Here is a 57,671-nt window from a genome sequence, read left to right as displayed (position 1 = left end):
GGAGAACTGTCCAAAAGCAATTGTGCATGAGGCAGTCAACTATAAAGAGGGGCTAGAGGTTTTTAAGAAGGCAAAGATAGTATTATGTAATTCTATTCGCAGTGTCAATGGGTGCAATGAAAGAGTGCTAAATGCAATTGCATGCGGTGCAGTAGCTTTCACAAATAATAATCCTTATTTTAGAGAGCATTTTATTGATAAGGAGCATCTTCTTTTATACGATCATCATGACATGAGTAATAATGAAAAAGTTATCAGATTACTTTTAGAAGACTCGGAAAAGCTGTCAAAAATGACGGCGGCAGCACGGAAAGTTGTTTTAGAAGAGCATACATGGGACGATCGCTTGCGAGAAATAGGGCTAGGATAGCAAGCTTTCCCGTGTTTCTTCAGCGATCGCCTGATTTTCATCTACGCCTACAGCGTAGAGCGCAATTTTGGACTGGGCAGAGCTTATCAGCTCTGAAACTCCCGGTGAAAGGCCCTTTGCTTTTTCATTGGCTTGATCATCTAGGAAAACACCTTGCCAAGCCAGGCCGGCCACAATTTGTTTTCTGATGGCGGAAGCATTTTCACCTATTCCACCACTAAAGAGGATTGCGTTACAGCCTTGCAAAATATTTTGATATGCTCCGATATATTTGAGACAGCGGTAACAGAAAACCTCAATGGCTAGTTTAGCTTGAGGAGTATTAGCTGATAGAAGTGTTTTCATATCCGTAGAAATTTCTGATATTCCTAGAAGGCCTGATTTATTATTCAACAGGGTGGTCACTTCATCTACAGACAAGTTCTCTTCTTGAGTAAGAAATTGAATAATGCTGGGGTCTATGTCGCCTGAACGTGAGGACATAAGAAGTCCTTCTAAGGGAGTAAAACCCATGCTCGTATCTATGGAAAATCCCTTTTTTATCGCCGTAGAAGAGCAGCCATTTCCTAAGTGAAGGGTGATGATCGAGCCTTCGTCATCCTGTGTTAAACGCGAGTAGGTTTTCCATAAGTAGCTATGGGCGATTCCATGAAATCCATACCGCTTGATGTTGTGTTTTTGTGTTAAGGCGTGGGGAATGCCATATGTATAAGCTGCTGGAGGTAGGGTGTGGTGGAAGGCGGTATCAAAAACTGCGAATTGCGGTAAGCCTATGAACTGTTTCTGCGCTTCCTCGACACCTTCAACGCATGCAGGATTATGCAACGGAGCCAGCTTGGAAAGGGCGCGCAGATCACCTAATACTTCTTCAGTAATTTTCTGACAGGAGTGATATTTAGATCCTCCGTGCACAACGCGGTGAGCAATGGCATCGGGTTTGAAATCACGGATCAGATCAAAAATCAATTCCAAGCCTTTTTTCACAGAAAAAGGCTTAGCTAAGACGCTTTTCTCGTCATCAAAAGAGAGTTGCGGCTCAGCCGACTGCATTCCGCTTAGTTGAGCTTCATGCATCCTTTTGAGATTGCCGTTGAAACAGGAAACCTTAAGCGAGGAGCTTCCCGCATTGATAACAAGAATATTTAGTATGGCCATTTCCAGTTTTTTATCTCCGGCATATCATCGCCATGAGTATGAATATAATTTTTATGGTCGATATGCTTGCCCATGACGAAATCGCGCATATAGGCACGTAATTTTTCAAAACGTGGTATTCTCTCTAAAGCATCCATGGCTAGGCTAAATCGGTCGATTTTGTTTAGAACGACCATATCAAAAGGTGTTGTCGTCGTCCCTTCTTCCATATAACCACGTACATGGAAGTTATCATGGTCTGTGCGTTTATAGGTTAGTCTATGGATCAGCCAGGGGTAACCGTGAAAAGCGAAAATTACGGGCTGTTTTGTCGTGAATAGCTCATCGAACTCTTTATCAGGCAATCCATGAGGATGCTCTGTGGAGGGCTGTAAAGTCATGAGGTCTACTACGTTGATAAAGCGTATTTTGATGTCAGGAACATGTTGTTTTAGGATGTCGACAGCAGCTAATGCTTCCAAGGTAGGAGTATCGCCTGCGCACGCCATCACGACATCAGGTTCTTCGCCGTAATCATTGCTTGCCCAACGCCAGATGCCAATGCCTTTTGAGCAATGTTTGATTGCATCATCCATATTCAAATACTGCAGTGCAGGCTGTTTACCTGCTACAATCACATTGACGTAGTTGCGGCTACCTAGGCAGTGGTGGCAAACGCTGAGTAGTGTATTTGCATCGGGTGGTAGGTAGACGCGAACAATTTCAGCTTTTTTATTGACGACGTGATCAATAAAGCCGGGGTCTTGATGAGAAAAACCGTTATGGTCTTGACGCCATACATGCGAGGTGAGAAGATAATTTAAGGAGGCGATAGGACGCCTCCAGGTGATTTCATGACAGGTTTTAAGCCATTTTGCATGTTGATTGAACATGGAATCGACAATATGGATGAAAGCTTCATAGCAAGAGAAAAAGCCGTGCCTTCCTGTAAGAAGGTATCCCTCTAGCCAACCTTGGCACATATGTTCGCTGAGGACTTCCATGACTCTTCCATCTCTGGCCAAATGGTCGTCAATGGGTAGGATTTCAGCTTCAAATGTCCTATTTGTCGTTTCAAATAAAGCATCGAGGCGATTGGAAGAAGTTTCGTCCGGACCCATGACACGGAAATTTTTCCTGTCTTCATTCATCTTCATGATATCGCGCAGATATTGGCCTAAAACTCGGGTTGCCTCTACGGATTCTTTACCCGGGGATAAGACTTCAAAAGCATACTTTTGGAATTGCGGCAGCCTTAAGGCCTCCAACAGTTTACCTCCATTTGTATGCGGGTTGTCACCCATTCTTCGGTGCCCCGTAGGTGCCAATTCGGCCAGCTCAGGAATCAGAGTACCGTTTTCATCGAAGAGCTCTTCCGGACGGTAGCTTTTAAGCCATTCTTCCAGCATCTTGAGGTGATCGGGTTTTTTAGCCAGTTCTGATAGGGGGACTTGATGTGAGCGCCAGTAGCCTTCCACTTTTTTACCGTCCACTTCTTTAGGCCCTGTCCATCCTTTAGGACTATTCAATACGATCATTGGCCAGATAGGGCGTTCAGTGGACCCATTTTCGCGGGCATTTTTCTGTATTTCACGAATTTCATGAATGGCAATATCCATCGTTTGCGCCATTTTTTGATGCATTTCTGCAGGGTCGGATCCTTCGACGAAATAGGGTTTATGTCCATAGCCGATGAGGAGGCTTTCTAATTCTTCTTTTGGAATACGCGCTAGGATAGTGGGGTTAGCAATCTTATATCCATTCAAATGCAGGATAGGAAGTACTGCACCATCCGTCACGGGATTAAGGAATTTGTTGGAGTGCCAGCTTCCTGCTAGTGGGCCCGATTCTGCTTCACCATCACCTATGACACAGCAGACAACTAGGTCTGGATTATCAAAGGCAGCACCGTAAGCGTGTGCGATGACGTAGCCTAGCTCTCCACCTTCATGAATGGAACCTGGTGTTTCTGGTGCTACGTGGCTGGGAATGCCTCCAGGGAATGAAAACTGTTTAAACAGCTTCTTCATTCCTTCAGTATCTTTAGTAATTTCGTGATAATATTCAGTATAAGTGCCTTCAAGGTATACGTTTGCGACGACAGCAGGTCCGCCATGACCAGGTCCCGCCAAAAAGATGGCATCCAAATCGAATTTTTTGATGATCCTATTCATATGGACGTAAATAAAATTTAATCCGGGAGTTGTACCCCAATGGCCCAATAAACGGGGCTTGATATGATCGAGTGTTAAGGGCTCTTTAAGTAAGGGATTATCCATTAGATAGATTTGGCCGACGGCGAGGAAGTTGGATGCGCGCCAATAGGCATCTATGCGTTGTAATTCCTCGGAAGATAATTTTGAAGCAGCTAGTTCTTCTTGAATAGAGTGAGGAGTCATTTTACGCCTCCGACGGCAGTGATTTAAATTGTCATATTGTCAAGGGGGGAGTATGAAATCAATAGAAATGTGCAGGAAATTTATACTAAATTCGCAGCCGCTTGAGCGGCTGCGAATAAGAAGGCGAATTAGTTACAAGCTGGAGCGCATCCATTATTGTAAGCTGGAGCACATCCGTTATTGTAAGCAGGTGCGCAACCATTGTTAGATGGAGCGTAGCCGTTGTAAACTTGGCCGCCACCGCATGTGTTAGCACACTCTTTTTGATAATATGTGTGAGGCTCGTAAGAGCAGTGTTTGTCGTAGTGGTATTGTTTTACATGTCTGCAGTCATCTTCATAATAGTACTCTGGCTCGTATTTGCAGTATGTTTGTGAGTAATATTTTGGTTCATATTTGCAATATGTTTGATCATAATACTTAGGAACCATACGGCAGCATTTTTTCTTGCATGGTACAGTTACATCGTCGCATTCGCAAGTATATGAATACTTAGGAGTGTAATAACGATAAGGCTTATAGCAAACTGTTGGCAAATCACCAGCTGGCTGAGGTGCAGTAGCTGTGTCTGTTGTTGCGCATGGATCGCTGCAACCTGTGTTGCAACCTGTGTTGCAGCCGCCGCCGTAGCCGCCGCCATAACCGCCGCCGTGGTAACCGTCAGCGCTTAGGCCGTAGCTACACAAGCAAAATACAGCGAGGAAAAAGCAAAGGATGTTGAGACGCATAGGTCCTCCTCAATTGAGATGTTAAGGTTTAGTCATTTGCAACCGCACTATTCAGCACCTATGCAAACAACAGTTCATATCCGCACATTGCAAAAGGAAAACTTTTTTTTCAAGACATATTCAATTAATTATTTTATAAATTTGCCATCTACGTAGAGCCATTGCCCTTTATTTTTTATGAATCTGCTTTTTTCTGTGAATCCAGAATCCAGCCCTTTATTTGTAAGGATTGCCTGGAAAGTCACATAGGAAATGGTAGGATTATCTTCAAAATCTAATATCTTAAGATCTTTAAAATCAGTTTCTTTGGAGAAAATAAGGATGTTAGCGGTCCATTCGCCAAAATTATGAGTATAATTTGGGTTGGATGGATGGGTAGTTTGAATAATGTAATCAGCAAGACCTAATGCGTATGCAGAATAACGAGAACGCATGAGTTGAAGTGCATTTTCAGGGGATTTCCCCTTATGGAAAGGCTCGCAGCAACTATTGTAAGGCTGTCCACTATGGCAAGGGCAGTTTTTTTCGGGTTGCGGATTCATCATTATTTACCTATTATTTACGTTTTCCCCCGGAAGTGACTAATCTGTCCCAATACTTTCCCATTTCAGGGTTAATGTAACGTTTTGCAGTGGAAAATTTAATTTTTCGTTTTGGATGTTCAGTATCCACACAGGCAAATTTACCCGACTTGGTTAAGGGTATATTGCAAATGAGGAAGGCAGAAGAGTAACCGTGGCTTAAAATAGAGTAAAGCTCATCTAAGTGAGAGCGACCAATAAAGTGGTACCACGCATTGCAAGTCTCTTCATAGGAGCAGAGCTGCATATCAGTGACGACAAGGATCGCCTGTTCTTTTTGTGAGGGGGTATGCCTTGGAACTGGATATATGCTTTTGTCAGGAACAGAAAAATGCTTTAAATTTTTGCGATTGATTAATTCTCTGACATTTCTAGCACCTTCACAACGTCTTGCAAACCACTCCCAACCGGGTAAATTATCTTTGATACGGGTTTCGATATCCAAGTAAAGCTTCATTAAGTAACCCTGAATTAGGCCATGTTTTGCTACAATAATGTGAGTTGTGGATTGGTTGAACAAGATGGTGAAACCCGAAGCGGCTAAAGTGTGTTCATTTGAAATAGGCCGTCCTGATGCGAAAATCATATCGAGTGAATGCTTTGCAGAATGCAGGGGAGAAATAAGAAAGGGGGCAATCCTTTTTTGCATATTCTTTTGATATGTTTTTGGAATGTCGGGATGTAGAGTTCTCCATGCTTGATAAAGAAGTTTTTCGGATCTTTCAAATAGAGCAGAATCAAAAGCTAATCGGGCTTTCTGTATAGTAGTGTAAGTTTCAGGACAAGTAAGGGCGCGGCTCCAAAGTGATTCGATGTCCTTTTCCTTAAAAATAATTTTATCATCTGCAATTTCTTGATCTTCATTTTCGGAAGTGGATTGATCAATAAAAAAACGAAGCGAAGAAACAGCATAAAATGCATCTTCTCTTTCCTCTGCTGTACAGTACGAAAGCAAAATGATAAAAAATATGAAAAGATAGGAAAATTTACTAAACATAACCCCTCTAAAAAATATTTATATTCAAAATCTAGATAGAAGTTTTTAAAATCAAGAGATTGTACAGAGTGGATAGCTTAACGATTTAAAAATATCATTATTGATGTTAAGACTGGGGTACATTCTTATCCCGGTTAAGTGGCATTATGTCTGATATAATTAAGGAGGCAAATACTTCGGAATATTCCGTCGAAGTCCAGGATCTTACACATCGATACGAAACGCACTTAGCTGTTGATCACATCTCCTTTAAAATCAAAAGAGGAACAGCCTTTGGATTGATCGGCCCCAATGGAGCCGGTAAAAGTACGACGATCAAAATGTTAACGACATTATTGCCCGTCAAAGCGGGAGATGCGTTAGTTAACGGTTTCAGCATCACAGAAAATCCTGCAGGAGTGCGCCAGAGTATTGGATATGTGCCGCAGCTGCTTTCAGCGGATGGCGAATTGACCGGCTATGAGAATCTTCTGCTTTCAGCTAAACTTTATGGTCTTCCTAGGGACGAAAGGTCGCAAAGGATCCAAGAAGTTTTAGACTTCTTAGAGCTAAGTGAAAATGGCCATAGATTAGTGCGTAGTTATTCAGGCGGAATGATAAGACGCTTGGAAATAGCGCAGGCTTTACTTCACAAACCTGCAGTGCTTTTTTTGGATGAACCTTCTGTAGGATTAGATCCGGCTGCCAGGAAATCCCTATGGAGACATATCAATAGTTTAAGCGAGCAAATGGGCACTACAATATTTATGACAACTCACGATATGGAGGAAGCGGATTTCCTTTGCGATATCGTTGCCTTAATGCACCTTGGACATATTGTAGTTATGGATACGCCTGAAAAATTAAAAGCTGCTATCGGTCCTAAAGCTACCTTAGACGATGTTTTCATCTTGCATACAGGAAGTTCTCTAAAAGACACAGGAGATTTTGGCAATGTTAAAGAAACACGGAGTACTATATCCAACCTATAATCTGTGTTTCCAACGATTGGAGCAGATATGGGCAATTGTCGAAACTGACCTTAGGAAACTGAAGCACGATCCCTTTGAATTAGTGACCCGTATGATTCAGCCCTCCATTTGGCTGTTGATATTTGGTCAGGCAATGGCAAACACACGGGCTATTCCTACAGGTTCCTTATCTTATCTCGACTTTATTGCTCCCGGGATTTTGGCACAAAGCATCCTCTTCATCTCTATTTTCTTTGGCATATCATTGATATGGGAAAGGGATATGGGGATTTTACATAAGATTCTTGTGTCACCGGCTCCCCGTAGCATTTTAGTCATTGGCAGGGCTATAGCTGCCGGAATTCGCGGTGTATCTCAGATATTCATCATCTATTTTCTATCCTTTATCTTAGGTATTCATTTGCGGTTAGAAATTTTAGCTTTTATGGGTGTTATTGTTACTGTCATGCTCGGCGGAGCTATCTTCTCTACGTTTTCGTTAATTATTGCCACTATTGTGAAGAAGAGGGAACGCTTTATGGGAATAGGACAGGTTTTGACCATGCCCCTGTTCTTTGCAAGCAATGCCTTATATCCTATTGAGAACATGCCGGGATGGCTGCAGACGCTTTCCATCCTGAATCCATTGACGTATCAGGTAGATGCACTGCGTAATTTTATGATCACTAATGAAGTCAGTGCGACAGGGCTTTTGCTAGATTTCGGTGTGGGGATAGCTGTCTTTACATTATTAGTCGTCATTGCTACCAGAAGCTATCCTAAAATACTTTATTAGTTAGCACTTTGTCCTGAAGATGGGGTATAGCTTAATGTGCTCCAAGGAACTAACGAAGTGTTGATCTCATAGATAGAACACAGCCAGGGAATAGATATCCATGGTGTACCTATAGATTGCACTAGCAAGATGGATAAACACAATCCTTGAATCGTCGAACCGATAAGATGGCAAAGATAATCTTTGGTGATGCGATCATTCAACTCATTAAATTTATCCGGGTTAGCATGACACTGCCTCTTGAATTCATTTACTTTTACATACCGAATAAACAAAGACACGCATGGAACTAATAAAACTACGGAACGAATATTCATTCCATAGTTAATATTTGAAATAGATTCTTTTATCCCGCTAAGCATTTTCTGCCTTATTAAATTCTTTGCTAGATGTAATGACATGTTTGGACAACCCAACCACGCCCACTAAATTGATGAATAACATAAGTGTGATAGAAATGTCGGCTAATATCCATACTAAGTCCAAATAGATGATGCAGCCCACAGGAACCAAAGCAATGTAAAAGTAGCGGAACCAGTAAGCATATTTTTGGCCCACAAGGAATTCCACTGCCTTTTCTCCGCAATAGGACCAAGCTAAAATCGTCGTATATGCAAACAGAATGAGGGAGAAAATAACGATATATCCGCCAAAAGAAGTTCCTAACCCTGTAGTGAAGGCATGTGTTACCATATTAGTGCTTTGAAGCCCAGGCTCAAGCCACGCACCTGTCATGATTAAAACAAGTCCTGTTGCCGTACAGACGATCATTACCATCAAGGGAGCCGCTAAAGTTGCAATTCCGTCCATTACAGGGTGTTCAGAACGTGCATTCGCCTGCAAAATCGGCACTATGCCTGTACCTGTATCAGTCGCAAATAAGCCGCGGTCAAAGCCTGTTGTCATTGCCTTCAGCACGCTAACGCCCATGACGCCGCCTGCAACAGAAGATAAACCAAAAGCATGTTCAAACATAGTTTTGAAAGCGGGACCTAATTTATCGAGATTAAAAAAGATGATAATAAGCGCTGCGGCTAAGTAGATAACAGCTTTGAAAGGAACGATATAGGAAGCAAAGGATGCAAGCCGCTTGATCCCCCCCAAAATGACAATGCCAACCAAAGCAGCCATTGCAAATCCGCATAACAGAGGATCGAATCCCATTTTTTGCAGAGGGAGCACGACGGAGTTGATCTGGACAAAATTTCCTACAGTAATAGCACCAAAAAGAGTGAATATAGCGAACAAGGCTGCAAGTTTATTGTATCCTAAGCCGTCTCTAAGATAGTACATAGGACCTCCCGCAAACTCTGAAGCAGAAGTCTTATGTCTATAGCTAACTCCCAAAATACAGCTAGCGTATTGAATCACTGTGCCGAAAAATGCCATGATCCACATCCAAACCAAGGCGCCGGGGCCGCCTGTAGCTATAGCTACTGCCATACCGGAAATGTTGCCCGTTCCGAAATTACCCGCTAGCACGGCTGAAATCGCTTCAAATCGACTGATAGTGCCTTCTTCGGAGCTATTGGATTTAATTAGTGATGCAAAACTTTTTTTGAGTTTGAAGATTTGAACAAAACGTAGTTTGAATGAAAGGTAGAGCCCTACCAGGATCATGGCAGGAAAAATGGCAAAAAGCGTGAAATGATGATTGAAGTATTCGAGAAGACTTTTCAATTCCATTAAATTATACCTAAGTTTTAAAAGTGAAAAAGTAAAATTTTTTATTAAAAGTAATGAGTTATTATCTATTCCATTAAATTAAAGCGCAAGTTCTTTCTCAGAGAGATAATGAAGAAATTAATTGACGAAATTATTAGTTGTATTTAGTTTGCTCAAGAATGAATGCAAAAACAAGGAAATTGCAATGAAATACCTACTTAAGGGATTGGGCTTTATTCTAACAGGATGTGTATCCCTATTTACAACCCAACTACAAGGCGATTACTTTGATGACACCTACCCTTGCTGCAATAACTATGTAGCAAACGATTGCGCATTATGCGACGATTTCTTCGGCAAAGCGACCTTTAGCGCAGACCTGTTATATTGGACGGCCCGTCAACAAGGCTTGGATTATGATATTACAACTTCTTCTACCCTAGCAACAGTCTTAGGGGCTGAGGGACTAAACGTAACTCAGCAAGCAGATACAACTACGCATACAAGCAGATATCATTTTGATTGGAGGCTTGGCTACCGTTTTGGGTTAGGATATGAATTTACTGCGGATGGATGGAATCTGTTTCTAAATTGGACACACATTCCCGGTAAAGCATCCGGACATAGAGAACAGACTCCTGGACTTCTGGCTACAGGATCCTGGAGATTAACTTTTGACTCTGTTGATGCGCTCCTCAGATCACCTTTGTATTGCACAAATAGCGGTTTCAACTGGAGCTTTCTTGCAGGTGTTAGAGCTGCCCGTATTAACCAGAAAATAAGAGCTCGAGCTCCAGCCTTCTCCTTTAGCCCATCGCAAAGCCCATTTTTTACCACTAGCGTTACGATTAGCCAAAGCAATAGCATTACTACCAATAATTATCGAGGAGTAGGGCCTGAGATAGGAGTAAATTTATCCTGGGATCTATGCAGTGGATTTAGTCTTTTTGGAAAAGCTAATGGCACATTGTTGTATAGCCGCGCACGTCAGAAAAATTATTTTTCCAATTCCAACGCGATAACAACATTTGCTGCGGCACCATTTGTCCAAATTTCCAACAGTACATTTTCTTTTAAGAATTCTAACCACTTCTGGCAAATCGTATCTGATTTTGCTGTAGGTATTTCTTGGCTGCAAACTGTAGATTTCTTTGAGTGCGATTCTGAATTTGAAATGAGACTGGCTTGGGAGCATTCACAATGGTATGGACATCTTCATACACGTGGGGGAACTAACGATTTAGGTTTTGATGGTGTAACACTGTCTGCTGCTTTGTCATACTAAGGATTTTAAGAGGGGGCGGTTTATACGCACCCTCTTTCCAAGCATTTCCCTATGCAATTTAGAAATAAATATTGACTTTCTCTAGCGTCAATTGTTATGACGAGAGCAAAACAAGGAAATTCAGAGGGCAAATTTGGGCGATTATTTTCCTGTCTATTTATACTTCGGTTTTGTGCTGCTGCTTACGCTGGTCATTCTGGGGGCAACCTCACTATTTCCTTCGCGCAAAAATACTGTAAAATTTATGCCCTATGAATCGGGTATACAAACACAGACGCACCTGCTCCAAAAAAGATTTCCGCTGAGATACTATCTTGTCGCACTGATATTTCTAGTGTTCGATGTTGAAGTGATTTTTCTATATCCCTGGGCTGTTGTTGGAAAACAAATCGGTGCTTTTGCTTTCTATGAAATGACTTTTTTCTTAGCAGCTTTACTTGTGGGACTGACATATATCTGGCGTAAAGGGGGATTGCAATGGGAATGACGCCAAAAGAGAAAACGCCTTTTTTAGTGGCGCCTCTAGAAAAACTTATTAACTGGGCTAGGGCTAATTCGCTATGGCCTGCGCAATTCGGATTAGCTTGTTGCGCAATCGAGATGATGACCACAGCATCTGCACGCTATGATCTCGCTCGGTTTGGTGCAGAAGTCTTTCGTGCATCCCCTAGACAAAGCGATGTGATGATTGTAGCTGGACGGGTAAGCCAAAAAATGGCTCCTGTTTTAAAGACGGTATACGATCAGATGTTAGACCCTAAATGGGTCATTGCGATGGGGGATTGTTCCTCTACCGGCGGGATTTACAACAACTATGCCATTGTACAGGGGGTTGATAAACTAGTTCCCGTCGATGTGTATTTGGCCGGGTGCCCGCCACGCCCTGAGGCGTTGATTGATGCTTTAATAATGCTGCAAAAGAAAATTAGAAACGAAAATGTTTTTGCTTGGGAACCGGGTGAAAAAAACTTATGAATACCATTGAAGCAGTAGAGAAACTCAAGCAGGAACTAGGCGAAAACTCATTTCAGATCGTAGAGTTTCGCGGCGAGACAACAATTCACGTAAAAAAAGATCAGCTTAAAAAAGCCTTGTCAGCTTTAAAACAGGCAGCAAATGGTTTCGAAGTATTGATGGACTTGACCGGAGTCGACTACATACAGCCCCATAAGCATACAAAAGTGGTCTATTGGCTTTTTAATCCAACCAACTATGAGAGAATTCGGGTCGTTGTTTCTGTCGACAGGGAAGAGCCTTTACCTTCTGTGACAGATCTTTGGATAGGCGCCAATTGGTATGAAAGAGAATTATACGATCTTTTTGGAGTTTTATTTGAGGGCCACCCCCAATTAAAACGCATCCTGATGCCTGACGACTGGAAAGGACATCCATTGAGACGAGATTATGCCCTGACAGAAGAGTCAGTAGAATTTAAACATAATGTTAAACCCAAAGTTCCATCAGAAATAATCCCTTATGTCAAAAAGTACAAATAATCCTACCGAATTAGGCCTTTCTGATGAGATCATGGAGCTTAACCTTGGTCCTCAGCATCCATCAACGCATGGTGTACTCAGGCTCGTTCTACATCTTGACGGCGAGCTTGTCGTCTCGGTTGAGCCTGTCATTGGTTATCTCCATACTGGGGTCGAAAAGGAATGTGAAACTCGCAGCTATCATCAGGTCTTCACTCTTGTCGATCGTCTAGATTATCTCTCCGGCCCTGCAGAAGAAGAGGCTTATGCCTCTACAGTAGAAAAATTAATGCAGATTGAAGTGCCTGAGAGAGCCCAGACAATCCGTTTGATCTTGCTGGAGTTAGCCCGTATTTCAAGCCATCTCATTTGGCTAGGAACCAGTGCTCTAGAACTTAATATGTCCTCCATTTTCATGTATTGCTTTGCTGAACGTGAAAAGATTATGGACCTATTCGAGGAAGTCTCTGGCGCTAGAATGTTCCCTACCTTTTGGCGTGTCGGAGGGATAGCGCGGGACCTTAATCCCGGATTTGAAGATCACGTCAAAGCTTTTCTGAAGTCTTTTCCCTCCATGTGGAAGGACATGGACAACCTCCTAACACATAATTACGTTTGGAATACACGGTTAAAGGGCATTGCAGTCATCGATCAAGAGCAATGCAAGCAGTATATGTGTACCGGACCTGTAATACGCGGTGCAGGAGTAGCTTATGACATACGCAAAGTCTATCCCTACTTAGGCTATGAAAATTACACATTTGATGTCCCTGTTTTCCCGGAAGGGGATGCCTATGCACGCTATATGGTCCGTATGGAAGAAATGCAGCAAAGCGCTTCGATCATTCAACAAGCACTTGCAAAGCTAAAACCAGGACCCATCATTATTGACGATAGGAAAGTTGCATTGCCTCCACGGCATGAACTACCGCGCAGCATGGAAGCTGTAATTCACCAATTTAAACTGGTCAGCGAAGGAATGCACCCGCCTGTAGGTGAAGTGTATAATTGTGTTGAATCTGCAAGAGGGGAATTAGGATACTATCTGGTCAGTGATGGTAGCAATAAACCCTACCGCTTAAGGGTAAGGTCTCCTTCTTTCCCTCACGTTCAAGTTTTGAGGGATATTTTGAAGGGACATATGGTTGCAGATGTCGTTGTTGCTATAGCTAGCGTAGATCCAATATTGGGAGATGTAGACCGCTGATGTTAAATGAAGAAATTCGCAATTCAATTTTAGAGCTGCAGAAGCAATACCCACAAAGAAGGTCAGCGCTTATTCCTGCTTTACATCTTGCACAAATGCAAGAAGGCTACCTCCCGCGCGAAATTCAAGATGAAGTTGCAGCTTTATTCAATATCGACCCGAATGAAGTCAATGCCGTTGTCACTTTTTACGACATGTTCTTTGAGGAGCCTACTGGAAAACACATCCTTCACGTTTGTAAAAATGTGTCCTGCATGCTGCGTGGCGGAGACGGTCTGCTTTCAAGACTGTGCCATAAATTACGTATTGCACCCGGCGGAACAACTGAGGATGAAGAATTTACTGTCATTGCTTCCGAATGCCTTGGCGCATGTGACCGCGCCCCTATGATGATAGTGGATGATAAGGTCGTAGGCCCTGTCAATCCGGATGATTTAGACAAAATCCTTGAAGAAGCAAAAAAAGGCCCAGGACACCCCTGTCCGGCTGAATTGTTAGGGGGATCGCATGGCTGAGAAACGCGTTCTGCTTGCCAATATCGATAAAGAGAACCAAGCGCAGATAGATACTTATGAAGCAAATGGCGGGTATAAGGCTATTCGCAAGGCTATCCCTAATATTGCCCCTAACGACCTTATCGAGATAGTAAAGCAATCTGGTTTGCGTGGAAGGGGAGGAGCCGGTTTCTCCACAGGGATGAAATGGGGATTTGTCCCTAAAGATCCTTCTTTACCCAAATACCTAGTTTGTAACTGTGATGAAAGCGAACCCGGCACCTTTAAAGATAGATTGCTGATTGAAAAAGATCCGCATCAACTTATTGAAGGGATGATCCTTGCAAGCTATGCCATAGGTGCAAAAAAAGCATTTATTTACTGCAGAGGCGAATATTTTGAAGGACTGAAAAGACTGCGTAAAGCCGTAGAAGAAGCCAAAAGTAAGAAGTATCTTGGACATAATCTATTCGGATCCGATTATTCTCTAGATATCATTGTACATCCTGGTGCAGGAGCCTACATTGCCGGCGAGGAAACAGCCCTGCTCAACTCTCTCGAAGGGTTGCGGGCAACCCCGCGTTTAAAGCCCCCATTTCCTGCCGTTGCCGGACTCTATAGCAAACCCACCGTCATCAACAATGTCGAGACACTTTGTAATGTTGTCCATATCGTGAATAATGGCGCCGAATGGTACCAGAGTATAGGAAAGCCAAAGAACACAGGTACAAAAATATTCCAAGTGAGCGGACATGTTCAAAAACCGGGCTGTTTCGAATTTGCCTTAGGAGTTACTTTGCGCGAAGTTCTTGATGCTGCTGGTGGAATGTTTCCTGGAACAACCTTTAAGGCCTGTTATCCCGGAGGATCTTCTTGTTCAGTCCTGACGGCCCGCGATCTAGACATCACTATGGAATTTGAAACTCTTGCAGCCAGAGGCTCAGCCTTAGGAACAGCTTCCATTATCGTCATGAATGACACCGCAGATATGGTCAAGGTCGCTTTAAGACTGATGCAGTTTTACCAGAACGAATCTTGTGGTAAATGTACCCCTTGCCGCGAAGGAACTCGTTGGGTTGTGCAAATGCTTACAAGATTAGAAGCCGGCCACGGTACCTACAGAGATTTGGATGTGATCGAGCAAATATGCAAAAACATGGAAGAAAACTCTTTTTGTCCATTAGCTGCCGGCGCTGCTCCTCCAGTAGTAAGCGCTATTAAAGAATTTAAAAATGAGTTTGAGATGTATATACAGCGTAACCCTAACGCTCAAGGACATCCAAAAATGAAAGTATCTTATCCCTACTTATAATATGACTGTAGAAACAAAAGAACAGACCGTCATGGTCAATCTAACAATAGACGGCACACCTATTTCTGTGCCGAAAGGGACTACCGTGTATACCGCTGCCAAGCAGCTAGGTATTGAGATCCCTATCTTTTGTTATCACGACCGTATGCCTCCGTTTGGCGCCTGCCGCATGTGCCTTGTTGAAGTGGAAAAAATGCCCAAGCTTCAAGCTTCTTGTACTTTAGAAGCTACCGAAGGGATGAATGTCGTTACCCAAAGCAATCGCGCCGTTTCGGGCAGGAAGACCATTCTCGAACTCCTCCTTATCAATCACCCCCTGGACTGTCCTATCTGCGACCGCGGCGGCGAATGTCCTCTGCAAGATCAAACCCTAAAATACGGTCCGGGTGAAAGCCGATTCTTTGAAGAAAAAAGACACTTCAAAAAAGCTCTGGCATTAGGACCTGTGCTTATGCTAGACCGTGAACGCTGCATTACCTGTGCACGCTGCACTCGATTTGGAGACGTTATAGCTGGAGACCACGCCCTGGAGTTTATTGAAAGGGGATATAAAACCGAAGTGGGCACACCCGACAGCGGTCCGGCGGAATCAAAATTCATCGGCAATACAATAGAAATTTGCCCTGTAGGTGCCCTGACAAGTAAAGTTTACCGCTTCCGTGCCCGCCCTTGGGATAACGATGCGACACCCAGCACATGCACCCTCTGTCCTGTAGGTTGCAGTATGTATCTCGACTCCCGCGATGGCGAGATTGTGCGCACACGTTCTAAAGAAAACAAAGACGTCAACGATGTATGGCTCTGTGATAAAGGGTATTTCGGGTACGAATTTGTTTATCATCCTGAACGCCTCAATACACCCTTAGTCAGGCGCGATGGCAAGTTGGAACCCACCACCTGGGAAAATGCTCTGCAGCTTGTTGCGGATAAGATGAAGTCGTTTAAAGCAAACGGAAAACTTGCAGGATTAGGGGGGAATCCGCTGACAACAGAAGAAAATTTCTTATTCCAAAAGCTCATGCGTGAATTTGCAGGTGTAAACCACGTTGATAATCGCGTTGGAACACCCGTAATCGCAGCCGATGACGAAGGTCTCGCTCCGGGAATGGAAATGTCCATCGGTGAAACGGAGGAGCTTTCTTACGCTATCTTGTGTGGAATCGACCTTACAGAAGAATTTCCGGTCATATGGCTGCGCTTAAGGCAGGCCATCCACCGTAAAGCTAAAGTTGTATTTATAGGACACTTCGCCCCGGAAATAGCTAAACACCTGGACAATGTCATTGTACATACTCCCGGCCAAGAAGTGGATATCCTTAAAAAACATCTTCCAGAACTTCTTCAAGCAAATAAAAAAGGCGCCATTTTTGTCGGAAGCCAATATCTGGCTAATCCGCAGCGCAAAGCTATCCTAGCGGAACTTCTTAATGCCAAGCATAAGACTCCGGGCCTATCCTTAAATATTATGCAGGGGAAGGGAAATAGCCAAGGATCAAGATTAGCAGGGATGAGGCCCGATATCGGCCCCTTAGGTACATCTCCAAACCAGCCTGGTTTTGATTCAATCAAAGTTTTTGAGGAAACAGCCCGCTCGGGATGGGACCTTTTATATGTTGCAGGAGCCAACCCCGCGGCTAACTTCTCAAAAGAACACTGGCAAACGATCCGTTCAAAACTACAATTTCTCGTCGTACAGGACCTTTTCCTAAATGAAACTGCACAGACTGCTGATGTTGTTCTGCCTGCCCTATGTTTTATTGAAAAGAGAGGTTCTTTCATTAATATTGAAGGGCGTATTCAACAGATACATCCAGGAAAAGATATTCCTAAAGATATTTATAGCGACGGTGAAATATTCTCCCTCATCGCACAAAAAATAGATAATACACGCACTCTAGCACTGGATAGCCAATTTGCAGAGAAACTGAAAGCTGAACGTTTAATCATACGTCACAAAGAATCTATTGAAGGGCCTTTCCCGATGGATACAGCTTCTTCTAAAGAAGGGCTAAAAGCAACTTTTGCACGCGTATTATTTGACCGTGGTGTACGTATGAAGCATGATCCGCACCTTATCCAACTCGCAAAATCACCTTTTATCAGGATCCATCCAAAAGAAGCGCTGGTGCGCAGCCTTAAAGATGGAGATAAGGTCCGCTTGTCTGCCAATGAGAAATCCATTACAGGAAAAGTAAAGCTAGATTCTAATGTGGCTGATAATACCATTGTGCTACCTGTGGGATTCGGAGATCTTCCTGTACATGAATTAGCAAATAATTTGTTAAATGGCCTAGTCATTGAACTAAGAAAAGAAGTTTAATTATGGAATTTGTTGCCATTGAAACTCTAATAAAAACGCTTATCATTGTATTTGTTCTCCTTACGTTTGGAGGCTATATGACCTTTTTAGAGAGGGTCATCATGGCGCGCATGCAGCTACGCGTAGGGCCGAACCGTGTTGGACCTTTCGGACTTTTGCAGCCTTTGGCAGACGGCATCAAACTCCTCACCAAAGAACGCTTTCAACCCGACAACATTGACATCTTTACGTTTTGGTTAGCCCCTGCAATTTCCATTTTTACTGCCCTTGTTGCATTCGTACTTATCCCGATAGGGGGTTCTATCGAAGTTGCCGGAAGACAAGTCAACCTACAAATTGCGGATGTAAACGCAGGGATAGTTTTCCTGCTAGCCTTTTCCTCACTAGCTGTTTATGGCATCGTTTTAGCAGGTTGGTCTTCCAATAACCGCTACTCATTGCTCGGTGGTTTACGTAGTACGGCTCAGCTTGTAAGCTACGAAGTTCCGATGGGAATTTCACTTCTAACAGTCGTCTTGTCTGCCGGGACTCTCAGCCTTTCTGAGATAGTAGATGCGCAAAAAGACCATTGGTTTATCTGGACTAATCCCATCAGCTTTATTATCTACCTGATCACCGCCTTTGCTGAAACCAACCGCGCTCCTTTTGACTTACCTGAAGCGGAACAAGAACTGACAGGCGGTTACCATACGGAATATGGCGGAATGAAATTTGCAATATTCTTCCTGGCAGAATACATCAATATCCTTGCAGTATCAGCTATAGCTATTACCCTCTTTCTAGGCGGTTGGCATGGCCCTTGGGACATTCCTGTACTATGGTTTTTAGTTAAATTAGGTTTATTCGTCTTCTTCTTCATGTGGGTGCGGGCTACAATGGCACGCTTTCGCTATGACCAGCTAATGAGTTTTTGCTGGAAATTTTTAGTTCCCATTGCGACCCTAAATTTAATCGTCACTGCTTATTTTGTGTTGGTCAAATGAAAAACAAACTTTATGAAATCCTAGCAATGTTCCGCGGGCTGTTTATCGTGTTAAAATACGCGTTCAAACGACCTGTGACACTGCTCTATCCCGAGGAAAAAAGGAAGCTGCCAGCCCGCTCCCGCGGAAGGCACTACCTTACAAAATGGGAGGACGGGTTAGAAAGATGCGTCGGTTGCGAACTATGCGCTATCGTTTGCCCCTCTCAAGCGATCTATGTTAAGCCAGCAGCAAATACAGAAGAGGACAAGCATTCCCACGGTGAAAGGTACGCATCAGACTTTCAGATTAACATGCTGCGCTGTATTTACTGTGGCTATTGCGAAGAAGCTTGCCCTACGGGAGCCATTATCTTAGGTAACGAATACGAGCTTGCCGGATACACACGGGAATCCTTGATTTTCACTAAAGAGATCCTGACAGAAAAAAATCCCGGAGATTCTGGCCGCGATCCAAGAAGGGAGATATAAGAGCTTATGCCGCAATCCATAGATTTTCTTCAGGTTTTCTTAGGTATCATTCTAATTCTATCTGCTCTAGGCGTGGTCCTATTCAATAAACCTGTCCATGCATGCCTGAGTTTTCTGCTCACACTGTTGACCCTCTCAGTTTACTATTTACAGCTTTCAGCTCATTTTGTGGCTGTGATGCAGATTTTAGTCTATGCAGGGGCCATTCTTGTTATTTTTATGTTTATCATCATCTTATTCCAAGATGCATACCAGAATATTGAACAAGTCAAAGCCAAGAGCGCTCCTCTTTTACTTGCTGCTGCCGGTGTAGGGTTGATTCTATCTTTGATCGTTATCGGAAAACAGCTATGGGGAACTAAAATCGTAAATAATGCTCTTCCGGAAGGTTATGGAACTGTACAATCGCTAGGAAAGCTTCTGTATATCGACTTTTTCCTTCCTTTTGAAGCAATCACACTGCTTTTTCTTATCGCTGTCATAGGCGGTTTATATATTGGCAAGAAGGTAAAGAATGGATAGTACTATCACCATATTCATCAGCATGGCTCTCTTTGCCATAGGCATCATAGGTGTGCTCGCAAAGCGCAATGCTCTTGTGCTATTTCTCTCAATAGAGCTTATGTTGAATGCTGCCAATCTGCTTTTTGTCAGTTTTGCTTACGACTGGGGTAATCAAACAGGTTTAGTTTGGGTGTTCTTTGTGCTGGTTGTCGCCGCTGCTGAAGCAGCTGTCGGACTAGCCATTATCATCAATCTTTTCCGATCAAAGCAAGTTGTGGATATAGATCAGTTTAATGAGTTGAGGGGATAAATGCAGAATATTCTACTGCCGCTAGGCTTATTTCTACCTCTAATAGGAAGCTTGATCATATTTATCTCTTCTAAAAATATTGGAAGAAAGCTTACAGGTTTGATAGGCTGCACATCCATTTTCCTGGCTTTTGCATGCTTTTCAACACTCCTCATACAGTTCTTAAGTCAAGGCACAATCGAAGAAACAGTCCACCTTTACGAATGGATAAATGTAAAAGGGCTTGAAGCCGGTTTTACATTACATTTAGATCATCTTTCGTTATGGATGTCCATGATCATTACGGGCGTGGGCTTTCTTATCCATGTCTACTCTAATGGCTATATGGATCATGAAAAAGATTATGCACGTTTTTTTGCCTATTTGAACTTCTTCGTGTTCGCAATGTTACTACTTGTATTAGCATCCAACCTTTTACTTTTATTTGTGGGTTGGGAAGGGGTGGGCCTTGCTTCCTATTTATTGATAGGGTTTTGGTATGAGAAGCCTTCCGCTGCTTCAGCAGCTACCAAAGCTTTCGTGGTGAATAGGATCGGTGATCTTGGTCTTCTGTTGGGCATACTTCTGACTTTCGCGCTTTTTGGAACCAGCGAAATTAGCACTATTAACACTCTTGCCGGCCAACAGTTTGCCGTCGGCGCCCCCATCATAGTCCTTTTAACATTACTATACTTTGTAGGGGCAACAGGAAAATCAGCCCAAATTCCTTTGCACACTTGGCTGCCTGATGCGATGGAAGGTCCGACACCTGTTTCCGCTTTGATCCATGCTGCTACAATGGTTACAGCTGGCGTCTATCTTGTCGTTCGCTTGCATCCTATATTCCTGCTAGCTCCCACTACTATGCAAATCGTGGCGATTATCGGGGCAGCGACATCGTTGTATGCCGCACTATCAGCCATCGGACAGACTGATCTTAAACGTGTCCTTGCATATTCTACCGTTAGCCAATTAGGCTTAATGTTTCTTGCTTGCGGCGTAGGAGCCTTCTATGCAGCGATTTTCCATTTAACGACACACGCTTTCATTAAAGCACTCCTTTTCTTGTCTGCAGGAAATGTCGTCCATATGGCGCATGACATGACTGATATGCAGCGTATGGGTGGATTTTCCAAAGTGTTTCCTAAAACATATTGGCTTTTCCTCATTGGTGTATTAGCTCTATCCGGCATCCCTCCTTTGGCTGCCTTTTTCAGTAAGGATTTAATTTTAGAGCTGACTCATCTGAGTGGAAACCATATCCTATACTTTGTGGGGCTAGCAGCTTCGACTTTAACAGGTTTTTATCTTATTAGAGCCTTCTGCTTAACTTTTACAGGAACTCCAAGACTCGAAGAGAAAGAATTTAATTCTATTAAAGAAGCGCCGACTGTAATGCTTGCGCCTGTTTCTATTTTAGCTATACTTTCCGTTTTCGGGGGTTTGCTAGGGTTTGCCTTCGGGAAAATACCGTTCCTGGAAAATTTCCTTATCGATGTAGGGATTACCCCATCAGAACAAGGTCTTAGTAGTGGTTTACATTTCTCTCCCGCATTAATTATGGCCATTGCAGGTGCGTTTTTGGGTGTAGGAACCTCTTGGTATATCTACACACACTATAAAGATCACCCCATTCAGATCTTCAGGAAATCATTCTATGTCGATACGATCTATTGGAATGGCATTGTGCGCCCCTTAAGATATATTGCTTCGCTAATCACATCCTTCTTCGAGCCAAAGATTTTCGATGGAATGATCAGCGGTACCGGCCACTCTGCACAGTTTATCGCCGCAAAGCTCCAAAAATTCCAAAGCGGACAACTGCGCTCTTACGTGGCGTGGATGGTAGTGGGATCAGTATTCTTGTTATTTTATTTGATACATTGAGGTCGAAGAAATGCCCTACTTAATGTGGTTGTTTATTATTCCTATCATTGCAGCCTTAAGCGTTTTCCTGCTAAAACCCTTGTCAGGCAGACCTCTGAAGATCATTGCAGTCCTTCTCAGTTTAATTCCTTTGGGGATGCTTATAGCTAAACATGACACTCTCCTAGGGGCTTCAGTAGAGTATCCTTGGTTTCCGGCGTTGAATATTAACTTTAACCTGAAGATAGATGGGATTTCATTAATTTTCCTCTACTTATCTGCAATTATCATCCCTATCAGTCTTCTAGCTACACGCAGTAAATTCCTCATCCATCCACACACTTTCTATGGCTTAGTTTTATTTCTCGAAGCTTTCCTTATAGGATTTTTCACTGCGCGGGATCTTGCTGTTTTCACAGTCTTTTGGGAAGCGATGCTAATCCCCCTTTATTTCATCATCAGCATCTGGGGCGGGCCAAAACGCTTTTCTGCAGCCCTGAAATTTCTAATTTATATGATTGCAGGATCCGCGCTAATGGTGGCAGCTGTCTTAGGGCTATACTTCCTAGCCGGGACATTTAATATGGATGCCCTACGCCCCATAGCAAATAATGCCAAATATGCAGAAATTCTTTTTGCTGTCTTTATGCTGGCTTTTGCTGTGAAAACGCCGTTATTTCCATTTCACGCATGGTTGCCGGATACTTATGCTTCAGCCTCGACTTCAGGTACGATTCTGCTTTCAGCAATCTTATCCAAGGCAGGAATCTATGGTGTCCTAAGAATAGGGATGGAGCTATTCCCTAGAACCCTTCATGAGTGGAGTCCACTATTGCTCGGCCTGGCCATTGCAGGAGTTCTCTATGCAGCATTCGCTGCATGGATGCAAAAAGATTATAAACGACTGATAGCCTATTCCAGTCTTTCCCATGTTAACTTTGTCTTAGCCGGGCTCTTCATCATGAGCCAAACTGCATATGAAGGTGCTGTCTTACAGGCTTTTAATCACGGTATCACTATTGCAGCTTTATTCCTTGTTGCGGGTTGGCTTGAAAACCGCTTAGGTACAACTTCCATGGATGAAAGCAGCGGAGTAGCAAAATACTTCCCACAACTATGCTGGCTAACACTGTTCTTCGTCGTTTCATCGGTGGCGGTTCCGGGAACGAATAATTTTGTGGGAGAAGTCCTGATTTTTCTTGGGCTTTTCTTGCAAAATGGCTGGCTGGCCTTCATTTTGGGACTTTCCATCATTTTCTCAGTCGTATATATGCTGCGATGGATGCAAAAGGTCTATTTCGGTCACCCCTCCCAAGCCAAAAATAATTGGAAAGATATCCACTGGAAGGAGCTAGCTATTGCAGCGCCTCTTGCAGCTCTGACATTATGGATTGGTTTTTACCCTCAGCCAATCCTGAATAAGATTGAACCTGCTGTAGAAAATATTGTTACAACGTCTACTACCCCCTCGAGGCAGCGATGAATATATCTCTTCACTCTGTTGATTTTGCAGCGCTCAGTCCTCTGCTTATTCTTCTCCTAGCTGCATTGGCTCTGCTGCTTATTGAAAGTATCTCTGAAGCTTTTTCGAGGAAATACTCTGCCTATTTCTCCCTTTTTGCTATCGCGGCTGCTTTCACTGCTGCGATCTATGCTCCCTATAGCACTAACCCTTTGTTAACACCTTGGTTACGTTTTGATTCCATCAGTGTGTTTTTTAATTTACTTTTCCTTGGAGTCGGATTCGGCGCCGCTTTGTTGGCTGACTCATTCTTCCAACGCTTTCACGCTACACACGGTGAATACTATTTCCTACTGCTGTCCGCTCTCTTCGGCCTTTTACTTATTGGAGGCTCTGCCGATTTCTTAACCTTGTTTATCGGGCTAGAAACACTTTCAATCGCATTATATATCCTCTGCGGCTACATGAAATTATGGGATATATCCCATGAGTCCTCGCTAAAGTACTTTCTTATGGGTGCTATCGCCGCCGCTTTTTTATTGTACGGCATTGCACTCATCTACGGCGCTATAGGCACAACTCAATTTGGTGGGCTGATGCCGGGCTATCAGTCTCTAGCATCGACATACTCCAAAGTACTATTCATGAGCGGTATAGGATTTGTCACCCTCGGATTAGCGTTTAAAGCTGCTATCGTTCCTTTCCATGTCTGGGCGCCGGATGTGTATGAGGGAGCACCCACACCTGTCACTGCATTTATGTCTGTAGGAACTAAAGCTGGTGCTTTTGCAGCTTTTACACGTGTATTTTTGGAAGGTTTACCAAACTTCAACGTGGAATGGTCATACCTTCTCTCCATCTTGGCCATCCTTACTCTTGTCTATGCTAACTTTTTAGCCCTGCGTCAATTCCAACTAAGGCGCTTCTTTGCATATTCAGGAATTTCCCATGCAGGCTACATGTTAATGCCTTTTGTTGCAGGAACGCCTGATGCTTTATCAGCGCTTATGTTCTACTTAGTCGTCTATTCGTTAGCGACCTTAGGATGCTTTGCAGTATTGTCTTTTATTGACTACCGTAAAGAGGGCATGCTCATTAGCGATTTAAACGGTCTTTTCAGGCATTCTCCTACATTGGCAGTGATTCTTATCGTATGCTTGCTTACTTTAGCAGGCATTCCTCCCACAGCAGGTTTTTTTGCGAAGTTCTTTGTGATTAAGACGGCTTTTGAAGCAGGTTATTACGTTTTGGGTATCGTTGGACTGGTTATGACGATAGTGGCTGCATACTACTATTTACGGATTATCAGCGCAGTCTTTACGGAAGAAAACACACACGAAAGACAGATCCAGATGTCGTGGCCTGCTGCATTGACCGGCATCATTGCTTCTCTAGGGATTGTTCTGCTGTCGATCTATCCGGCTCCACTCTCACACTTGATTACGTATGCCTCTAGGTTTTGATTAGGGTACGCCCTAATCTTTTCTTTGGGTTTCAAGCTTTATTATCGCTACACCCGTTCCTAAAGCAGCATAATTGATTGCTGAATATCCCTGCGAACGGATCAATTCTAGCGTTATTGCGCAGGGTCTTCCCGGACCTGTTTCATGCAAAGTAATGGTGCCGTTTTTTGACATGTAGGGGAGATAATCTAAAAAGTCTTTCAATGCCCCCATAGTCGACCTGTCTGCGTCGATATGTAAATAGTCGATCTCCCACTCCTTGGCCTGATTTAAAGCTACATTATGCGTAGTATCCATAATGATCTCTACTTCAGGATACTCTTTCCTAAATAAGGAATCCTTTCTTTTCCATGAAGGCTTTCCCCATTTACTTAGCTCTCCGTCTACAAGAATTGTTTTAGAATTTGTTAAATGAAGGTCTCGTTGCGCTTGCCGCATTACGCGAGGCACAAAACCATCACCTGAGCCTAAACAAACACAATTTTGATATTTGTTCGCATAAACAATGGCATAATAAAACATGGCAGAACCTAGGTCATCACCTTGCGCTCCGTGCAGCACAGACCATTGGGCTTCTTTTGTTAAGCAGTTTTGAATAAAGGAGGGGTTGACCAAAGTCTCCCCACCCCAAAGATTAGGCGTCCATAAGAGAATAGAGGCAAATAGTAACTTTTTCAATTAGGAAGCACGATGGTAACGGGGTCACTTTCAGTTCCCTGGGCATTCACTGAAGTTACAGAATAAAAATAGGAGACGTTCTTTTTTCTATGATGATCTTGATAAGTTGAAGAGGTTGTCGAATTTATCAATACACCATCGCGATAGATATTGTATTTTACAATACTTGTCGTCAGGCTCGGAGTCCAATTTAATATATTCACAATATCAGTCTGAATAAGAAAATGATTCTTCACTTGTTTTCCGGTAAGCTTTTGAGGTGGTTGTATCAGGAGTGAAAATACAGCTTGGACAATCGGATCTGCATCGCCTGCAGCCCAAGCAACCGTCGCTTGTCCGCTAGCATTCATAGATAAGAAGGGTTGGGTAGTGTTTATCTGAGGTTGAGATAACAGTACGGGAGCATTAAGCCAAGCAGAAGTATTTCTATTGAAATATTGGTAATAAACGGCACTGGTTGAATCGTTAAAATTTTGCCAGACAGCATATGCATTACCCACACTATCAGCATCGATGTTTAGACTGAAATAGACATTATCATTTATTTCTAAAATGACAGGAGTTCCCCAAAAGCCTCCCACAGATCGGTTAGCCATAAGTTTATATTTATTAATGTCGAAATTATAAGCTGACCATAAGGCAATGGCATTGCCCTGATCATCTAATACAATCTTTGCATCCGCGATATCTTCATTCACGGGAGGAGAATAAACGATTTGGGGAGCTGTATAGCTTCCATTTATGTAACTAATAGAGCTTAAACCTGCTGAGCTCTGGTTATTCCATAATATGATAGCGTTGCTAGAATTATTCATGGACACATCTAAAAAAGGAGAGCATGTGGAGAATACATCTGTGGAAAGATTTGTAGTCGTCCAGCTAACCCCGTCAAAAGTTGCGGCTTGTAACTGATAGGGGGAAAAATTATACCATGCCGTGATCGCTTTTCCGGAAGATGATCCGGAAAAGGACTGTGTACTCAAAAATGAAGGGTTTACATAAATGTCTTGGGGACTTGACCACCCTCCTGCATACCTATTAAATTGGACATGGTATTGAGATGTATTGTTGTTAAATGCAATCCATGAAACAAGGCCTTTATTAGAATTGTCTAAATTAATTCCAGGGAAAAGACCGCCTTGAACATTAAAGTTTATCGCATCAGTAAGCACTGTGGGACTCTCCCAAGTACTCCCATTATAATAAGTTCCCAGTATCCCTAAATTGGAGGTGTTATTGTCAATCTCCAGCCAAGCTGCTAATCCATTGCCTTGATCATTGACAGCGATAACATTTTCGCATTCATTGGTTCCAATGGGAGTAAACGCTTGAGTACTTTGCACTACGCCTTGAACAATTTTTGCTGTTTTCTCATAGAATGTGCTTAGGTCATCAGAGATGGAGGCGATGACTAAAGCATTCCCTGAAGCATCTAGAGCAATTGCAGGATCATCCACAGACTGAGTTGCAAATATATCGACCGGATCGGTCCAAATAGATAGGAGAGGAGTAAATCCCAACACAAAGCAGGAGGTGGAGAGGTATAAAAAATTTCTGAGCCAATTGTTCATATAAAGATCCATTCTTGAAATGAAATAATCATATGTAAAAAAATATTTAAATTGAAGCGTGAAAAGTGTAAAAAATACTTTTCAATTATTAAATAAAAATCCATAGACTTATATGAAGTAACAATAGAATTTTATACTTCACAACGAATTATATTTTTAATTTAATTAGCCGTATAATATTAATATTTTAATGTTATAATTAATAGTATTTCATGGTATATTATCATGATAATAAAGATTTGTTTACAAGGAAGTAATATGTCTATTGGATCTAACTCACTATTAAAACATGTAAATACACATTATACTATGGTAGGGGCGGAAGCGCTTCAAGTTACTTCTCCTTCACGTCAATTGAGCCCTTTAGGAAACCGTGGAATCAAACGTAAAGAACTTGATAGAGACGAGAATAGCTCTAAGCAATCTAGACGCAATCTTTTTCTTCTTTCGCCTGTTGTTTATGAGACAGATGATATAGAACCAGCACCATTACCCGCTAAAGTTAATGCTTTAATAACAGCTTTAAATTCAGATAGAAAGTTTATATTTTCAAATAATCAGGGAAATACAGTTTCGTCTAGATACCTGCCACCTTCTAAAATTGAAGTGGGCTTTGATCTGCAAACTCAATCTATTGCCCATGCTATAAAATTTGGAAAAAAGAGTGATGGAAGCGATAAAGCTGAACATGAGAAAGATGTTTATAACCTAATATCTTTTCCTAATCAGGGGAAGGATCACAAGGTATGGAAAGGTTTTTGCGAGAAGATAAATAAACATATCGTGGTTAAAGGTTTTATCAAAGCGCCGAGTGATAATAGAAGAATCGCTCTATCCGATGAGGCAAGTTTCAGAAAACTAAACGAGTTTAAAGCTAATCATCCTACACTTGCTTTTCGTGTTGCTGAAATATACTCCAAACCTACTGAAGCCGGTGATTTTATTCTAGAATATGTAGCTCCAGATGAAGACCTCCACGAATACACTTGGATCAACAAAGGCTCATTGGATAAAGTTCCTGTCAAAGGGCGTGAGCTTATTGTGAAACTTGGCCAGATATTAAAAACAATGTGGGATAATAAAGTTGAAACATCCGATTTCAGTTACACTAATGTTGTCATTAAGAACGGTACTTTTGTTGTTATCGACGCAACAGATTATCAAAAATGCACAGAAAAAGATCTTGAAATAGGAATGGATAAGTCTATCAAAGAATTCTCCATAGGAAATCCTGAAGTGGCGACCTACTTAAGGCATGTCGTTTACAGAGAAGAAATCAGTTCTCAAGATGCCGCAAAATTCCAAAAACAGTTAGGCTATATCAAAATATAGATTTATGAAAAATCAATAGCCCTAAAACGGGCTATTGATTCATACTAGCGGCACAAACTCTATTTAAAGACCCATGAACACATCTATTCAAGAAGCAGTCAAAAAAAGACGCACCTTTGCCATTATCAGCCACCCCGATGCTGGCAAAACGACATTAACAGAAAAACTGCTACTTTACTCCGGCATGCTTGTCACTGCAGGAATGGTGAAAGGTAGGAAGGGACGTAAAGCCGCCACATCCGATTGGATGGCAATGGAACAGGAACGGGGAATCTCTATTACCTCTTCCGCAATGCAGTTTACTTATAAAGACACTGTCATCAACGTTCTAGATACTCCCGGCCACGAAGACTTTTCTGAAGATACATACCGTACATTGACAGCTGCTGACTGCGTCATCATGGTTATCGATGCCTCTAAAGGTGTGGAAAAACAAACATTAAAGCTCTTTGAAGTCTGCCGTTTACGACAGATCCCGGTGATGACTTTCATTAACAAAATGGATATGCCCGGCAGGGAACCTTTAGAGTTGATGAATGAAGTTGAAAACGTATTGCAAGTACATTCGTATGCAATGAATTGGCCTATCGGAGGTGGCAAAGAGTTCCAAGGAGTTGTAGACCGCCAGACTAATGAATGTGTATTTTTCACTAAAACTTCCATTGGCGGTGCACAGAAAGCCGGGATTACTCGCTGTCCCCTGAATAGCCAGGAAGCTGTCGATAAATTGGGGCAGGAGGAATATGATAAACTTCTTCAGGAACTTGAACTACTTGAACTCGCAGGCAATCCTTATAACCAGCAAGAATTCCTTGAAGGTCAAGTGACTCCCGTATTTTTCGCCTCAGCCTTAACAAACTTCGGTGTAGAACCCTTCTTTGATGCCTTTATTCACTTGGCTCCTTGCCCGCATGAACGTAAAGCTAATCGTACGGACGGAACTGAAATTGAAGTCAATCCCGTCACTACAGGCTTCAGCGGCTATGTGTTTAAAATACAAGCCAATATGGATAAACGTCATCGCGATAGCATGGCCTTTATACGTATTTGTTCAGGTATTTTTGAAAGGGACCTAATAGTAAAACACTTCCGCACCGGAAAAGAAGTGCGCCTTGCACGTCCGCATGGAATGGTCGCAGGTGAAAGAACCACTATCGATTATGCCTATCCCGGCGATATCATAGGTGTTATCAACCCCGCGCTCTTTTCTATCGGAGATACTATTTCCGTCGCAGGCGGATTTAACTTTAAGCCGCTGCCACAGTTTCAGCCCGAGATATTCGCTAAATTACAGCCCAAAGATATTGGAAAACGTAAGTCTTTCGATAAAGGCATTCTGCAACTGATAGATGAAGGCGCAATACAATTGCTCCGTTCCTTCAAGCAGGACGGTGAGTTGATTTTTGCAGCTGTTGGACAGCTGCAATTTGAAGTGATGCAATTCCGCCTCAAGGATGAGTACTCCGTTGAAACTATTCTAACGCCTTTGCCCTACCAATGCAGTGCGTGGATCAAAGGGGATATAAAGACATTCGCTAAACCGATGAATGCCATGATCGTATTAGACCGCCACGGCAACCCTATGGCACTTTTTGCTAGTCAATGGGAAAAGGGATACTGTATGAAGCAAAATCCCGATCATGAATTAGTGGACGTATTCGTATAAGTTTATCTCACGCAGCCTACGGCTCTCCTTAGTTTCGTGTGCTGCGTGATCTCGAGTATCTCGGTAAGTTGGGTTTTAATGTTTCCCTTCAACGCTATCGATAAAATCATGGAGAGCTTGAAAATAGTTCTCCTGATCGTCATACAAGGCTCCGTGGCTTCCATTTTCGCAAATTTTAACTGTGGCGTTTGGTACTAGTTGCCCCATTCTAATGTTATCTTCAGGACTCATAGTATCATGCCGTCCGCAGATAAATAAGGAAGGTGTTTTTATTGTATGCAGATCATTCCACCGATTCCAATTTCTGAAGTTGCCATTGACGATAAATTCATTCGGCCCCTGCATCGTAAGGTAAACTTGTTTATTTATATGTGCAAAAGCTAAGACGAACGCTTGCGGCCAAGGATCCACAAGGCAGACGTGTTTGTTATATAGTTGTTTGAATAATAATTTTTCATATTCAGGATTTTCGTAGTCTTCTTTATCCTCATAGTATTTCAGTTTATCTTGGACTACTTGTGGAAGTTGCGACCTCAAGTGGCTCAGATAAGTTACATACGAGTCTACACTACCGGTAATATTGGAAAATATGACCCCTCTTAAATGTTTCGGGTAGTTGATTGCATATTCTATGGCAAGCATTCCTCCCCAGGACTGTCCATACAGATAAAAATCCTCTAAACCCAGACCGATGCGCACCTCTTCCACTTCATCGCAAAACCGAGATACAGTCCATAAGGAGGGGTCATCCGGTTGATCTGAATAGTAGGAACCTAGTTGGTCGTAAAAAATGACCTGATATTTGTCACCCGGGAAAAAGTCTGCAAGGCATTCTAAATATTCATGAGAACAACCTGGGCCGCCATGAAGTGTAAGGATTTTGATAGGGCCCTTACCAACACGCTGCGTCCATACACGATAGCCGTTTTTTAATTGTATAAATTCAGCTCCCTCAAGTTTGGAGGGAGGGATATTCTGCTGTTCAATACCTTCAATATCATGAAGTACACTTAAGCAGAGACACGCTGCTACTAAAGAAGAAAAAAATATAGATGCCATCATACGGATCTCCAAAGGTTTTAAGAAAGATCATAAGGAGGTAAAAATATAAGCACTACCGTAACAATTACGGTAGTGCCTTGACTAGTATGAAGTGCTTAATCCGCCGTCAATGACCATATTGATCCCACTGATAAAATCTGACTCGTGAGTAAGTAAAAATTTTATGGATTTAGCGACCTCTTCCGGTTTGGCATGACGTTTTAAAGGAATAGGCTCCACTTCATGAGCAATCTGCTCTTCATGACTTATGCCTAGGCTATGTGCCTTTTTTTCAATGCGCTCATGGTGAAAGGCTGTCAGCACAACACCCGGCGAAAGAGCATTTACACTAATACTTTGCGGACCAAGTTGATGCGAGAGTCCTTTAACATAGGTTGTCCACATCCTTCGAATAATACATGCGGCGCCTGCATCAGGAATATATTGGACAGAAGTTGTTCCGGAAATAACCACAATTTTACTGGGATTTGTCATATGCGGAAGTGCACACTTCAAAGCTTCTAGCGGACCGGTAAATGTTTTTTGAATGACTTCAAGCCAAGTGGATTCTTCCAGTAGTAAATCTTTTCCATATGTCTGAGGACGGGGATAGATCAAAACGATACCCGATAAGGGGAGATTTATTTTTTTTAAATAGTCCTTAAAAGTTAATAGACTATCCTTGTTGCAGTAATCGAGAGTGCAAATTTCATATCTATGCGGGAAGGCAGCAGTGAGCTCTTCCTTAAGCTTGCATAGTTTTTCTCTGTCACGGCCCGTCAAAATTAGGTTGTGAGTCTGACCTAATAATTTCGCAGCGGCAGATCCTAATTCACCTGTTGCGCAAGTTACAACGACTGTTTTGGGTGAGTCCGCGCCTAAACATAGTGTAAAAGGAAACCAAATAATGATTGCAACCAAACGCAGTAATTTCATCTTAAAGCCCTCATTCGTTTGAATAATATAGCGTTATTTACACTTGATTTTTATAAGTATACTACTGTAAAAATTATTGTAATAATTTTAACTAAAAGGTAATCATGCTTAAAAAGACTTGTCTGTTTCTATTGCTAACTTGCGCTTCATTTCCTATCTATGCTGGTGTAACAATAAATAAAGCAGAGGAGAAACAAGTAGGGAGGTACCAGATTATTGTTAAAGGTGATGAACCGCGCTTTTATCTTTTGGATACAGCTACCGGACAAGTTTGGAAATCTAGAGCAAAAAATAATTGGTTGATGCCGGATGCTTGGGAAATATTCATTGATTCCTCCCCAGAATACCCCGTACATTAATTCGATCCTTATTTTTTTAGAAATATTCAGCCCGAATTTTTGGCACAAAATAGTCTATAAAGTGCCTGACTTTCGCTTGCATATGTTTGAAAGGCTGATAGGCTAGGTATAGGGGTTGTTCGCTTGTATCAAACCCCTGTAATATCTCCACAAGTTCTCCAGCATTGAGATAACTCAATACCACGGGGCGGTGGGTTTTTATAATGCCCATTCCCTGTAATGCGCTTTCCGTCATAAGCATACTGTCATTAAAATATAGATAGGGTTTCAATACAATTTCCAGCCCTTGGTCAAATGTTAACACATTATTAGGGTCACGCATGGTATGCGTAATAAAGCGATGTTTTCCTAACTCCTTGGGGTTTTTGGGTATACCGAATTTCTTTAAATACCCGGGCGAAGCACACATAACGTATTTTGTAGATCCAATTTTCTTGATAATGTCATTTGGACCTCCCACAAACCGGTGTCCCATATTGATATCTATTTCTTCTTTTGTCAGATCGGGGATACGCTCAATGTTTTCGATTTTCAGTGTTATCTTAGGGTACTTTTCTAGAAAGCTTGGAAGATGTGGAAATAGGTGGTGTGCTGCAAAATGACGGGAAGTTCCAATTTTTAGCAGGCCTGAAGGCTCTCCACGAACCTTTGAGAAGAGTGCATCCATCTCGTTGATTTGTGCAGAGATTTTTTCAGCTTCGATGTAATAAAGGTGTCCTGCTTCTGTCAGGTTTAAACGGCGTGTAGAACGTATTAACAGTTGTACACCCAACTCTTTCTCTAAAGCATTGATCTGTTTGCATACTGCTGCAGTGGAAATTCCCAGAATACGGCCTGCTGCAGCGAAGCTTGTTTCCTTCACCACGGTAAGAAAGGTAGTGAGATGCTCTAGTCTTTTCATCTTAAACTTCTAGTTAACATTAGTTAATTCATGGACGTATTGTTAACCATATTACAGATGGTTTACATTTATTGTAAATCATCTCAAGGAGTTAACTATGATGTGTTCCATTTCAAAAGTATTATCTACCCTATATTGGTATGGTCAGGAAGCAGCTCAATACATTCCCATGCAAAGCAAGTTTACAAAACATATACAAATGCCAGAAGTTGATGTTCTAAGAAACCCCTTATGCGCACATGTTTTGGGGCAAAGTAAGGTGTTGCTGAATGTAAAAACAACCCGACAGAATGAATCGGTAGCTTTAAGTTTCCATTGCGTATTGAAACATGGACTCCTACCTTTCACCATAAAATTGATTCCGATAGCAGGAACAAACAATGTCCATTTCTATGTGACGAAGGCTAGCCTTCTACGTGCAAAAGGTGTGGAATGCAGTACGTTTGAACATCCCATTAACCAACGACTGCTGGATTACATCACTAAGATGCTTAGGGGTTCCCCCTGTGGAGTCCTTACACCAAGCGGGGAGGAAACGGGTTCCATAGCTTTGGCAGAAGGAATGCCCATCTCCCTCTATGCGCGGGTGCATGAATAAAACTCGTTTACAAAACCATATCCTAGTATAGGAGTTCTCTAAAACCTTATTATTCCCTCAATTGTTCATGCAGGAGTCAATCCACGTTTCAGCTTCTATTAGAACTTCCTCGTAGGAAATAATCTGTGTGTCGTCAGTTTCAGAACGCTCTCTAATACTTAGATAGCATTCCTTACCTGCATTTAACATAGCATTATGGAATTCTATGGCTTCTTGTTCAGAGATCATAGGATTCCCTTTTCTATGAAGTAAGAAAAGGGGGGTATTTATTTTTTCAATATGTTCGATGGCAGATCTGTATTTTAGAGAGGCTAAATCGCTGAAATCTAAATTATAATCCTTTTCTTCAACTTGTTTTCTAAAAGGATCCTCTTTCCCCTGGTGTCTGAGTAGGTCATAGCCGCAGTTGGAACAAACCAAACAACGTATATCGTTTCTTTTAAGGGAAAGTAATAGAGAAGCAAGCCCTCCCTGGCCAAATCCGATCACGCCTAGTTCAGATATCTTTGTTTCCTTTTTAATGTACTCCAGAGCATGGTTCAAAGTTTCAATTGTCAATGGACCGCAGAAGTCTTTTCTTCCATTAGATCTGCCATAACCAGGCATTGAAATAGCTGCGACGGCGTAACCTTTGCTCAACCAATGAGAAAACCATGCGTCTGAAATTCCCTGTAATCCCTTACCAGAGGATCCATGCATAAACAGAAGAAGCTTCTTACATTCTTTAGAAGGTTTTTGGAAATAAACTTCAATTTTCAAATCAGGAAAAGAAGAAGGGATAATGCAAACTTCATGTGCTTCTATTATTAGGAACGAGAACGAGAACACAAAAAGAAGAGATATCAAATAGGGTTTAAGTAAGTTCATAAATAGTTATTGTTATTTTGAAATATAATCATCCTTGAAGAGCCTGTACTTGTCAAGTTCGCCTAATTCAAGCGTGATTTAAGGCGGAAAGTAGGTTTTAACTTTTTACAATACCTAATGGCTGATATAGCTATCTTATAAGTAATAAAGAGGCCTGTGATGAGTCTAGTTAGATGGATTGTTATTATAATTTTTCTTGTCGTAACGGTTATCTCAAGCTTTGATTTGGGACCTAATATCAATGCTATAATGCCAGTACTTTCGGTGATCTCTTTATTTTGCGCCGCCTGTCTACACGGGAAAATAAGGTATGGCCTAAAAAACTTAGCCATATTTTTTATTATCACATGGTTAGTAAGTCATTTTTTTGAAGCGCTTAGTATACAAATAGGATTCCCATTCGGACATTATCACTACGAAAAGTTAGCAGGGCCAAGGCTGTTTGAAGTACCGCTCATTATTATGTTTGCCTATTTCAGTATGGCTTATGTTTCTTGGATTTTATCTACAGTTATTCTCAACCAGTATTTTAAACCTCTACAAGCTGACAAAGTTTTTCTCATTCCTTTTGTCGCCACTTTTATTATGGTTATGTGGGATCTTTGTATGGATCCTCTTTCTTCATCCATCGGATCATTATGGGTATGGAAAGGGGGAGGTTCTTATTTTGGCGTGCCCCTGCAAAACTATTTCGGTTGGTTTTTTGTGGTATATATAATTTTCCAAAGTTTTGCCTTATATATAGCTAAGCATGAATTATACTCAGATGAGCAACACAAGGTTTTCATTCGGAAATCTTTTTGGTTTGAGGCAGTAGCCCTCTATGGAATTCAGGGGCTATTTCAGCTTCTAAGTCCTTTTACGACAGTGGATCATAAAGATATCTACGGTCCCATGGCATTGGTCACAATTTTCACAATGATGTTTGTAACTTTGATTTCATTTGTATTGATCAAAGACTCACGAAAATTAGAGCACACCTACTAAAACGCTAGACTTGCTTCCAGTTCGACTTCATTAGCGGTACTTTTTGACCCAAAGGTTTCTTCATATTTTGCCTACAGCCCAAAGTAATCCCGCCCACATCAGGTTGGAATGCTATTATTCCGTTACCTCAATGATATGTCTGGTCTCTACAATCGCATCCTTTGGAATAGATCCGTCATATAAGTGATAGTACTTATTGCTTCCTCCGGGATTTGCTTCCAGGATAAGCTTACCCTTCAATTTACTCACTTCCAGCTTCAATAGGATATATTCAGGAACATCTTTCCAATATTTGGATGTAATTTTCTCTAGTTGTTCTTGCGTAGATAAATGGATGAATTGCGTGTCGTCCGATGGAAGAGCCACATCTTCTGATGCGGCGCTTCCAGCCCAATTATCTAAAGATAGGATTTTATATAGATAAGCAGGAGGGGTCATCTATTATTGCCTTTGCGTTATTTTTTTTATCCAGCGTGAAATATCATTCAAGGCTTCATTTTTGATGTTTTCATCTAATGGCAGGTCTATAAATCCATGTATGGATTTTGGGTAGCATTTTGCATCTACATCCACACCGGCAGTACGTAACAATTTAGCATATTTTTCACCTTCATGCTTTAAGGCGTCATATTCTGCTGTGATGATAAAGGTGCTGGGAAGTGCTTCAAAGCTGCTAGCTTTTAATGGGGAAGCAAGCGGGTTCTCTCCATCTTGTAGAGATGTAAGATATGCGCCCCAAAAAAACTGCATATTTTCATAGGAAAGAAGTGCTTTATCAGGGCTTTCTTCATAAACTGCACTATTCAAATCATTGCTGAGGATAGGATAGATGAGTAATTGTCCTGCAACTTCAAACTCTTTAGTTTGTTTTACCATTAGTGCTACAGCTGCTGCCAGATTACCTCCTGCGCTTTCTCCGCATAAAAGGATTTTATGCGCATCCCCATTATAGCTGGCTGCGTTTTGCCACAGCCATTTAGCTGAATCATAGCAATCTTCTAAGGGAATAGGGAACTTGTTTTCAGGGGCCAGCCGGTAGTCTACAGAAGCTATGATGGCTCCTGTCTTGTTAGCTAGCTTCCTGCAGATAACTTCACTTTCTTCTAAACTACCGTAGACCCAGCCTCCTCTATGATAGAAGACCAATACAGGCAGCGGTCCTTCACCTTTTGGAATGTACAATCTTATAGCAATGCTCCCATGCCGACCTTCGATTGTTTGATTCACAACCTTAGCAACAGGCTCTAAATGCTCAAGTGGTAATGCAAACATTTCCTTTATTGTTTGCCTTTGTTCTGAGAGTGTAAGAACAGATAATGAGGCAAAGAGTTTTGCAAATCCCTCAAGGAAATTACTTGTTGTTGTATCAAGAGTAGAAATTTGGGAAGAATTCATTGATTAAACCTTTTATTTGATCAGTATAGCCTCCCCAAGTGATTTTAAACAATGTAAGCCTTATATATTAGTCATACTCAAAGGTGCTTTTATCAGCAAAGACCTCATTCCATTCAATAATGAGATAACTAGAATTCATTTTGAATATAGAAATGGCTTGAAGACTTTTTTTTAAATAGTTTATTTGACGCATTTCAGCAAGTGTGAATAATAAAAAATTTTAAAATTTATGCCGGGGAGATAGATTATTCTATTCCCTCTTGCAAATAAATTTATGCCTAAATCGCTTTTAAGGGATGTTCTTCTATGGTTTCTACTCTCGATACTGATAAAAAAACAGCAAATGATCAGAAATTATTTCCCGGTACGCCCTATCCTTTAGGCGCCACATATGATGGTTCAGGAACTAATTTCTCCATTTTTTCAGAAAGAGCCGAAAAGGTGGAGCTATGTCTTTTTGATGACGAAGGGAATGAAACACGTATTGCAATGCCAGAAGTTACCGGTTATTGCTGGCATGGTTATTTGCCAAAAATTAAACCTGGACAGCGTTATGGATATCGTGTGCACGGTGCCTGGGATCCTGCAAATGGACAACGCTTTAATCCATCTAAGTTACTTCTTGATCCTTATGCCAAAGCTATTGATGGGGAGATCCAATGGAATGAAGCCGTCTTCCCTTACCATTTCGGTAAAAATCCGGATGTTAAGAATGAGCTAGACAGCGCTCCCTATATGCCGCATTGCGTTGTGCATCAGCCCTATTTTGATTGGACAGGTGATAATAAACTACAGATGCCTTGGCACGAGACAATTATATTAGAGGCACACGTCAAAGGATTCACCATCAACCACCCGGATATCCCGGGAGATATGCGCGGAACTTATGCCGGACTTGCACATCCCGTTGTTATTGAATATCTTAAAAAATTAGGTGTTACAGCCATCGAGCTGATGCCGATCCATTATTTTATCCATGATAAACACTTATTAGAGAAAGACTTAAGGAATTATTGGGGGTACAATTCGATTGGGTTTTTTGCACCACATACCGGATATGCTGCAGATAAGTCCCCGGGTAGTAGCGTAAACGAGTTTAAGGAGATGGTTAAAAAGTTCCACCAGGCAGGAATCGAAGTGATTCTAGATGTGGTCTATAACCACACGGCTGAGGGTAATCATATGGGGCCCTTGCTATGTTTCAAGGGAATTGATAATTCATATTATTACAGACTGACCCAAGACTCACGCTATTATATGGATTACACAGGGACAGGAAACAGCCTTAATATGCGCAATCCGCATGTCCTGCAGCTACTCATGGACTCTCTTCGTTATTGGGTTCTAGAAATGCATGTAGACGGCTTCCGTTTTGATCTAGCCTCCACACTAGCACGAGAACTTCACGATGTGAACAGGCTTTCAGCCTTCTTCGACCTTATCCAGCAAGACCCAGTCATCAGCCAAGTCAAACTGATTGCTGAGCCTTGGGATGTAGGCGAAGGTGGATACCAAGTTGGAAACTTCCCTCCCGTATGGTCCGAATGGAATGGTAAATATCGCGACTGCGTGCGTGACTTCTGGCGTGGCAACGACCAGACATTAGGGGAATTTGCCTCGCGTTTTACTGGCAGCTCCGATTTATATCAAAATAACTCCCGCCTGCCCTTTGCAAGCATAAATTTCATTACAGCACACGACGGCTTTACCCTGACAGATCTAGTTTCGTATAATGAAAAACACAATGAAGCCAATACAGATGAGAACGGTGATGGCGAAGGCTATAACCGCTCGTGGAATTGTGGTGCTGAAGGTCCTACCGATGATGCCCAGATAATAGAATTTCGCAGCCGTCAAAAACGCAATTTTTTAGCGACTTTGCTCCTTTCCCAAGGGGCACCTATGATCCTCGCAGGAGATGAACTTGGCCGTACTCAGCAAGGAAATAACAATGGCTATTGTCAAGACAATGAAATCTCCTGGCATAACTGGGAAAAAGCAGACAAGGATTTAATAGAGTTTTGTCAGAAGCTCATCCAATATAGAAAAAACCATCCAGCCTTTAGACGCCGAGGTTGGTTTCAGGGGCGTCAGATCCACGGAAGTGATATTCACGACATCGAATGGTTTTCTGTGACAGGAAATAAAATGGGCTCAGAAGATTGGGGAACAGGATATATCAAAGCAGTAGGTCTGTTTTTAAATGGCAAAACGATACCAAATCCTAATGTCAGGTCAGAAAGTGTTATAGATGATAATTTTTATGTTATCTTCAACGCCTCCGGCGAGACGCTAGAGTTCATATTACCCACCAGTGAGTGGGGAGAACAATGGATGAAAGACCTGGACACTGCAGAAGGATGGCTGGAGAACGGACCGAAATATCTAGCCGCTGAGAAGATCACGGTCAAAGACCGCAGCTTAATAGTGTTGCGTAATGCAACCTGAACCTAGGGCTACATATCGGTTGCAGTTGCAGCCGGGATTTGGATTCGATCAGGCAGCAAAACTCATCGGATATTTGGTTGATTTAGGCATCAGTCATATGTACCTTTCGCCCTGCTTACAGTCGGCAAAAGATAGTACACATGGCTATGATGTCGTAGATCCTAGCCATGTGAATTTTCAGCTTGGAGATGCAGACTCCCATCAACGTTTATGTGAAGAATTGCAAAAGGCCGGCCTTGGTTTGATGCTAGATATAGTTCCTAACCATATGGCCATCGAAGGCAAACAGAATCCTTGGTGGTGGGATGTGCTTGAAAATGGTTTTTCCAGCGCTTTTGCCACATATTTTGATGTGGATTGGGAGGCATCGGAAAAGCGCTGGTGTAACAAAATCCTTTTACCTGTACTAGGAGACCATTACGGGAGGGTTCTGGAAAACGGGGAGATAAAGCTTTTACGTCAAGAAGGGTCTTTCATCATCCTCTATCAGGACCATTCCTTTCCAGTAGATCCTTCCAGCCTAGCAGAATTGATAAATAATGCAGCCAAGACCTCTGGGTCCGAGCAGCTTGCTTTCTTAGCAGAAAGCTATACCCATCTTCCTAAAGCAACAACGACCACACGTCAAGAAGTAGAACGCCGACATCGCGATAAGACAGTGCTTGCAAGTATGCTAGCAAAACTTTGCAATGAAGAACCTGAAACGAATCAAGCGATAAATCGTGAAATAGAGCGTATAAACAATGATCCTGATGCTCTGGATGCTTTTATCGACCATCAGAACTATCGCCTAGCCTTTTGGCGGACAGCAAGCAGAGACTTAGGGTATCGACGGTTTTTTGATATCAAAGATCTGGTGGGACTCAGATGCGAAGATATAGATGTTTTTAATGCAACCCATGCCTTGCCCATCGCATGGTATTCGAAGGGGTGGGTTCAAGGGCTGCGTGTAGACCATCCTGATGGGCTCCGAAATCCCTCTGAATATTTTATCCGCTTGCAGAATGCCTGCACCGGAGCATGGGTTGTGGCTGAAAAAATATTAAAACCGGGTGAGAGGCTTCCCTTAGATTGGAATATTGCAGGGACTACCGGATACGATTTTGTTAACCTTATCACAGAGCTGTTTATTGATCCTCAAGGAGAACAAGCCCTCACGCAAACCTACCAAGATATTACAGGGGAGAACATCCCTTTCTGCACAAGGGTAGCATCTTCCAAGCGCTTGGTCTTAAAAGGATTGTTTGGAAGCGAGCTAAATAGGCTGGCTACTCTTTTTGTGGAGGTATGCGAAAAGCATAGAAGACACCGCGACTATACACGTTCTGAATTATATGAAGCCCTATGTGAAGTTGCAGTAAACTTTCCGGTATATAGGACATATGTTTCATCAAATAAAGGGGAAGTTTCTAAGGAAGATGAAAAGTATGTTAACGAGGCAATCCAAGGGGCTTTAGCAGAGAAACCTGATCTTGACCCGGAACTATTCAATTTCCTTAAAGAGATCCTCCTTTTAAAGGTGGAAGGACAGCTTGAAAATGAACTTGCCATGCGATTTCAACAACTTACCGGTCCTGCAATGGCGAAGGGGTTTGAGGATACGGTTCTATATCGTTATAACAGATTAATCGCCCTTAACGACGTCGGTATGGAGCCTAGCATATTCGGCATCACGCTTAAACAATTTCATGATACCTGTCAAGAACAGTCTCAAAGGCCCTATTCCTTGCTTGCCACTACCACGCACGATACAAAACGGAGCGAGGATGTCCGTGCAAGACTAAGCTTGCTGTCGGAAATTCCGGAACAGTGGGACACTGCTGTAAAAAGATGGTTTAAGCTTAACGAAAATTGTCTACAAGAGGGCGTGCCGGATAGAAACTTGGAGTATTTTATCTACCAAACCCTTGTCGGAGCATGGCCTATTAATAAAGAGCGTCTTGAAGAATATATTGAAAAGGCTATGAGGGAAGCAAAAGAGCATACATCCTGGACTCAACCCCACCAAGACTATGAAAATGGCGTGAAGCAATTTATTAGCGCTGTCCTGCAAAATGAGAGCTTTTTATCGGAACTGAAAAGATTTGTAGATGTACTGGAAAAGCCGGGAAGAGTGATTGGATTGGCGCAGACATTAATTAAACTCACAGCTCCAGGAATACCGGATATCTTCCAAGGAAGCGAACTCTGGAATATGACGCTAGTTGATCCTGACAATCGTCGGAAAGTAGACTTTGAATTACGCCAAAATCTCTTGAGTGAATTGAAAAATCTTTCAGTTGAACAGGTCTTGGCTAAAATGGATTCTGGACTGCCTAAACTTTGGTTGATAAAGAAAGTATTGCATTTCAGAAAGGAAAATCCAGACCTATTCAATGCAAAAGGAACCTATAAGCCCCTATGGGCTAAAGGCAAAAATGCCGATCACGTTGTCTCCTATATGCGGGGTGATTCAGCTGTAGTTATTACACCACGTTTAGTTCTGCAACTGAATGATGAATGGGGGGACACCTCCCTCGACCTACCCACAGGTTCGTGGCATAGTGTATTGACCGGAGATAAATTCCAGGGTGGAATAGTTACGCTGCAAGAATTACTGCAGCATTTTCCGGTGGCGTTATTACAAAAAGTATAATTAAGCCTAAGCATAGGGCTAGATATATAGAGAAGTCGGCTGGAATTTCGTTCCATCAAATAACCCCTTATCACTTAGTTTAAGTGATGGAATCACCAGCAACGCCATGAACGACAGTGTCATAAAGGGCGCCCCTAATTTCGTTCCCAGTTCTTTAGCTTTCTGGTCTAAGGAAGCGTACAATTTCGCTATGGAGTAACCGTCCTTTCCACTCATAATCCCTGCAACAGGAAGGGGTAGCACTTCTTCCTTGCCATCGTAAGCAATAGATATACCGCCTTTATTTTTAATGATCGCATTGACTGCAATGCATATATCTTTATCAGAAGTGCCGACAGCAATGATATTATGCGAGTCATGTGCAATGCAAGAAGCTAAAGCTCCTTTTTTCAGACCAAAGCCATGAATGAATGCAACGGCAACAGGTGCGTTTTTATAGCGGTCTACCACAACTAGTTTGAGAATATCTTCTGCCACATCTACGGTAAGAACCCCGTTTTCTACTTTTGCTTCTACGTTGAGTTTATTAGTGATCAATTCGCCATCCAGAGCTTGAATCACCTGAATCTTTCCATGCGCACCTTTGAGTACAAATTCATCCTCGGTTTTAAGGGACACATCAAACTTATTGACGATTTCGTTTTCAACCGAGGGGATGAGCGTTTTGCCTTTCTCTGCAACTAACTTCCCTTGAATATAGGTTTGGAGAACATTAAAGTCTTTTAAGTTATCTACAACAATAAAATCAGCAGGCTGTCCCGTTTGTAGAAATCCAACGTCCAACTTGTAATGTAAAATAGGGTTATAGCAAGCACAGCGAAGTACATCCATTGTGTCATAGCCGTGTATGTTGATAGACCGCTTCACAAGTTCGTTAATATGACCTTTTACAAGTTCATGCGGATGCTTGTCATCACTGCAAAACATGACTGAACCTGGATGTGATTTAATAAGCGAATGGAGAGCCTCATAGTTTTTTGCTGCAGACCCCTCTCTAATGATGATCTTCATGCCATATTTGAGTTTGTCCAGCGCTTCTTCTAAAGTATAGCATTCATGATCCGTGGAAATACCGGCAGAAATATATCTCTCAGCATCAGCCCCCTTTAAGCCGGGAGCATGGCCATCTACAGGTTTGTTTAGCTTTTTAGCCACTTCGATCTTGCCCATGACGAGCGGGTCGCGGGCTAAGACTCCAGGATAGTTCATCATCTCGCTTAAATACTTTAACTTATCCTCTTCGAATAGATGGCGGATTTCTTCTGCAGTTATGGTATCTCCTGCCGTTTCAAACGTTGTTGCAGGGACGCAGGAAGGACAACCAAAGAAAAAATGAAAAGGGACTTTGCTTCCGTTGCGTATCATGTAGCGCACGCCTTCAATACCCAGGACATTCCCGATTTCATGCGGGTCGGATACCGTTGCAACTGTACCATGAGGGACAGCGAGCCTTGCGAATTCCGAAGGGACCAACATAGAGCTCTCCACATGGATATGCGCATCAATGAAGCCGGGGAGGATGTATTGTTGAGTCGGAATATTATCAGCAGGTGTGATGGAGGTGATTTTTCCGTTACTAACAGTTACAGTTCCAGGGAAAATCTTCCCGTTGACTACATCTACAATGTTTCCGGATAGAGAAAAGTTTTCCATGAGTTTTTCTTTATGTTTTTGATACAGAAGGAAATTAACTCATACGACAACAGCAGAATTTGATAAAGCACTATTGTTATTCAAAAATACGACGCTTAAACCGGTATAAGCGTCGTTGGAATTTATAAACTTTTCTCTGCATAAATCTTCATAGAACTAGCAAAGAAAGGCAGCAAATCAGGATGAAATTGATCAAACCATGGACGATAGTCAGGCATATCTAAGTATAGCTGCGCTAATCCTATGTAGGATTCGCGGTTGGGCGTCCAAAATTGCTGTATCCAAGAGTAATGCTTTGCTATTACTGCTTGGACTTCACTAGAAGAAGGGGATTTATTCTTTTCCATCCACTTAACTACTTCCTTATGGAAAGTTTGAGCTTCTTCTTTCATCGTTTGCCATTCATCTTTTGACCAATGCTTTGATTTACTTTTGCACTGATCAATGACAGTTTTGAATTTCTCACCGCCATACTCCCTCAGTTGATTTTCATAAGCCTCTTGTCTCTCGGGACTGAATCCTTCGTATAAATCTTTAGCAGCCATTTCTTTCTCTCCTTTTAGATGTTTAATGGTACTATCGATGGTATTGATCAGCCTTTTTGTCTTTTCCAGTTCATTTCTTAGATGTTTCCGGTGCGTATTTAAGGCAGCGATCTTATCGAAATCGCTACGCCCTAAGACTTTACTAATTTGCTTAAGCTCTATACCCAGCTCACGGTAAAACAATATCTGCTGCAATATCAGCAACTGTTCGTCTTCGTAATAGCGGTAGCCATTAGCGCCGTGATAGGCCGGTTTAAGCAGATCGATTTCGTCATAGAACCGCAAGGTGCGGATACTGACTCCGGATAATTTAGCTAATTGATTCACTGTATAAGGCATGATGTCCTCCATCAATACCACTAATTGTAGAGAGTGACGTAACGTCAGGGTCAAATGGTATTTTTCTTAAAGTGTGAAAAGAATTAAATATTAATGTGTAAGCGCTTAATAACCAATGGGTATTTGAATAGTTTTATTGAATGTTTTCAGGTTTATAGCTATATTTCTTACAATCTTAATTTACGAATGTTCACACATCAAGGATGACAAATGCCTTCAGGATCTCTAGCACTCTCTTTTTCCCATTTTATTAACAATTCGGATTTTTTAAATCCTAGAGATGTAAGAACTAATAGTAAGCATTTAACAAATATCAGTCCCGATTCAGTCTTCAAGACAATTATGGATAATAATATTCCATTAGTTGAGAATAACGCTTCCTTGCTGAGGACAATTCCCGCATTTGCAGTAAAGGTTCTATGCGCTTACAGTGCTGCAGTGACTGTGGCTCCGATAGGACTGGTCTTCAATGGTGTGGGAACAGTTGTAAATATTGTAACAGGCATACTTTATGTTATACCTTATGGTATAGGATTTAGGAATGGAGCGCTAATTTGTGGGTTAGAAGCATCTATAAAAAATATTTCCTACTACGCAAGAGGCTGTTTTGCCGATATTGCCTATTCTGCAACTATAATTCCGCCACTCTTTGCATTTTACTGCAGTAAAGAAGCATTGGTAGCTAAATTAATATTTAGTGGTTTAACACTCCTTGTGACCAAAATTATTCAATCGCCTCAAATCCTTTCCCCAAAAATTCGTAGAGGCCTAGTACTAAAGCAAGAACTAGGAATCGCTGATAAAAATGGTAATGCCATTCCTGTGAGGACAGGGTTAAGTATTGATAGTTCCAAAAGAATAAGCGGACCTTTAATAGATCTCTATCAGCGGCACATTAAAGACCTAAAATACGGTGTGAACCTCATGTTCACTTCAGCGGATCAGGTTAAATTTAATGTTTATAAATTAAATGATTCAAAAGTCAGTAATACCTTAAATATTTGTTTGGTTTTAGAGAATTTCATTAAAGGTATTATTTTTAATCCAGTCACTCATTATGCCTATAACTTCAGGGGAGAATTAGAGCCATACACAACAGGTGATGTGGTTGATATCCCTGCATTAATCAGATCTGCTTAACTAGTAATCCTATGTTGGTGACCTGCTGGGAAGGATGCAGCGAAAGCCAACATAGCGTTTATTATGCGAGCTGCCATAATCTTCAGGTTTTATAGATTCATCCCCAATGAATCCGGCTGACATACACAAATGCTTAGCTGCTTCATTGGTTTTCCATGCGATAAGCTTACCGTCTTTTACGTTTTATCCCTTACCTAACTCATGTAAATTAAATTTAAAACTTATTGAATTTTTTTTCTCATTGGAGCATTTTCTATTATTATTTTGCAGGGGATTTAGATGAAGAATTTCTTTTTGTTGATGATCACAATATGCATGATTTCCATTAGTGGCCCTGCCCAGGCAGAAGAATTCATTTTCCATATGGAAGACCTCTACGATGATTCACAAGACAATAGTTCCTATTTTGAGCTGTTATTTGGAGGCAACTTTCTTGTAGGTGCTTCTGGAACCGATGATGAGTTTGGTTTTGACTATAGGTATAATAACGGATATATCGCTTCAGGTTCATTAGGATACCGTTGGTGCCATGGGATACGTTGGGAATTTGAATATGCCTATCGATGGAACAAAATTAAGGAGATAAAGATTCCTTGGTGCAATTTCCCGGGTTGTGTCTTCCCTGGCTGCAATAACCCTTGGCATAAAAAGAAACCTAAAGGTGAAAACTACCGCAATTCATCGCTTATGGTCAATTTGCTATGGGACATCCCGCTAGAGGATTTTGGAATCTGCACATGTATTACACCTATTTTTGGCCTAGGTGCAGGCTATGATCTTCAGCATGCTTTCGAAGATTCTAAGAATGGCTTCGCGTGGCAAGTCATTGTTGGTGTAGGCTATCGTTTAACACCTTGCACTAATGTTTCAATAGAATACAAATGGCATGGCGGGCCTCTGACGTACATCTTCAACCATTCCGTCGGCCTAGGCATAACCTATACCATTTGCAGCGAGTAAGTCGATTATCTCCGTCGCTTGTGGTAAGCAAAGCTTGTCCTAGTATAGGAATACGGCGGCTTATCACAACTTTAATAGCCCTCGATTTATCGAGGGCTATCTGTCTTATATAATGCCTACTATTCTCTAATATATTCCTGTGCTAGAGAGGTTTCACCCTCTTTAATCTGCATGATCCACACAGGTTTATTAGGATTATGTTCTGAATGTGTGAAGGTGATTTTACCTGTGGCACCAGGGAAATCCTGGGTCTCTTCAAGCCGTTTAAGAAGAGTTGTAGAGGTAGCGTGTTGTGTTTGTTGAATTGTTTGTAAAATAAGATTTGCAGAATCAAAACCTAAAGCCGCAAATGAATGGGTAGGTGCTGTTTGATAAGCTTGCGAATAAAGCTTTAAGAAATTTTCTATAGCAGGGTCTTTATTTTCGGTACTTAACCATGCATGAGTTGTATACCAAACATTATTGCGTGCTTCGGTCTTTAGCGTAGGAGTATCAAAGCTATCTCCTCCGATGACCGGGAGTTTAACACTCGCAGAACGCAATGAAAAAAGAATCTCCCCAATACAGTCGGGCAAGGTTGCAAGATAGATAAAATCAGGCTGTATTTCTAGCGAGTGGATCTTTTCACCTATTTCTTTAATCGAACAACCGCCTTCGAAAGATTCTTCTAGAACAATCTTACCGCTGATCTTTTCAAAATAGGATTTAAAATAAGATCTTAATCCGCGAGTGTAGTCAGATGTATTATCCCACACTATCGCGCAAGTTTTGCCAAATGTTTTAGATCCAAATTCAGCAGCTGCTTCAGCCTGCAAATTATCACCAAAAGGAGTTAGAAAGACGTAATTTGAAAATTTTGAAGGCAAGGTAGGATCAGTAGCTCCTATGGAGAGGAAGGGTACTTTGGATTTCTCAAAGGCTTTGCCGGCTGCATAGATCGAATTATTATCGGTAAACCCTGCTGCAATATCGACTGTTGGAGCAATTTGCTCTGCTAAGTACTGTGTTAATTCTAGATTGGATTTAGCGTTAACAATCTTAAGAAATATGCGCTGGGTAAGGTGCGGAGGAGCAGTCTGCCACCCAAGTAAAAAACCGTTTAATGCTTGCTGCCCTAAAGATCCTTGCACGCCATTTAGGTCGATAAATACTGCAACTTTAATATCGCTATTTTTGGTTAATCCTTCGCTTTGGCATCTGTGCGGAGGGAGCAATAAAACTGCAATAATGAATAAGAAAAAGAGCGGAAATTGTCTCATTAGGACTCCTTATGAATCAAAGCTTTGATATAAGAGAATTTGCGCTGTTTGTCTAACATTAAAAGACACTCCTATCAAGAGCGTCTATGGGTATTGCATATGCACCTTTCTAGGTATTGAAACCCATAAAGTCCTTCCTTCTAAATGAGTAACTACCACGCTGCATCCACAGTAATTGAAGCAGAAGACGGGCAATATTGGCAGCGACGATCTGCAGTAGTGACTTGAAGCTCAGGTTTGGAATGCCTGAAAGCTACGAGAGCCCCATCATTTGTTATTACGCACTTGTTCGACGACTTCACCGATCGCCTCGATCACGAGTTGCGGCTGTTCAGTTTGGATATAGTGTCCCGCATGTGTATTTGTAATTTGTTTGGCCTTCAGAACATTTGTCAATCGCTTCTGACCTAGAAGATGGGCCTGAAAGACGATAGGTCCGAAATTCACCGGGGTGTCAGGGGGTAAGATGCCTTGGGAGATCAGAGACTTAAAGTCGTACGTTTGGTCTGATGTGAGTATGATTGCCGGTAATGGTTGCGATGCAGGAGAGTCGCGAAGCTGCTCAAAGCTAGGCACGAAGTCTGTTTTCTCTTGGGTTGTGTATTTATCCAGATCCGGTGAATAGTGGCTATTGAGGCGGATCCATAGTGCCTGTTGATTTTGGGGTAAAGAGTCATACATAAACTCAGTAAGGGTATCTATAAGGACTATACCGGCAACTTCGTTGGAATAAGTATCCGCATACAGCCTTGCGATCAATCCTCCATAGGAGTGTCCCACTAAGATATAAGGGCCAGGCACCTTGGCTGCAGTCAGTAATTTATGAAGGTCAGCTACTGCGTTCTTGGGAGTGGTCGGCTGAGGCACTGAAGTAGAACGGCTAGATTCAATGTGGTTGCCTGTGATTTTAACTGTCCCTGGGCGATCATAGGAGCAGACTCGTGTGAACTGTGCGACTGCCGGGAATACGCTTAGACCTGATGCAGCCGTATTAGCTACAGTTTTCCAAATATCGGAGCGATCGGTACGTCCGGAGATAAGCACCACAGTAGGAGAGCCGGTCCCTTGACATTCCAGATACATTTTGCGCCCATCACCGATATCGACTAAACTAGAATAGCCCAAAGATTTTCCTTCTAAGTAAGAATTCTGTTTAGTTTCAGTGCCTGTGGCAAACATATGAGAAAATGTCATTGCGACTGTTAGTAGAAGAAGCCTAAGTTTTTGTTTCATGTTCTATGTGTCCCATTTCCTATCTTGTTATCTTGAACTAAATCACTTGTATACAAAAAAACTTTTATAGACTTTTCCTTGCTTCAGAAGAACTATTAAATTAAATAGGGTTTACTCCATTAATAAAGAATAATATTGGTTTCGAAAGAAGTCTATTAGAGTTGTTAAATGCATAAAAAGGCTTAAAAGATGGCTTTAGAACCCTTTCTGTCAGCTAAGTGGAAATATCTTGCGATGATCAATTATGAAATTGATCCCTCTATATTGACCCCGTTCATTCCACAAGGCACCCAGATTGATCTTTTGAATGGCAAAGCCTATGTCAGTCTTGTGGGATTTATGTTTCTTGATACTTTTATAAGAGGATTTCCCATTCCTTTTCACAGAGATTTCGAAGAAGTTAATTTACGTTTCTATGTCAAAAAGAATGATGACGGACGCCGCGGAGTAGTGTTTATTAAAGAGATTGTTCCTAGATGGGGGATTGCTTATATTGCGCGTCGTTTCTACAACGAAAAATATGTCGCTCTTCCGATGAAGCACCTCATAAATAAGCAAACAACACACATCTCCGTAGAGTATCAATGGGAATTCAAAGGGAAATGGCAGAAAATCGCCTTACAGTGTCAAGGAGAACCTCATCCTCTTATAAGTGGGTCTGAAGAGGAATTTATGTCCGAGCATTACTGGGGATATAGTGTTCAACGGGATGGAGGTACACTGGAATATCAAGTCGAACACCTACCTTGGCGTATTTGGAATGCTGAACTATGTGATGTAGCTGTTGATATGGAAAGTCTGTATGGTCCTGTTTTTGCTCCTTTTTTGGAAGAGAAACCTGCGTCCTCATTTTTGGCAGAAGGATCAGATGTCCTAGTTTATAAGGGAGAACGAGTTACAGTGGGCTGATTTAAGTATATAAAAATTAATTTAATTATGAGATTAAGAATGATGGACGATTTTTGGATTTTTTTAGTAATAGGCTTTTTAGCTCAGGTAATCGATGGGGCTTTAGGGATGGCTTATGGTGTTACTACGACAAGTTTTCTTCTTAGTTTTGGGTTTCCGCCTGTAACTGCAAGCGCTATTACTCACGCAGCGGAATGCATTACGACCGGTTTTTCAGCACTTGCACATCACCAACTGGGAAATGTAGATAAGTCTCTTTTTTTTAAATTACTAGTTCCGGGAATCATAGGAGCGATTTTAGGAGCTTTCATGTTAACGTATATTGATGGAAGTGTCATAAAACCGATTATTGCTGTTTATCTTCTAGTGATGGGATTTATCATCATCAGTAAGGCTTTTACAGTATTTCCCCCAGTGGCCGTCACGCATCATTTAATCCCGTTAGGTTTTGGAGGTGCGTTTATGGATGCAATAGGAGGGGGAGGATGGGGCCCCATTATCACCTCAACTCTGCTTGCCCGTGGTCTTGATGCAAGGACGACAATAGGAAGTGTGAATGCTTGTGAAGTTTTTATTGCAACCACAGTATCCATTACATTTTTTCTTAGTAATGTAATCATTGGCTGGCAGGTAATTGCTGCATTAGCTCTCGGCGGCGCTATTGCTTCGCCTTTCGGGGCATTGTTATGTAAATACATACCAGTTAAGGTGCTTTTACTAACTGTGGGTTTTTTAATTATTGGATTAAGTTCCCGCACTTTATGGTTAAGTTTACAAGGGTAGCTCGCCCTTTCTTTAAACTATGACTTGCAACTATCCATCGAGACATGTAATTAAATAATTCATAGATTAATTTTATATGACAGCGAGAGGTCTGGAAGAAATATGACAAATCATCTGACAGGGACAAGGAAAGAGTGGCTCGCAGCACGACTTAAGCTTCTTGCGGCGGAAAAAGAACTTACGAAGCGTAGCGACGAGTTGTCGCGGCAACGTCAAGAACTTCCTTGGGTTCAGGTCGACAAGGAATATCGATTCGAGACGGAGGACGGAAGTGTCTTATTGGCAGACCTCTTCAAAGGGCGCTCCCAGCTCCTGATTTACCACTTCATGTTCGCTCCTGAATATACTGACGGTTGCCCGTCTTGCTCATCGATTGCAGACGGATTCGAAGGCATTACTTGTCATCTGGCCAATCATGATGTAATGCTTTGGGCGGTGTCGCGGGCTCCCCTTATAAAGCTGCAGGGTTACAAACAAAGAATGGGATGGACTTTTCCCTGGGCCTCTTCCTTTGGAAGTGACTTCAATTATGATTTCACCGTTTCAATCACCGAGGAGCAACAGAACGAAGGCACTGTTGAATATAACTACCGTACAGAACCTGGGGCTAAAGTGGGTCAAGAGTTGCGTGGAAATGAAGGACCCGTAGCTGCTATGGCGGCAACGACCGGAACCGATGTCCCTACCTATATGCGCGAAAGGCCCGGCATGAGCGCTTTTGTGCTTGATAAGGGCATCGTTTACCATACTTATTCTACCTTTGCACGTGGTCTGGACGGTCTTTGGAATATGTACCAATGGCTCGACCGTGCGCCTAAGGGGCGCAACGAAAAAGGTTTTTGGTGGCGGCGCCACGATGAATATGATAAAAGCTGAACTCCCATTTTGTCCCTGAAGTTATGCAGAAGTGGTGTTCTCTAATGATGTTTTTCTTTCATTATAGACCATGCTTAATTCATCTACCCATGCACCAGGACTAGGATCTGATATAATATTGTGAAACTTGTGATTCAGGTCATCCAGATCAGAAGCGTCTCGAATAATGATGGAGGCGTTTTGAAACTCTTCAGATTCTAAGATTTTACGTTTTTGTATTTGTTTGTTAACTTGGCGTAATTTGTAGCTTAAATAATACCACGCAATGAAGAGGAGTATGGATAGAATAAATAAGCACGTTAAAAGGATGCGTAAAGAGGAGGGAAATTGTTCATCAGTAAGAGTTGGTAAGCTATACCAATCTCTAATAGAGTTATAGAAAAAGCTAAAAGGACTAAATATCAGACATAACATGAGATAAACAGTTCCAAATTTTCTATAAGCGCAGTGTATGCCGACATAAGTTGAGAGGGGCATAATAACAACTGCTGCTAATAGAATAACCATATAAGGCGAAGTAATTTCAATATCATTAATAAATCCCCAACATATAATCGATGTTAAAACAAATAGTGGAAGTAAGGCGTTACATATTGTGATGATTAACCATTGAAATCTTATTTTATTTTCATATTCTGTCATCTTTAAATCTCGTTTCATTCTTATAGATTGAACGTGATTATAGATAAATGTCAGTATTTTTTTCATTAATATTGATCAATAACAGGGCATAGATATATGAAATGGCGTCGTCAAAACAATAAACATTTACAAAAATGTTTGTTAATATATCGGATAATACTTATGCATAATGTAATAAACAACCATTGGAATCTTATTTTATTTAAAGATTATTGTTTTTTTATTCAAAAGGATTTTTGATATTTCTTTCTTTGGCTATATCAGCAAGCTGCTTATATTCAGCAAAGCGTGTTAAACCACAGCTTACTGGATCTGCAAGCTCCTGAGCTTGCTTAATGGTGTAGCCTTTGCAAAACGCTTGATATTTAGACACATAATAAAAGAATTCCAGTGCTTTTACGAATGACTCCTCGTCTTCATACTCTTCTTCTTTATTACGACATTTATCAAAATCAGGATGTCGGACATCGCCAAACGAATAGAATATAGAAAGAGGATTTTCTCGAAGATATTGTTGGGCAAGGTCTATTTGCTCATCTAAGGTCAGCATTTCCCAAGATTTATTGCCCATTTTAGTTTCTGAATAGCCTTCAAAAGCTGAATCTTTATAGGCTATGAATAAATTTAATCTTTCAGGGTCTATAATGGCTCTCAATGGTTTTGCAAGTGCGGTTTCTTCACCAATTACTGACTTGATTGAATTAATTACACAGAAATCAGGTGTATTAGCTGGAAAAAGAATTATTATTTCATAATACGCAAATATCATATGAATAATTCTGGAATGGTGCACTGAATTTTTATTAATAAAATCCTTAAGTTTTTCTCTTGCCGGTCCATTAGTCATTTTAAGACAATATTTCGTAGCTTTATCGCAAATCTGGTAAGTGAATGCTTCATAGTCGGAATGTGAGATAACTAACTGCGAAGTTTTCTGTTTAATTTCAGAATGAAGCTTTTCAAATTCTGAACTGTCTTCACTCTCAATTTTAATCTCTCTGATTTGATCTAGAGTTTTTTGAATTTCAACTAGGTTTGGCTGTCCCATATTATGGAAAGCGTTCTTAGTTACTTTATAGGCAAATAATGTTGCAACGATATAGGGTAGAGATGACAACGCTGAAGCGACCAGGCTATCCACAGCGCCTGGATTAGCATGGGCGCCGGTAAAAATGCAACCTGCGAGTAAGGCTATCGCCAAGACTCCGGGAACCGAATTGAATGCACAAACCGCAACGACACGTACCCAAAAAGCTACTTCAATAGCATTACTGAAACGATCTGTGAGGTTAGAAAGCTGATATAAAATGGGATATTTATAATTTGTTGCGATATGCGTTAAACGAAAAGCAGTGCCTGCTGTGAATAAAATCAGAGGAGATATATCGATAAAGCTTAAGCGCTTGAGAAGGGTGGTTGGTACAGGCAGGGCTGCTGCAGCTACAGTGTTAGCTGATTTATAGAAAAATGCACCGATACGCGCCGCAAAAGCATGCAGATTAGAGTTTGAGGTTAGATGGAATGATGCGACGCAGATCGTCTTACTAATAAATGTGCTGCAAGTTCCTTTTATCCACGATAAACGTGGCGATGTAATAACATCTCTCACTGTATTTTCCGAATACGCCCTTACAGCATGACAATGCAAAGGAGACTCTTTTGAAAGAAAATCCTGATACTGGTTCGGATGACACCATAATTGTTCTGGAAGCCAAACCTTGATTTTATTAGGTGATGTTAACGAGCAAGCAAAATGAAAAGCTTGAATAGGAAGAGTTTTTATTGTTTCAAACATAAAGGTTCTCTAATTGCATTAAAAGTTACTATAGTAAATTTTTTTATTCAAGATGTCAAGATTATTCGAATTACTAAGCTGATTGGAGATATAAAAAGCTAATTGAAGTTAAGCTGAAGATTGCAGAAACTTGCAAACCGATTCTCGAGTTCAATGGAGTATAGAGACTCAGCCAGAATTCCCATTTTAAATAGGAATTTTGGTATTAATATTTGTTGTTTTGTCTAAACGTAATTATAGACAATTGTCAGCATTTATTCATTAAATATTGATCAAGGATATGACATAGATATATGAAATCGCGTCTTCAAAATAATTAATATTATTCCAAATGCATATTAATATGTAAATTACGGAATATGCTTATGCATAATGTTATAAACAACCATACTATTGTTAAAAATGATTTTTGATATTTCTTTCTTTGGCTATATCAGCAAGCTGCTGAGCTTACTTTTTTGGTGTAGCCTTTGCAAATGCTTGATATCTAGATATATAAGTAGAAGAATTCCAGTGCTCTTGTTTATTAGTTATTTTCCTGAAGATTAGCTAAACGATCTTTGATCTGGAGTATCCAAGGATGTTCCGGAAAGTTTGATTTTTCTTTTTCTGCATATTCCAAAGCTTTTTTGCAAGTGTCAATGGCCGATGTCATCTCACCTTGATGTACATACACTTCTACCATTTCTTTATAGGCAACGGACAGCTCGCAATGCATCAGTCTTTCCATACTTCTTGAATTTTTCCTTTGTAAAAGAGCTTCAAGATGACCTATCGTTGTTTTAAAAGCGTTCAATGCATCGTCGGGCCTCCCCGCTAAAAGTAAATAACGGCCCATCCTGATCGACATCTGTTCGACACGAAATTCTTTATCAAAGGACCCATAACGAGCTTGCTTTGTCAATTCAATAGCTTCAAACAAAGCATCAATCGCACGATCTTGTTTTCCTATTTTAGATAAGGCTTTAGACCTCTCATAATGAACAGAAGACATTAACATACCGATCTGATCGGAGGGAGCATAGGTCTTTTCAATCTCTTCGTAAATCTCAAGAGCTTCATTCGGCCTTTCCAGTCGTGTTAAAATGGTCCCTTTTTTCAATAAAGCCCAGCCTCGTTCATAATCGGTCAGATTTTGACTCAGAAATTGATCTACTAATGTCAAAGCTTCTTCGAATTTCTCCAAGAAATGCAAAACGTTGACTTGATCCAGGCCTGTAACTGAATGCAATCTTTCCACTTTTTGGTCGTTTTCTTCCAGGCGTTCTGAATACACACCTGAACAGTGCATAAGGCAAACAGCAAAAAAACAAACTAATAGTTTTATCATAATAATTAATACCTAAGTAAATTAAATGAGGTAATTATACTCTGGAACTTGGACAAAGTTTAGGTTGGCCTAGATTTGTCCAACGAAAAGGTTAAAAATATATCACAGACGTGAATAAGTCAATTTCATCTTCTCAAAAACTTCCCAGCAAGCCACGTAGGAGGGCTTAGCTTTTTTAAATGACAATGATGAAAAAACTGTTTCTTACTTTTATAGATGATCCCATAATTCGGCCATCCAGTTAAGGAGAGGGCCTTTTCCGCCCATTATGTCTTAATGTACTGTAGAGGCGTTCTGCCTCCCTCTTTTTGAAGCTAAACTACGAAACGAGTTTGTTTAGTGAATCGGCAAATCGCTTAATGTCTTTGAGTCCGAACACTGCTGGTCCGCTAGTAAATGAACCCGCATCGCGTAGTTCTTTCATAAAATCGCGCATCGATAAAATTGAACCAATCGTATTTTCATTATAAATTTCACCACGTGGATTGAGTGCTATCGCTTTTTTTTTCAAGACTTTCGCTGCCAGTGGAATATCAGCTGTGATGACAATATCGTGAATTTCGACCTGATCAACAATATGTTGGTCGGCTGCATCGAATCCTTTATCTACAACAATTAGTTTTATCAAAGTGCTCTGTGGTATAACTTGATAGGAGTTTGCCACAAGGATAACACTTATATTCCAGCGACGACTTGTCTTGAAAATTATTTCTTTAACCGCTTTTGGGCAAGCATCACCATCTACCCATATTGTATTAGGCTTATGTTTAGGCATCTTTTTAATCTCACATTTAACATGGGTGATAAATTTATTGCATAACCAAAGGTAATATCAAGAACTAATAGAGAAATCTGAAAATATTTAAAAAATGCATCTATAAGAAATTTTTGATATAGGTAGATAATCTAGTATCTAATTCATTCGACGAGTGGATCAAACAAGCTTGAATGAGGAAGCTAAGCCCTAGCTTCTCATTCCCGAACCAAAGGAGATTTTACTATGAAAAATGATGATCCAAAACCAACTACAAATGATGCCGGGATTCCAGTCTCGAGTGAAGAGTATTCTCTCTCAGTCGGACCCGATGGACCCATCTTACTGCAAGATCACTATCTTATCGAGCAGATGGCTAATTTTAACCGAGAGAAAATTCCCGAACGTCAACCACATGCAAAAGGATCTGGAGCTTTTGGTCACTTCGAGGTAACTAAAGACATAAGTGCCTATACCAAGGCGGCAGTATTTCAACCCGGTAAAAAAACTGACACGTTGATTCGATTCTCAACAGTTGCCGGGGAACAAGGAAGCCCTGATACCTGGCGCGATCCGCGTGGCTTCGCTTTGAAGTTCTATACAAGCGAGGGCGTCTACGATATGGTTGGAAACAATACTCCGGTATTTTTCGTTCGTGATCCCATGAAGTTCCAACACTTTATCCGCTCTCAAAAACGCCGTGCAGACAACGGCTTGCGCGACCATGATATGCAATGGGACTTCTGGACACTTTCACCTGAATCCGCACACCAAGTGACAGTGCTGATGGGAGACCGCGGGATTCCGAAGACATGGCGGAATATGAATGGTTATTCAAGCCATGCCTATATGTGGGTTAATGCAAAAGGAGAGCGCTTCTTTGTAAAGTATCATTTCAAGACCGATCAGGGGATTGACTTCCTGACCCAGGAAGAAGCCGATCGTTTAGCCGGTATTGACGGAGACTTTCATCGTCGCGACCTATTTGATGCTATTAAGCGGGGTGATTATCCTAGCTGGACTCTGAGTGTGCAGATTATGCCTTTTGAGGAGGCGGCAACTTATCGGCTCAATCCGTTCGATCTGACTAAGGTTTGGCCTCATAGTGACTACCCTCTGCACGAAGTTGGCCGGCTGACGCTTGACCGTAACCCCACCGATTTCCACACAGAGATTGAGCAGGCGGCATTCGAGCCGAACAATATGGTGCCAGGGATAGGTCCCAGTCCGGACAAAATGCTCCTCGCTCGTCTCTTTTCCTATGCAGATGCCCATCGCGCTCGTTTGGG

General features: G+C 41.6%; 54 protein-coding genes (2 of these 54 cut by a window edge). 31 read left to right on the top strand and 23 right to left on the bottom strand.

Features of this window, described 5'->3' with window-relative positions:
• Positions 1-370, top strand: partial view of a glycosyltransferase gene (locus tag WC222_10580; protein MFA6916831.1) — the 3' end only. Its footprint begins 731 nt before the window's first position; only the last 370 of its 1,101 coding nucleotides appear in the window; the start codon falls outside the window, past its left edge; it ends in the stop codon at positions 368-370.
• Here the strand turns inward: WC222_10580 and WC222_10575 are convergent.
• From WC222_10575 to WC222_10555, 5 genes are all read right to left on the bottom strand, one after another.
• Positions 362-1,525: an acetate/propionate family kinase gene (locus WC222_10575; GenBank protein ID MFA6916830.1), complete on the bottom strand. Its 1,164-nt coding sequence runs from the start codon at positions 1,523-1,525 to the stop codon at positions 362-364. The genes WC222_10580 and WC222_10575 overlap by 9 nt on opposite strands.
• A complete protein-coding gene (locus WC222_10570) occupies positions 1,513-3,903 on the bottom strand; it encodes a phosphoketolase family protein (GenBank protein ID MFA6916829.1) in 2,391 nt (796 codons plus the stop codon). The genes WC222_10575 and WC222_10570 overlap by 13 nt, the downstream gene beginning before the upstream one ends.
• 128 nt (positions 3,904-4,031) lie before the next feature.
• Positions 4,032-4,631, bottom strand: a complete 600-nt coding sequence (locus WC222_10565) for a hypothetical protein (GenBank protein ID MFA6916828.1) — start codon at positions 4,629-4,631, stop codon at positions 4,032-4,034.
• Between the two features lie 128 nt (positions 4,632-4,759).
• Positions 4,760-5,176, bottom strand: coding sequence for a YchJ family metal-binding protein (locus WC222_10560; GenBank protein ID MFA6916827.1), 417 nt, complete (start codon positions 5,174-5,176; stop codon positions 4,760-4,762).
• Between the two features lie 10 nt (positions 5,177-5,186).
• Entirely contained in the window at positions 5,187-6,209 is a 1,023-nt protein-coding gene (locus tag WC222_10555; protein ID MFA6916826.1) for a hypothetical protein, read from the bottom strand.
• A gap of 146 nt (positions 6,210-6,355) precedes the next feature.
• On the opposite strand from WC222_10555, the gene WC222_10550 reads away from it, so the two are divergent.
• The gene (locus WC222_10550; protein MFA6916825.1) at positions 6,356-7,180 is read left to right on the top strand and encodes an ATP-binding cassette domain-containing protein; all 825 of its coding nucleotides are present in this window, start codon (positions 6,356-6,358) and stop codon (positions 7,178-7,180) included.
• Positions 7,143-7,955 (top strand): ABC transporter permease, encoded by an 813-nt coding sequence (locus WC222_10545; GenBank protein ID MFA6916824.1) that lies wholly within the window; start codon positions 7,143-7,145, stop codon positions 7,953-7,955. The genes WC222_10550 and WC222_10545 overlap by 38 nt, the downstream gene beginning before the upstream one ends.
• Here WC222_10545 and WC222_10540 read toward each other — a convergent pair.
• Both WC222_10540 and WC222_10535 read right to left on the bottom strand, forming a co-directional pair.
• Positions 7,952-8,236 carry a hypothetical protein gene (locus WC222_10540; GenBank protein ID MFA6916823.1) on the bottom strand — a complete coding sequence of 95 codons (285 nt, stop codon included), beginning with the start codon at positions 8,234-8,236 and terminating at the stop codon, positions 7,952-7,954. The two genes, WC222_10545 and WC222_10540, sit on opposite strands and share 4 nt — an antisense overlap.
• Positions 8,237-8,309: 73 nt before the next feature.
• A complete protein-coding gene (locus WC222_10535; GenBank protein MFA6916822.1) occupies positions 8,310-9,641 on the bottom strand; it encodes an amino acid carrier protein in 1,332 nt (443 codons plus the stop codon).
• Between the two features lie 184 nt (positions 9,642-9,825).
• Here WC222_10535 and WC222_10530 point away from each other — a divergent pair, with 184 nt between their 5' ends.
• From WC222_10530 to WC222_10460, 15 genes are all read left to right on the top strand, one after another.
• Positions 9,826-10,905, top strand: a complete 1,080-nt coding sequence (locus tag WC222_10530; protein MFA6916821.1) for an Lpg1974 family pore-forming outer membrane protein — start codon at positions 9,826-9,828, stop codon at positions 10,903-10,905.
• Positions 10,906-11,038: 133 nt separating this feature from the next.
• Positions 11,039-11,392 carry an NADH-quinone oxidoreductase subunit A gene (locus WC222_10525; GenBank protein MFA6916820.1) on the top strand — a complete coding sequence of 118 codons (354 nt, stop codon included), beginning with the start codon at positions 11,039-11,041 and terminating at the stop codon, positions 11,390-11,392.
• Complete coding sequence (locus WC222_10520) at positions 11,383-11,880, top strand: NADH-quinone oxidoreductase subunit B family protein (protein MFA6916819.1); 498 nt, start codon at positions 11,383-11,385, stop codon at positions 11,878-11,880. The genes WC222_10525 and WC222_10520 overlap by 10 nt, the downstream gene beginning before the upstream one ends.
• Positions 11,877-12,401 carry an NADH-quinone oxidoreductase subunit C gene (locus WC222_10515; protein ID MFA6916818.1) on the top strand — a complete coding sequence of 175 codons (525 nt, stop codon included), beginning with the start codon at positions 11,877-11,879 and terminating at the stop codon, positions 12,399-12,401. Before WC222_10520 ends, WC222_10515 begins: the two co-directional genes overlap by 4 nt.
• Positions 12,382-13,587, top strand: coding sequence for an NADH-quinone oxidoreductase subunit D (locus WC222_10510; protein ID MFA6916817.1), 1,206 nt, complete (start codon positions 12,382-12,384; stop codon positions 13,585-13,587). Before WC222_10515 ends, WC222_10510 begins: the two co-directional genes overlap by 20 nt.
• Positions 13,587-14,102 (top strand): NADH-quinone oxidoreductase subunit NuoE, encoded by a 516-nt coding sequence (gene nuoE / locus WC222_10505; GenBank protein ID MFA6916816.1) that lies wholly within the window; start codon positions 13,587-13,589, stop codon positions 14,100-14,102. Before WC222_10510 ends, nuoE begins: the two co-directional genes overlap by 1 nt.
• Positions 14,095-15,393, top strand: a complete 1,299-nt coding sequence (nuoF, locus tag WC222_10500) for an NADH-quinone oxidoreductase subunit NuoF (GenBank protein MFA6916815.1) — start codon at positions 14,095-14,097, stop codon at positions 15,391-15,393. The genes nuoE and nuoF overlap by 8 nt, the downstream gene beginning before the upstream one ends.
• Position 15,394: 1 nt before the next feature.
• Entirely contained in the window at positions 15,395-17,713 is a 2,319-nt protein-coding gene (gene nuoG / locus WC222_10495; GenBank protein MFA6916814.1) for an NADH-quinone oxidoreductase subunit NuoG, read from the top strand.
• 2 nt (positions 17,714-17,715) lie between these two features.
• Complete coding sequence (gene nuoH, locus WC222_10490; protein MFA6916813.1) at positions 17,716-18,696, top strand: NADH-quinone oxidoreductase subunit NuoH; 981 nt, start codon at positions 17,716-17,718, stop codon at positions 18,694-18,696.
• Complete coding sequence (nuoI, locus tag WC222_10485) at positions 18,693-19,166, top strand: NADH-quinone oxidoreductase subunit NuoI (GenBank protein ID MFA6916812.1); 474 nt, start codon at positions 18,693-18,695, stop codon at positions 19,164-19,166. The genes nuoH and nuoI overlap by 4 nt, the downstream gene beginning before the upstream one ends.
• Before the next feature lie 6 nt (positions 19,167-19,172).
• On the top strand, positions 19,173-19,688 hold the full coding sequence (locus WC222_10480) for an NADH-quinone oxidoreductase subunit J (protein ID MFA6916811.1): 516 nt from the start codon (positions 19,173-19,175) through the stop codon (positions 19,686-19,688).
• Complete coding sequence (gene nuoK, locus WC222_10475) at positions 19,681-19,980, top strand: NADH-quinone oxidoreductase subunit NuoK (GenBank protein ID MFA6916810.1); 300 nt, start codon at positions 19,681-19,683, stop codon at positions 19,978-19,980. Before WC222_10480 ends, nuoK begins: the two co-directional genes overlap by 8 nt.
• Positions 19,981-21,846, top strand: coding sequence for an NADH-quinone oxidoreductase subunit L (gene nuoL, locus WC222_10470; protein MFA6916809.1), 1,866 nt, complete (start codon positions 19,981-19,983; stop codon positions 21,844-21,846). It begins immediately after the preceding gene.
• 10 nt (positions 21,847-21,856) lie between these two features.
• Positions 21,857-23,308 carry an NADH-quinone oxidoreductase subunit M gene (locus tag WC222_10465; protein ID MFA6916808.1) on the top strand — a complete coding sequence of 484 codons (1,452 nt, stop codon included), beginning with the start codon at positions 21,857-21,859 and terminating at the stop codon, positions 23,306-23,308.
• Positions 23,305-24,750, top strand: coding sequence for an NADH-quinone oxidoreductase subunit N (locus WC222_10460; GenBank protein ID MFA6916807.1), 1,446 nt, complete (start codon positions 23,305-23,307; stop codon positions 24,748-24,750). The genes WC222_10465 and WC222_10460 overlap by 4 nt, the downstream gene beginning before the upstream one ends.
• A gap of 12 nt (positions 24,751-24,762) precedes the next feature.
• On the opposite strand, the gene WC222_10455 is transcribed toward WC222_10460, so the two are convergent.
• Together WC222_10455 and WC222_10450 are read right to left on the bottom strand one after the other, a co-directional pair.
• On the bottom strand, positions 24,763-25,428 hold the full coding sequence (locus WC222_10455; protein MFA6916806.1) for a class I SAM-dependent methyltransferase: 666 nt from the start codon (positions 25,426-25,428) through the stop codon (positions 24,763-24,765).
• The gene (locus WC222_10450) at positions 25,425-26,999 is read right to left on the bottom strand and encodes a hypothetical protein (protein ID MFA6916805.1); all 1,575 of its coding nucleotides are present in this window, start codon (positions 26,997-26,999) and stop codon (positions 25,425-25,427) included. Before WC222_10450 ends, WC222_10455 begins: the two co-directional genes overlap by 4 nt.
• A gap of 258 nt (positions 27,000-27,257) precedes the next feature.
• Here WC222_10450 and WC222_10445 point away from each other — a divergent pair, with 258 nt between their 5' ends.
• The gene (locus tag WC222_10445; GenBank protein ID MFA6916804.1) at positions 27,258-28,331 is read left to right on the top strand and encodes a hypothetical protein; all 1,074 of its coding nucleotides are present in this window, start codon (positions 27,258-27,260) and stop codon (positions 28,329-28,331) included.
• Between the two features lie 73 nt (positions 28,332-28,404).
• Positions 28,405-29,997, top strand: a complete 1,593-nt coding sequence (locus WC222_10440) for a peptide chain release factor 3 (protein MFA6916803.1) — start codon at positions 28,405-28,407, stop codon at positions 29,995-29,997.
• A gap of 75 nt (positions 29,998-30,072) precedes the next feature.
• Here WC222_10440 and WC222_10435 read toward each other — a convergent pair whose 3' ends face one another.
• Both WC222_10435 and WC222_10430 read right to left on the bottom strand, forming a co-directional pair.
• Positions 30,073-31,059, bottom strand: coding sequence for a proline iminopeptidase-family hydrolase (locus WC222_10435; protein MFA6916802.1), 987 nt, complete (start codon positions 31,057-31,059; stop codon positions 30,073-30,075).
• A gap of 81 nt (positions 31,060-31,140) precedes the next feature.
• Positions 31,141-31,974, bottom strand: coding sequence for an SDR family oxidoreductase (locus tag WC222_10430; GenBank protein MFA6916801.1), 834 nt, complete (start codon positions 31,972-31,974; stop codon positions 31,141-31,143).
• 104 nt (positions 31,975-32,078) lie between these two features.
• On the opposite strand from WC222_10430, the gene WC222_10425 reads away from it, so the two are divergent.
• Positions 32,079-32,333, top strand: a complete 255-nt coding sequence (locus WC222_10425) for a hypothetical protein (protein MFA6916800.1) — start codon at positions 32,079-32,081, stop codon at positions 32,331-32,333.
• 16 nt (positions 32,334-32,349) lie between these two features.
• On the opposite strand, the gene WC222_10420 is transcribed toward WC222_10425, so the two are convergent.
• On the bottom strand, positions 32,350-33,234 hold the full coding sequence (locus WC222_10420; GenBank protein ID MFA6916799.1) for a LysR family transcriptional regulator: 885 nt from the start codon (positions 33,232-33,234) through the stop codon (positions 32,350-32,352).
• Between the two features lie 97 nt (positions 33,235-33,331).
• On the opposite strand from WC222_10420, the gene WC222_10415 reads away from it, so the two are divergent.
• The gene (locus WC222_10415) at positions 33,332-33,832 is read left to right on the top strand and encodes a hypothetical protein (protein MFA6916798.1); all 501 of its coding nucleotides are present in this window, start codon (positions 33,332-33,334) and stop codon (positions 33,830-33,832) included.
• Between the two features lie 57 nt (positions 33,833-33,889).
• Here the strand turns inward: WC222_10415 and WC222_10410 are convergent, their stop codons facing one another.
• Positions 33,890-34,699: an alpha/beta fold hydrolase gene (locus WC222_10410; GenBank protein ID MFA6916797.1), complete on the bottom strand. Its 810-nt coding sequence runs from the start codon at positions 34,697-34,699 to the stop codon at positions 33,890-33,892.
• Between the two features lie 159 nt (positions 34,700-34,858).
• Here WC222_10410 and WC222_10405 point away from each other — a divergent pair, with 159 nt between their 5' ends.
• Positions 34,859-35,686: a carotenoid biosynthesis protein gene (locus WC222_10405; GenBank protein MFA6916796.1), complete on the top strand. Its 828-nt coding sequence runs from the start codon at positions 34,859-34,861 to the stop codon at positions 35,684-35,686.
• 114 nt (positions 35,687-35,800) lie between these two features.
• On the opposite strand, the gene WC222_10400 is transcribed toward WC222_10405, so the two are convergent.
• Both WC222_10400 and WC222_10395 read right to left on the bottom strand, forming a co-directional pair.
• Positions 35,801-36,124 (bottom strand): DUF952 domain-containing protein, encoded by a 324-nt coding sequence (locus WC222_10400; protein ID MFA6916795.1) that lies wholly within the window; start codon positions 36,122-36,124, stop codon positions 35,801-35,803.
• A gap of 3 nt (positions 36,125-36,127) precedes the next feature.
• Positions 36,128-37,081 carry an alpha/beta hydrolase gene (locus WC222_10395; GenBank protein ID MFA6916794.1) on the bottom strand — a complete coding sequence of 318 codons (954 nt, stop codon included), beginning with the start codon at positions 37,079-37,081 and terminating at the stop codon, positions 36,128-36,130.
• Positions 37,082-37,387: 306 nt separating this feature from the next.
• Between WC222_10395 and glgX the strand changes: the two genes are divergently transcribed.
• On the top strand, positions 37,388-39,529 hold the full coding sequence (gene glgX, locus WC222_10390) for a glycogen debranching protein GlgX (protein ID MFA6916793.1): 2,142 nt from the start codon (positions 37,388-37,390) through the stop codon (positions 39,527-39,529).
• Entirely contained in the window at positions 39,519-42,164 is a 2,646-nt protein-coding gene (gene treY / locus WC222_10385; protein MFA6916792.1) for a malto-oligosyltrehalose synthase, read from the top strand. Before glgX ends, treY begins: the two co-directional genes overlap by 11 nt.
• 18 nt (positions 42,165-42,182) lie before the next feature.
• Here treY and ade read toward each other — a convergent pair whose 3' ends face one another.
• Both ade and WC222_10375 read right to left on the bottom strand, forming a co-directional pair.
• Positions 42,183-43,817: an adenine deaminase gene (gene ade, locus WC222_10380; GenBank protein MFA6916791.1), complete on the bottom strand. Its 1,635-nt coding sequence runs from the start codon at positions 43,815-43,817 to the stop codon at positions 42,183-42,185.
• Positions 43,818-43,939: 122 nt separating this feature from the next.
• On the bottom strand, positions 43,940-44,701 hold the full coding sequence (locus WC222_10375) for a MerR family transcriptional regulator (protein ID MFA6916790.1): 762 nt from the start codon (positions 44,699-44,701) through the stop codon (positions 43,940-43,942).
• A 210-nt stretch (positions 44,702-44,911) separates the two neighbouring features.
• Between WC222_10375 and WC222_10370 the strand changes: the two genes are divergently transcribed.
• Both WC222_10370 and WC222_10365 read left to right on the top strand, forming a co-directional pair.
• A complete protein-coding gene (locus WC222_10370) occupies positions 44,912-45,841 on the top strand; it encodes a hypothetical protein (protein ID MFA6916789.1) in 930 nt (309 codons plus the stop codon).
• 279 nt (positions 45,842-46,120) lie between these two features.
• The gene (locus WC222_10365; GenBank protein ID MFA6916788.1) at positions 46,121-46,801 is read left to right on the top strand and encodes an outer membrane beta-barrel protein; all 681 of its coding nucleotides are present in this window, start codon (positions 46,121-46,123) and stop codon (positions 46,799-46,801) included.
• 119 nt (positions 46,802-46,920) lie between these two features.
• Here the strand turns inward: WC222_10365 and WC222_10360 are convergent, their stop codons facing one another.
• Both WC222_10360 and WC222_10355 read right to left on the bottom strand, forming a co-directional pair.
• Positions 46,921-48,060 (bottom strand): ABC transporter substrate-binding protein, encoded by a 1,140-nt coding sequence (locus WC222_10360; protein ID MFA6916787.1) that lies wholly within the window; start codon positions 48,058-48,060, stop codon positions 46,921-46,923.
• Between the two features lie 267 nt (positions 48,061-48,327).
• On the bottom strand, positions 48,328-49,293 hold the full coding sequence (locus tag WC222_10355; GenBank protein MFA6916786.1) for an alpha/beta hydrolase: 966 nt from the start codon (positions 49,291-49,293) through the stop codon (positions 48,328-48,330).
• A 189-nt stretch (positions 49,294-49,482) separates the two neighbouring features.
• On the opposite strand from WC222_10355, the gene WC222_10350 reads away from it, so the two are divergent.
• From WC222_10350 to WC222_10340, 3 genes are all read left to right on the top strand, one after another.
• The gene (locus WC222_10350; GenBank protein MFA6916785.1) at positions 49,483-50,202 is read left to right on the top strand and encodes a DUF2071 domain-containing protein; all 720 of its coding nucleotides are present in this window, start codon (positions 49,483-49,485) and stop codon (positions 50,200-50,202) included.
• Positions 50,203-50,241: 39 nt separating this feature from the next.
• On the top strand, positions 50,242-50,985 hold the full coding sequence (locus tag WC222_10345) for a sulfite exporter TauE/SafE family protein (protein MFA6916784.1): 744 nt from the start codon (positions 50,242-50,244) through the stop codon (positions 50,983-50,985).
• A gap of 102 nt (positions 50,986-51,087) precedes the next feature.
• Entirely contained in the window at positions 51,088-51,861 is a 774-nt protein-coding gene (locus WC222_10340; GenBank protein ID MFA6916783.1) for a DUF899 domain-containing protein, read from the top strand.
• A 21-nt stretch (positions 51,862-51,882) separates the two neighbouring features.
• Here WC222_10340 and WC222_10335 read toward each other — a convergent pair whose 3' ends face one another.
• The 4 genes from WC222_10335 to WC222_10320 form a co-directional block, all read right to left on the bottom strand.
• Positions 51,883-52,521 carry a hypothetical protein gene (locus tag WC222_10335; GenBank protein MFA6916782.1) on the bottom strand — a complete coding sequence of 213 codons (639 nt, stop codon included), beginning with the start codon at positions 52,519-52,521 and terminating at the stop codon, positions 51,883-51,885.
• Between the two features lie 202 nt (positions 52,522-52,723).
• Positions 52,724-54,298 carry a hypothetical protein gene (locus WC222_10330; protein MFA6916781.1) on the bottom strand — a complete coding sequence of 525 codons (1,575 nt, stop codon included), beginning with the start codon at positions 54,296-54,298 and terminating at the stop codon, positions 52,724-52,726.
• Between the two features lie 526 nt (positions 54,299-54,824).
• A complete protein-coding gene (locus WC222_10325) occupies positions 54,825-55,628 on the bottom strand; it encodes a tetratricopeptide repeat protein (GenBank protein MFA6916780.1) in 804 nt (267 codons plus the stop codon).
• Positions 55,629-55,947: 319 nt separating this feature from the next.
• Entirely contained in the window at positions 55,948-56,403 is a 456-nt protein-coding gene (locus tag WC222_10320; protein MFA6916779.1) for a YaiI/YqxD family protein, read from the bottom strand.
• A gap of 225 nt (positions 56,404-56,628) precedes the next feature.
• Between WC222_10320 and WC222_10315 the strand changes: the two genes are divergently transcribed.
• Positions 56,629-57,671 carry the 5' portion of a catalase gene (locus WC222_10315; protein ID MFA6916778.1) on the top strand. The gene runs 412 nt beyond the window's last position, so 1,043 of the gene's 1,455 nt are visible here — the first part of the coding sequence; the start codon lies at positions 56,629-56,631; the stop codon falls past the right edge of the window.

The sequence above is a fragment of the Parachlamydiales bacterium genome (genome assembly GCA_041671045.1).
Taxonomy (GTDB): Bacteria; Chlamydiota; Chlamydiia; order Chlamydiales; family JABDDJ01; genus JABDDJ01.
Note: the sequence above shows the minus strand (reverse complement) of the source record. Positions and strands in the feature narration are given on the sequence as shown.

What these genes read in the sequence shown, in the direction of transcription:
- WC222_10460 (MFA6916807.1), top strand. Translation starts at nt 23,305, where the DNA reads ATGAATATATCTCTTCACTCTGTTGATTTTGCAGCGCTCAGTCCTCTG.
- WC222_10405 (MFA6916796.1), top strand. Translation starts at nt 34,859, where the DNA reads ATGAGTCTAGTTAGATGGATTGTTATTATAATTTTTCTTGTCGTAACG.
- WC222_10545 (MFA6916824.1), top strand. Translation starts at nt 7,143, where the DNA reads ATGTTAAAGAAACACGGAGTACTATATCCAACCTATAATCTGTGTTTC.
- WC222_10550 (MFA6916825.1), top strand. Translation starts at nt 6,356, where the DNA reads ATGTCTGATATAATTAAGGAGGCAAATACTTCGGAATATTCCGTCGAA.
- WC222_10355 (MFA6916786.1), bottom strand. Translation starts at nt 49,293, where the DNA reads ATGAAACAAAAACTTAGGCTTCTTCTACTAACAGTCGCAATGACATTT.
- WC222_10515 (MFA6916818.1), top strand. Translation starts at nt 11,877, where the DNA reads ATGAATACCATTGAAGCAGTAGAGAAACTCAAGCAGGAACTAGGCGAA.
- nuoL (MFA6916809.1), top strand. Translation starts at nt 19,981, where the DNA reads ATGCAGAATATTCTACTGCCGCTAGGCTTATTTCTACCTCTAATAGGA.
- glgX (MFA6916793.1), top strand. Translation starts at nt 37,388, where the DNA reads ATGGTTTCTACTCTCGATACTGATAAAAAAACAGCAAATGATCAGAAA.
- WC222_10365 (MFA6916788.1), top strand. Translation starts at nt 46,121, where the DNA reads ATGAAGAATTTCTTTTTGTTGATGATCACAATATGCATGATTTCCATT.
- WC222_10425 (MFA6916800.1), top strand. Translation starts at nt 32,079, where the DNA reads ATGCTTAAAAAGACTTGTCTGTTTCTATTGCTAACTTGCGCTTCATTT.
- nuoE (MFA6916816.1), top strand. Translation starts at nt 13,587, where the DNA reads ATGTTAAATGAAGAAATTCGCAATTCAATTTTAGAGCTGCAGAAGCAA.
- WC222_10565 (MFA6916828.1), bottom strand. Translation starts at nt 4,631, where the DNA reads ATGCGTCTCAACATCCTTTGCTTTTTCCTCGCTGTATTTTGCTTGTGT.
- nuoH (MFA6916813.1), top strand. Translation starts at nt 17,716, where the DNA reads ATGGAATTTGTTGCCATTGAAACTCTAATAAAAACGCTTATCATTGTA.
- WC222_10330 (MFA6916781.1), bottom strand. Translation starts at nt 54,298, where the DNA reads ATGTTTGAAACAATAAAAACTCTTCCTATTCAAGCTTTTCATTTTGCT.
- ade (MFA6916791.1), bottom strand. Translation starts at nt 43,817, where the DNA reads ATGGAAAACTTTTCTCTATCCGGAAACATTGTAGATGTAGTCAACGGG.
- WC222_10450 (MFA6916805.1), bottom strand. Translation starts at nt 26,999, where the DNA reads ATGAACAATTGGCTCAGAAATTTTTTATACCTCTCCACCTCCTGCTTT.
- WC222_10520 (MFA6916819.1), top strand. Translation starts at nt 11,383, where the DNA reads ATGGGAATGACGCCAAAAGAGAAAACGCCTTTTTTAGTGGCGCCTCTA.
- WC222_10570 (MFA6916829.1), bottom strand. Translation starts at nt 3,903, where the DNA reads ATGACTCCTCACTCTATTCAAGAAGAACTAGCTGCTTCAAAATTATCT.
- WC222_10410 (MFA6916797.1), bottom strand. Translation starts at nt 34,699, where the DNA reads ATGAACTTACTTAAACCCTATTTGATATCTCTTCTTTTTGTGTTCTCG.
- WC222_10345 (MFA6916784.1), top strand. Translation starts at nt 50,242, where the DNA reads ATGATGGACGATTTTTGGATTTTTTTAGTAATAGGCTTTTTAGCTCAG.
- WC222_10370 (MFA6916789.1), top strand. Translation starts at nt 44,912, where the DNA reads ATGCCTTCAGGATCTCTAGCACTCTCTTTTTCCCATTTTATTAACAAT.
- WC222_10480 (MFA6916811.1), top strand. Translation starts at nt 19,173, where the DNA reads ATGCCGCAATCCATAGATTTTCTTCAGGTTTTCTTAGGTATCATTCTA.
- WC222_10575 (MFA6916830.1), bottom strand. Translation starts at nt 1,525, where the DNA reads ATGGCCATACTAAATATTCTTGTTATCAATGCGGGAAGCTCCTCGCTT.
- WC222_10400 (MFA6916795.1), bottom strand. Translation starts at nt 36,124, where the DNA reads ATGACCCCTCCTGCTTATCTATATAAAATCCTATCTTTAGATAATTGG.
- WC222_10440 (MFA6916803.1), top strand. Translation starts at nt 28,405, where the DNA reads ATGAACACATCTATTCAAGAAGCAGTCAAAAAAAGACGCACCTTTGCC.
- WC222_10320 (MFA6916779.1), bottom strand. Translation starts at nt 56,403, where the DNA reads ATGCCTAAACATAAGCCTAATACAATATGGGTAGATGGTGATGCTTGC.
- nuoK (MFA6916810.1), top strand. Translation starts at nt 19,681, where the DNA reads ATGGATAGTACTATCACCATATTCATCAGCATGGCTCTCTTTGCCATA.
- WC222_10350 (MFA6916785.1), top strand. Translation starts at nt 49,483, where the DNA reads ATGGCTTTAGAACCCTTTCTGTCAGCTAAGTGGAAATATCTTGCGATG.
- WC222_10325 (MFA6916780.1), bottom strand. Translation starts at nt 55,628, where the DNA reads ATGATAAAACTATTAGTTTGTTTTTTTGCTGTTTGCCTTATGCACTGT.
- WC222_10510 (MFA6916817.1), top strand. Translation starts at nt 12,382, where the DNA reads ATGTCAAAAAGTACAAATAATCCTACCGAATTAGGCCTTTCTGATGAG.
- WC222_10435 (MFA6916802.1), bottom strand. Translation starts at nt 31,059, where the DNA reads ATGATGGCATCTATATTTTTTTCTTCTTTAGTAGCAGCGTGTCTCTGC.
- WC222_10375 (MFA6916790.1), bottom strand. Translation starts at nt 44,701, where the DNA reads ATGCCTTATACAGTGAATCAATTAGCTAAATTATCCGGAGTCAGTATC.
- WC222_10415 (MFA6916798.1), top strand. Translation starts at nt 33,332, where the DNA reads ATGATGTGTTCCATTTCAAAAGTATTATCTACCCTATATTGGTATGGT.
- WC222_10465 (MFA6916808.1), top strand. Translation starts at nt 21,857, where the DNA reads ATGCCCTACTTAATGTGGTTGTTTATTATTCCTATCATTGCAGCCTTA.
- WC222_10360 (MFA6916787.1), bottom strand. Translation starts at nt 48,060, where the DNA reads ATGAGACAATTTCCGCTCTTTTTCTTATTCATTATTGCAGTTTTATTG.
- WC222_10445 (MFA6916804.1), top strand. Translation starts at nt 27,258, where the DNA reads ATGTCTATTGGATCTAACTCACTATTAAAACATGTAAATACACATTAT.
- WC222_10430 (MFA6916801.1), bottom strand. Translation starts at nt 31,974, where the DNA reads ATGAAATTACTGCGTTTGGTTGCAATCATTATTTGGTTTCCTTTTACA.
- WC222_10555 (MFA6916826.1), bottom strand. Translation starts at nt 6,209, where the DNA reads ATGTTTAGTAAATTTTCCTATCTTTTCATATTTTTTATCATTTTGCTT.
- nuoF (MFA6916815.1), top strand. Translation starts at nt 14,095, where the DNA reads ATGGCTGAGAAACGCGTTCTGCTTGCCAATATCGATAAAGAGAACCAA.
- nuoI (MFA6916812.1), top strand. Translation starts at nt 18,693, where the DNA reads ATGAAAAACAAACTTTATGAAATCCTAGCAATGTTCCGCGGGCTGTTT.
- treY (MFA6916792.1), top strand. Translation starts at nt 39,519, where the DNA reads ATGCAACCTGAACCTAGGGCTACATATCGGTTGCAGTTGCAGCCGGGA.
- WC222_10395 (MFA6916794.1), bottom strand. Translation starts at nt 37,081, where the DNA reads ATGAATTCTTCCCAAATTTCTACTCTTGATACAACAACAAGTAATTTC.
- WC222_10420 (MFA6916799.1), bottom strand. Translation starts at nt 33,234, where the DNA reads ATGAAAAGACTAGAGCATCTCACTACCTTTCTTACCGTGGTGAAGGAA.
- nuoG (MFA6916814.1), top strand. Translation starts at nt 15,395, where the DNA reads ATGACTGTAGAAACAAAAGAACAGACCGTCATGGTCAATCTAACAATA.
- WC222_10335 (MFA6916782.1), bottom strand. Translation starts at nt 52,521, where the DNA reads ATGAAACGAGATTTAAAGATGACAGAATATGAAAATAAAATAAGATTT.
- WC222_10340 (MFA6916783.1), top strand. Translation starts at nt 51,088, where the DNA reads ATGACAAATCATCTGACAGGGACAAGGAAAGAGTGGCTCGCAGCACGA.
- WC222_10560 (MFA6916827.1), bottom strand. Translation starts at nt 5,176, where the DNA reads ATGATGAATCCGCAACCCGAAAAAAACTGCCCTTGCCATAGTGGACAG.
- WC222_10535 (MFA6916822.1), bottom strand. Translation starts at nt 9,641, where the DNA reads ATGGAATTGAAAAGTCTTCTCGAATACTTCAATCATCATTTCACGCTT.
- WC222_10530 (MFA6916821.1), top strand. Translation starts at nt 9,826, where the DNA reads ATGAAATACCTACTTAAGGGATTGGGCTTTATTCTAACAGGATGTGTA.